This window comes from Cupriavidus basilensis (genome assembly GCF_000876015.1).
In the GTDB taxonomy this organism is placed as follows: Bacteria; Pseudomonadota; Gammaproteobacteria; order Burkholderiales; family Burkholderiaceae; genus Cupriavidus; species Cupriavidus basilensis_B.
Map to the genome: position 1 here is coordinate 614,835 of NZ_BBQM01000012.1, position 55,525 is coordinate 670,359.

The following is a 55,525-nucleotide window of genomic DNA, read 5'->3' on the forward strand; positions in this document are numbered from 1 at the left end:
TCAAGGCCGCGGTGGCGGTGTTCGGCCGCGGCCAGGTCAGCACCTACATCCTCGCCGGCCTGGGCGACACCGCCGAGGCCATCCTGTCGATCTCGCGCGAGCTGCTCGACATCGGCGTCTATCCGTTCGTGGTGCCGTTCGTGCCGATCTCCGGCACGCCGCTGGAAGACCACCCGGCGCCCACGCCCGAATTCATGAAGTCGGTGCTGCAGCCGCTCGGCGCGATGGTCGCCGCGGCCGGCATGCGCTCGGCCGACATCAAGGCCGGCTGCGGCAAGTGCGGCGCCTGCTCGTCGCTGTCGTCCTACGAAGGGCTGGCAGCATGAAAGCCGATCTCTGCGTCGAAGTGCCGGCCGCCGAGGTCCTGCGCGTGCGCTGGGCCGACGCGGCCTGGGAAAGCGAGCAGGCCTACCGCCTGCGGCGCGCGGTGTTCTGCGACGAGCAGGGCATCTTCGCCGGCGACGACCGCGATGCCGTCGACGACGTGGCCCAGCTGCTGGTGGCCGTGGTGTCCCGGCCCGGCCAGCCGGAGCAGGTGGTCGGCACCGTGCGCATCCACGAGAGCGAGCCCGGCGTGTGGTTCGGCTCGCGCCTGGCGGTGGACGCGGCCTTCCGCCGCCACGGCAAGATCGGCGCCACGCTGATCCGCCTGGCCGTGAGCAGCGCCAACGCGCTGGGCTGCCAGCGCTTCCTGGCCCACGTGCAGAGCCAGAACGTGCCGCTGTTCCGGCGCCTGCACTGGAGCGTGCTGTCGGAAGAAACACTGCTCGGCCATCCGCACCACCTGATGCAGGCGGACCTGAACATGTATCCGCCCTGCCACACGCCGCGCGAAGGCTTCGTCGCCGAAGGCAGGGCCGCGCGATGACGCTCGACGAACTCGTGCGCGCGCAGCGCGCCAGCCGCGGCTTCGGCCACAAGACCGACATCGCCGGCATGCTGTCCTCGCTCGGCAGCGCCCTGCCCGGCGGCGCGCGCGACCTCGACCAGGCCGTGGCCGTGGGCGACGACTGCGCCGCCATCGCCGACGGCGACGGCTACCTGCTGTTCGCCATCGAAGGCATGGTCAGCGACTTCATCCGCACCATGCCGTGGTTCGCCGGCTACAGCGCGGTGATGGTCAACATCAGCGACGTGTGCGCGATGGGCGGGCGCCCGCTGGCGGTGGTCGACGCGATCTGGAGCCAGGGCGTGGACGATGCCGCCGAGGTCTTCAAGGGCATGGCGGCGGCGGCCTCGCGCTACGGCGTGCCGATCGTGGGCGGGCACAGCAACGCCCGCGCCGACCAGGCCCAGCTCGCGGTGGCCATCCTCGGGCGCGCCACGCGCCTGCTCTCCAGCTTCGCCGCGCGTCCCGGCCAGCGCCTGCTGATGGCGGTGGACCTGCGCGGCGCCTTCGTCGAGCCGTATCCGTACTGGAACGCCTCCACCGAGGCGCCGGCCCAGCGCCTGCGCGGCGACCTGGAGATCCTGCCGGCGCTGGCCGAGGACGGCCTGTGCGCCGCGGCCAAGGACATCAGCATGGCCGGCACGCTCGGCACCGCGCTGATGCTGCTGGAGTGCTCCGGCGTGGGCGCCGTCATCGACCTCGCGCGCATCCCCGCCCCGCCCGGCGTGGACCCGCAGCGCTGGCTGAGCGCCTTCCCCAGCTTCGGTTTCCTGCTGGCCGTGGACGAGCAGGACGTGGAAGCCGTGGGCGCGCGCTTCCGCGCGCGCGGCATCGCGTGCGCGGACATCGGCGCCATCGACGCCACGCGCACGGTGCGGGTCGAGCGGCACGGCGAGCGCGCCGTGCTGTGGGACTTCGCCAGCGACGCCTTCATCGTGCCGCGCGGCACGGCCCCCCTCACCGCATAAGGACTACCCATGCCAGTCACGCATTTCCGGGTGCAATGGCCGGACAACAGCCAGGCCACCTGCTACTCGCCCTCGTCGGTCGTCACCGAGTATTTCGCCGCCGGGCAGGACTATCCGCTCGAGGACTTCCTCGCGCGCGCGCGCCAGGCGCTGGGCAGCGCCTCCGAGCGCGTGCGGGCCAAGTACGGCTACGCCTGCTCCTCGGCGATGGACCAGCTCGAGCAGATCGAAAACACCGCCGCCAGGTGGAGCGCCCAGCCGGACGCCACCGTGCGCGTGCTCGGCTTCGGGCGCTAGCGCGGCCCGGGCAGCACGCCAGTCATTCGCGCATCACCGCTATCTACGAAGGAACCATCATGTCCAATACTCTCGGCGCAAGCCAACCCGGCGGGGCAGCCGCCAAGCACTACAGCGTGATCGTGGTCGGGGGCGGCCAGGCAGGCCTGTCCATGAGCTACTACCTGCAGCAGGCCAGGATCGACCACCTCGTGATCGAAAAGCACACCATCACCCACACCTGGCGCAACCAGCGCTGGGATGCGTTCTGCCTGGTCACGCCCAACTGGCAATGCGCGCTGCCCGGCTACCCGTACCGGGGCAGCGACCCCCACGGCTTCATGAAGAAGGACGAGATCGAGGCCTATCTGGACGGTTTCATCCGCATGGTCGACGCGCCGGTGCTCGAGCACACCGAGGTGCGCCGCGTCAGGCCGCGCGAGCACGGCGGCTACGAGGTCTTCACCTCGAACGGCGACTTCACCGCCGACCAGGTGGTGGTGGCCTCGGGCGGCTATCACGCGCCGATCGTGCCGCGCATGGCCGAGCGGCTGCCGGCCGGCATCCGCCAGATCCAGTCGTCCGAGTACCGCAACCCGCAGGCGCTGCCCGAAGGCGCGGTGCTGGTGGTGGGCTCCGGCCAGTCCGGCGCGCAGATCGCCGAAGACCTGCACCTGGCCGGGCGCAAGGTCTACCTGGCGGTGGGCGAGGCGCCGCGCTGCGCGCGCTTCTACCGCGGCCGCGACGTGGTGGACTGGCTGGCCGACATGCAGTACTACGACATGCCGGTGGAAGAGCACCCGCTGCGCGAAGGCGTGCGCGACAACACCAACCACTACGTGACCGGGCGCGACGGCGGGCGCGACATCGACCTGCGCAAGTTCGCCAGCGAAGGCATGGAACTGTACGGCGTGCTGGACGACTACCGCGACGGCCACCTGCGCTTCGCGCCCAACCTGGCGGCCAACCTGCAGGACGCCGACGACACCTACAACCGCATCAACGCCGGCATCGACAAGTACATCGAGAAGCAAGGCATCGCGGCGCCGCCGGCCAGCGTCTACGAGCCGGTGTGGCGGCCCGCCGGCGAGCGCACCGCGCTGGACCTGGGCAGCGCCGGCATCGGCAGCATCATCTGGTGCATCGGCTTCCGCCCGGACTTCAGCTGGCTGGAAGTGCCGGTCTTCAACGGCCGCGGCTATCCCGGCCACGTGCGCGGCGTCACCGCGCAGGCCGGCCTGTACTTCCTCGGCCTGCCGTGGCTGCACACCTGGGGCTCGGGCCGCTTCTCCGGCATCGCGCGCGACGCCGAGTTCCTGGCCGGCAAGGTGATCGCCGCGCGCACCGGCGAAGAAGCGCTGGCGGCCTGACATGCACCGCGCTCGCACCGACTACGTGGCGGGCATGCCGCAGTTGTCGTACACGGGGCTGTCGGAGAACTGGCTGCTCAAGACCTGCGGCGACCTGCACTGGCAGGGCCTTGCCGCGCTGGCCGGGCAGGCCGTGCCGGAGTTCCGCGACGCCGGGGGGCACAAGTCCTACGCCGCCTTCCTGGCGATCCGCGTGCGCGAGGCCGCGCTGGAGACGATGGGCGAGCACGCGGCATTCGCCATCGACAGCGAGCTCCAGCGCGTGACCGGCGCGCGCCACCACAGCACGCACCGCGTGATGGCGGGCGAGGCGCGCCGCGCCGAGGTGACGATGATGTCCACCTTCATCCGCCGCGAGCGCGAGCGCGACAACCGCTCGGTGGTGCGCGCGGCCTTCGGCCCCGCGCCCGAGGCGCCGCTGCCCGCCGCCGCCGAGATGGCGACGCTGGCCAAGCGCTTCCGCGCGGGCGACTGGGGCGCGCACCTCGGGCTGGCGCAGACGCTGGCGCCCGCGCGCCACACCGCCGAATACCTGCCCTGCCCGTACACCGACTTCAACGGCGCCGACCTGCTCTACTTCGCCAGCTTCCAGGCCATCGTCGACCGCGCCGAATGGCAGTGGCAGCGCTTCGAGGAGCCGCCCGCGGTGTCGCAGCGCGACCTGTTCTTCCACGGCAACGTCAATTTGGGCGACGCGCTGGAATTATCGTTCAGCGCCGTGCACAGCGGCCCCGGCGGGCTGGCGCACTGGTGCGAGATCCGCCGCGCCAGCGACGGCGAGAAGATCGCCGACGTGGTCACGCGCAAGCACTGGAGAACGCGATGAGCAACGGCCACCACGGCGTGCCCCGGCGCGCCGTCTATACCGCCGCCGACCTCGACGGCATCGCCCATCTGGGCACCCTGCCCGGCGAGGCGCCGTTCGTGCGCGGCGTGCACCGCACCATGTACGCGGGCAAGCCGTGGACCATCCGCCAGTACGCCGGCTTCGCCGACGCCACCGCTTCCAACCTCGCCTACCGCACCGCGCTGGCGCAGGGCGCGCAGGGCCTGTCGGTGGCGTTCGACCTGCCCACCCACCGCGGCTACGACTCGGACCACCCGCTGGCGCAGGCGGACGTGGGCATGGCCGGCGTGGCGGTCGATTCGGTCGAGGACATGAAGCGCCTGTTCGCGGGCATCCCGCTGGAGCGCGTCTCGGTGTCGATGACCATGAGCGGCGCGGTGCTGCCGGTGCTGGCCGCGTTCCTGGTGGCCGGCGAGGAAAGCGGCGTGCCGCTGGCCCAGTTGAGCGGCACCATCCAGAACGACATCCTCAAGGAGTACATGGTCCGCAATGCGTGGATCTTCGCGCCGGCGCCGTCCATGCGCATCGCCGGCGACGTGGTGGCGTGGCTGGCGCGGCACGTGCCGCGCTTCAACGGCATGTCGATCTCCGGCTACCACTTCCAGGAAGCCGGCGCCGACCCGGTGCTGGAACTGGCGCTGGCATTGGCCAACGGCCAGGCCTACGTCGAGGCCATCCGCGCGCGCGGCATCGGCGTGGACGAATTCTGCGGCACGCTGAGCTTCTTCTTCGGCGTGGGCAAGGATTTCTACCTGGAGATCGCCAAGCTGCGCGCCGCGCGCCTGCTGTGGTGGGAGATCATCCAGGCCGCCGGCGGCACCAGCGCGCGCGCCGGCGCGCTGCGCACGCACTGCCAGACCTCGGGCTGGTCGCTGACCGCGCGCCAGCCGCTCAACAACGTGGTGCGCACCACGGTGGAGGCGATGGCGGCGGTGTTCGGCGGCACCCAGTCGCTGCACACCAACGCCTACGACGAAGCGCTGGCGCTGCCCGGCGCCGACGCCGCGCGCCTGGCGCGCGACACCCAGCTCATCCTGCAGCGCGAGATGGGCCTGTGCGAGGTGGCCGACCCGTGGGCCGGCTCCTACATGATGGAGTCGCTGACCGACGACGTGGCGCGCCGCGTGCGCGCGCTGATGGCCGAGATCGCGGCGCGCGGCGGCGTGCTCGCCGCGCTCGAATCGGGCTGGGTGCATGCCATGATCGCGCGCGGCGCCGCGCGCACGCAGGCCCGCATCGACTCGGGCGAGCAGGCCATCATCGGCGTCAACCAGTTCCGCGGGCCGGACGAGGAGCCGGCCTGCTTCATGGTGGACGGGCGCGCCGTGCAGGCCGCGCAGGCGCAGCGCCTGGCCGTGCTGAAGCAGGCGCGCGACCCGGCGGCGCTGCAACGCGCGCTGGCCGCGCTGACGGCGGCGGCGCGCGACGGCGGCGGCAACCTGCTCGCGCTCGCCATCGAGGCCATGCGCTGCCGCGCCACCGTGGGCGAATGCACGGCGGCGCTGGAGCAGGTCTGGCCGCGCCATCGGGCCAGCCCGGTGTTCGCCGCCGGCGAATATGGCAGCGCGCGTGGCAACGCGGGCAACGCGGGCAACACGGACGCCGCCTGGGAACAGGCTTGCGCCCGCGTGCGCGCGCTGGCCGCCGGGCTGGGCCGCGCGCCGCGCGTGCTGATCGCCAAGCTCGGGCTGGACGGGCACGACCGCGGCGCCAAGGCGGTGGCCGCAGCGCTGTCCGACGCCGGCTTCGCCGTCACGCTCGGCCCGCTGTTCCAGCAGCCCGAGGACGTGGCCGCCGAGGCCGCGCGCGGCGGCTACGACGCGATCGGCATCTCCACGCTGGCCGGCGCGCACCTCGCGCTGCTGCCGCGCTTCCTGCGGGCGCTGGCGCAGCGGCAACCGGGCACGCCGGTCTTTGCCGGCGGCATCGTGCCGGACGCCGACGCGCGCCTGCTGCTCGGGCTGGGCGTGCGCGGCCTGTTCGGGCCGGGCACGCCGATGGAGGCGATCGCCGTGCGGATCGCCGACGCGGTGGCGGAGACTGCGGCGCCAGCGGCAGACACGAAACACGCGGCGCCGCCGCGCGTGCTGCACGAAAGCCTCTGAACCTGCGGTCCGGCTAACCGGGCGCGCCGCCTTCAGCGCTTGCCGCGCGCCTTGCCCGGCCGCCGCGGCGCCGGCTGCGCGTCCTCGCGGATCATCTCGATCAGCGCGCGCAGCCCCGCCGGCACGTGGCGGCGGCCCGGGTAGTACAGGCTGAGCCCGTCGAACGGCGGTGTCCAGTCTTCCAGCACGCGCACCAGCGTGCCGGCGGCGAGGTCCGCCGCCACGCTCCACTCGGTGAGATAGGTCAGGCCCATGCCGTCGCGCGCCGCGTCGAGCATCAGGTAAGGATCGTCCAGCGTGAGCTCGCCCTGCACGTCCACGCTGAGCGCTTCGCCGTGGCGCGAGAATTCCCAGCGGTAGAGCGTGCCGCTCGGCAGGCGCGTGCGGATGCAGCGGTGCGCGAGCAGGTCGGCCGGCGCGCGCGGCGGCGGGTTGGCGGCGAAGTACGCCGGGCTGCCGACCACGGCGAAGCGTTGCGGCCGCCCCAGCGGCACCGCCACCATGTCCAGCGGCACGCTTTCGGCCAGCCGGATGCCGGCGTCGAAGCCGGCCACCACGATGTCGATCAGGCGCCCTTCGGTGACGATGTCCAGCCGCATCTCGGGATAGCGCCGCAGGAACGCCAGGAACAGCGGCATCGCCTGCCGCGCGGCGCCCGACGAGGTATTGATGCGCAGCGTGCCGGAGGGCGTGTCGCGGTGGCTGCCGGCCTGCTCCATCGCGCCGCGGATGGCCGACAGCGCGGGCGCGATGCCGGCCACGAACTGCGCGCCGGCCTCGGTCAGCGACACGCTGCGCGTGGTGCGGTGGAACAGCCGCACGCCGATGCGCGCCTCCAGCGCGGCGATGGCATGGCTGAGCGCCGAGGTGGAGACGCCCAGCTCGGTGGCCGCGGCGCGGAAGCTGCGCAGGCGCGCCACCGCGGCCACGCCTTCGAGCTCGCCGAGTCCGGAAGTCTGCATTGTCCTAAATCGCTCAATAGTTCGTGCGGAATTATATGGCTAGACCGGCCAATGCCGCGGGCTTATCTTCTGCCCCATGTTCCTACGCATCCTGCGCATTCCCGGAGTTCCCATGCATCGCATCGAACAGATCTACATCGACGGCGCCTTCGTCACCCCGCACGGCGAGGAATGGTTCGACCTGTACAACCCCGCCACCGCCGCGCCCAGCGGCCAGGTCCGGCTGGCCGACGCGCACGACGCGAGGCGCGCCATCGCCGCGGCCAGCCGCGCGTTTCCCGCCTTCTCGCGCACCAGCAAGGCCGAGCGCATCGAGTGGCTGCGGCGCATGCACGCCGCGGTGCAGGCGCGCGAGGACGAGCTGTTCGAGGCCATCGTCGCGGAGTACGGCGCGCCGGTGTCGCGCGGGCGCTGGATGGCGCAGCATGCCGCCAGCGTGCTGCTGGAGGCGGCCCGCGTGCTGGAGGACTACGCCTTCACGCGCCGCATGGGCACGGCGGACGTCATCATGACGCCGCTCGGCGTGGCCGGGCTGATCACGCCGTGGAACAGCAACGGCAGCTTCATCTGCGGCAAGCTGGCGGCGGCCGTGGCGGCCGGCTGCACCGCCGTCATCAAGCCCAGCGAGATGAGCGCCGTGCAGACCCGCATCATCACCGAGGCGCTGCACGAGGCGGGCCTGCCGCCCGGCGTGTTCAACATCGTGACCGGCCGTGGCGAGGTGGTCGGCGCCGAGATCAGCGCGCACCCGGACGTGGCCAAGGTGTCGTTCACGGGCTCCACCGCGGTCGGCAAGGCCATCCTGCGCGCCGGCGCCGACACGCTCAAGCGCGTCACGCTGGAGCTGGGCGGCAAGTCGCCGGTGCTGGTGCTCGACGACGCCGACTTCGCGCAGGCGGTGCCGCTGGCGCTGCAGGCCGGCTTCATGAACAGCGGCCAGGCTTGCATCGCCGGCACGCGCATCCTGGTGCCGCGGCAGCGCCTGGCCGAATTCGAGGCGGCCGTGGTGGCGGAGGTGGCGCGCATCCGCAGCGGCGACCCGCGCGACCCCGAGACCGCCATCGGCCCGATGGTCAGCCAGAAGCAGTGGGAGCGCGTGCAGCGCTACATCCGCATCGGCATCGGCGAAGGCGCGCGGCTGCTGGCCGGCGGCGAAGGCCGCCCGCAGGGCACGCGCGACGGCTGGTTCGTGCGCCCGACCGTGTTCAGCGGCGTGCGCAACGACATGACCATCGCGCGCGAGGAAATCTTCGGCCCGGTGCTGGCGATCCTGCCTTACGGCGACACCGAGGAAGGCATCGCCATCGCCAACGACACCAGCTACGGCCTGCAGGGCTACGTGCTGTCCACGGACGCGGCACGCGCCCGCGCGGTGGCGCAGCGCATCGAGGCCGGCCGCGTGCTGGTCAACACGCTGGCGCACGAGCCGGCCGCGCCGTTCGGCGGCTTCAAGCAGTCCGGCATCGGCCGCGAGTACGGCACCTTCGGGCTGGAAGCGTTCATGGAGCCCAAGTCGCTGCTGGGCGTGGCCTGAGCACGGCGGCGGCGCGCGCGCCTCACGCGGGGTCGCGCGCGCCCTCGGCGCCGGCCTGCCGCAGCCCCAGCCGGGTCAGCCGCAGGGATGTGGATTTTTCAAGCGTGGCACCGTCGAATGCCAGCAATTGCGCATCGAGCAGGCGCTGGATCTGCCACCAGGCGATGTGCACGTCGTGCTCGAGCGACGGCGGGTGCTTCAGTATCGCCGCGGGAATCCGCCCGCCCCAGGGATTGACCGCCAGGGTCAGCGTGGCCCCCTGGCGCATTCGCAGAAGAATCTCGTCTTTTCGCATTGCAAAGCACTCCCCGCACCCCGGTGCTGCGAAAAAAACGATTCTCCTGCGTTGCCTCGACGTGTGTCCGTCGATGGCGTGCGCGTCACGTCTTGCGGCGTTGCGTACTGCATATTGCGTATTGCATATTGGCGGCGCCGGGAGCGGAATCCCTGCGCCACGCCGCATCTGTCCATCCCCAAAGCCGGGGAAATCATTGCCGCGACGGCCCGCGGAAGTCAAGCAAGATGCGTTCCCTGCTCGCGGATGCCGCCGCGCCGCCGCGCCATCACGCGCCCGCGCCGATCACCGAGACGTTGACCGCCACGATGCCCAGCGGCTCGCGCCCGGCGTCGCCGGCGGCGTCCGCGCCGGTCCAGCCGCGCAGCGTGTCCCGCAGCGCGTGCAGCAAGGCGCCGTTGTCCTCCGTTTCCTCATCCAGCCCCAGCAGCACCTCGAACGCGGCATCGTGCTCGCCCGCGGCCTGCAGGCGCGCGTCGAGTTCGGCCAGCACCGCGTAGACCGCGCCGGCCATCTGCTGCACGAAGCCGCGCTGCACGCCCAGCGCGACGTAGGACGCGCGGATCCACGATTCCACCAGCGTGACGAAGATCACGCCGGTTTCGTCGGCATTGATCTCGAACGCGCAATAGCCCACGGGATCGAGGTCGCGCGCGAGGATCAGGCGGTAGAACAGCACCTGTCCGCAGATCTCGTCGCTGTCCATGTCCATCTCGAAGGCCTGGCCCGGCTCCCAGTCGTCGCTGTCGAGCGCCTCGCCGCTGGCCTGCGCGCCGCCCTGCGCGGCCAGTTGCGCGCGCAGCCCGGCCAGCACTTCCTCGCGGCCCGGCGCCTGCGGCGGTTCGGTGTAGATGGCGAAGCGGCCGGCCTCGGCGCCGTCCAGGAAGCCGGCGCCCATCAGCGGCGAGAGTTGCAGCGGCAGCGGCTCCTGCAGGGCCTGGCGCAGGGTGTCGGTGTTGGTGGAAGCGGTCATGGCGTGGATAGGAAAGGAAGGGAGAAGACGCGGAAGAGGCGGAAGACGGAGAAGATGACGACGATGTGGCATTCGGAAGGCAGCGGCGAGTTTGCCACAGATACGGCGGGCCGAGCCACCGCGCGGGGCGCTGTGCCACAATCCTGCACGCGGGCCGCGCCGCCCTCCCCACGACACACAATTCCCGCCAGCGGCCGCCGGCATCACCCACCCGCGATCCCGATTCCTCCAGCCAGAAAAAGGAAGCAGCATGCCCTCCCGCCGTGAGTTCCTGAAGACCGTGCCGATCGCCCTGGCCGCGGGCCTGGCGGCCACCGCCGCCGCGCCCGCCGCGGCGGCCCTGCTCGACGAGCAGGACCCGCAGGCCGTCGGCCTCGGCTACAAGGCGGACACCCGCAAGGTCGACCAGGCCAAGTACCCGAAGCACGCGGCCAGCCAGACCTGCGCCAATTGCCAGTTGTTCCAGGAAGGCAGCAGCCCGGCCACCGGCAGTTGCGTGCTGTTCGGCGACAAGCAGGTCGCCGCGGCGGGCTGGTGCAGCGCCTGGGAACAGGGCTAGCCCATCGCCGTGAACAGCAGGCCGGCGATGCCCAGCCCCACCGCGGCCAGCGCATCGCCGGCGATCAGCCCGCCGCCCACCAGCGAGGTGGTGCTCATGTCGGCGGGCAGCGGGTCCGCCGCCGCGCGCCGGCCCGGCAGCGCGTCGGCCACGCTAGCCACCACGCCGCCGGCGGCAAACCAGGCCGAGGTCGGCAGGTTGACGAAGCCGCCGAACGAAGACGCATAGGGCGAAGGCAGCAGCACCGTATCGACCAGGAAATCGAGCACGCGGCCCTTGCCGCCGGCCGCGACAAGACGCTGGTAGCCCGCGCGCGACCTGACCAGGAGGCGCAGCAGCGCGGTGGCCAGGCCGAGGCCGATCCCCAGCGCCACCGCGGTGCGCTGGTGCGGCAGGTCCTGCGCCAGCCCGCGCAGCGCGCCGACGATCTTGTAGGTCATGGCCGAGGCCCAGCGGTGCGGCTGCGCGTCGGCGGCCAGCATGGTCTGGTCCAGCGCCAGTTCGGGATAAGCGCGCATGAACAGGCGCGCGAACAGCACCGCCAGCACCGCGCCGGCGGCGATGCCGGCCACCTGGAAGCGGAACTGCACGGTGCGGTCCGTGCCCAGGCGCCAGCCGGTGGAGCGGTCCTGCTGCATGTCGCAGGCCTGGCCGGTGGACACCAGCAGCACCGTCGCGGCGATCAGCCCCACCTGCGCGTCCTTCAGGCCGAGCGCCGCCATCAGGATCACCGACAGCACGAAGGCCGAGGAAATCGGGTTCTGGTCCACCATGCCGACCGAGATGCCGTTGACCATCGCGAACAGGAACACCAGCACCACGGCCAGCAGCAGGTAGCCCGGCGGCTGGCCCAGCAGGCCAGATCCCACCGCGACGATGGCCGCGCCCCAGAACACCACCCATGCCAGCAGCCGCCATGACGCGCCGCCCGGCGCGCGCGGCTGGGATGCGCGCGCCTCGCGGACCGCCCGGCCCTGCCGCCAGGCGCGCCGCAGCAGCAGCGACATGTCGACCAGCGCCGCGCCCATGATCATGCCCAGCGCGATCAGGAACGTGATCTTGCGGAACGGGTCGCCCGGCGCCAGCCAGCCGATCGAGATGAAATACGGCACCAGCGCCTGGCTCGCGAGCCCGGCCGCCAGCGCCGCCAGCCCGATGCGCGCGCCCACGATCATGCCCGCGCCGAAGGTCGAGGCCGACAGGTCCACCGCCGCCAGCAGCGCCACGCGCGCCGCGCCGACGCCGCAGGCCACGCCCAGCGCGGCGCCGCCGGCCAGCCGCGCGACCGAAAGCCGCAGCAGCACCGGATCGGTCAGCGCGCGCAGGATGTTGGCCACCGCCAGCCCGGACGGAAACGTCAGTTGCAGGCGGTCCACCAGCACCGGCGTGTACAGCATGCCCACGCCCACGCCGAACATGCCCACGCACAGCATGTACAGCATCAGCTGCCACAGCGGCGGCTCCGGCAGGCCCATCCACGTCATCGCCTGGATCACCACCGCCATCGCGCTCATGCCGGCCACCGAGGCGGCGATGGTCTGGATGTAGTTGGCGCCGTGGCGCCCCTGCGCGCCGTAGCCGTAGGTGATGGTCGAGCCCAGGATGCCGGCCAGCACCTGCCCGCCCACGAAGAAGCCGAGCGAGAAATTCATGTAGGCCGCCGCGACCCCGCCCAGCGGCCCCAGCACCAGCACCCCGACCGCGCCGAGCAGCGCGTAGTAGCCCCAACTGCCCTGCGCCGGCAGCCACTCCCAGCGGCGGCCGGCGGGCACGGCATCGCCGGGCGGTGGAACGGTGGCTTGCGTCATTGGCTTTCCCATGCGCCTTGGCGTCGGTCGGATCTGCGGGGGTGGAACGGCAACGGCGGCAACACGGTGGGCGCCGTCACGCGGGAGATGCTGGAAGCGATGCTACCGCAACGCCGCGCGGCGGGGATGGGCGGGCTGGCGGAAAGAAGGAAAGGATGGCGGGAAGGGAATGCGGCGCGGCCGCCACGCGGTATCCGCATGGCGAAAAAAAAATCCGGACACGTCGGTGTCCGGAAACCCATTTGCTGACTCAGATCGTGTCACAAACCTGAGACACCAAATAATAATGATTATCATTTGCCTGGTCAAGATATGTATACCCGGTCTGTCATGCGCCCGCGGCCGGTGATCGAAATGACTGGCGCCAAGCCCGAGGCGCAGTCTTTGTTTCCGTATCCACGCCGGCGCGGAACGCGACATGGCGCGCGCCATCGCCGCGCGGGTCCGGCGCCAGGCCGACGCCCTGCTGGCGATGGCGCCGGCGATCCCGCCGGTCGGCCCGGACCTGCCGTGGGCGCCCCGCTCAGGCGGTCTTGCGCTGCGCCGCCAGGTGCCGCCCCGCGTCCGGCGCCATGCGGACGTAGCCGATCAGCGAGACCAGCGTCAGCACCCCGGCGAACAGGAAGGCCCAGCGGAAATCGCCCAGCGTGAAATGCGGCAGTCCGCCCGGCTGGGCCGACTCGCCGCGCAGCGCCGCGGCCACGCGCAGCGACAGCGAGCCGAACGCGATGCCCAGGCCGATGGTCATCTGCTGGGCGGCGTTCCACAGCGTGTTGGCGCCGCTCATCTGCGCCGGCGGAATGTCGGCATAGGCCAGCGAGGCGAGCGTGGAGAACTGCATCGAGCGCGTCACGCCGTACACGAACACCACGAACAGCACCAGCGCCAGCGGCATGTCCGAGGTGAGCAGCCCGCAGGCCACGATGAACACGCCGGCGAGCGCGGTGTTGACGATCGCCGTGGAGCGGAAGCCGTAGCGGTGCAGCACGGGCGTGGTGAGCGCCTTCATGCCGAGGTTGCCGACCGCGCTGGCCAGCAGCAGCAGCCCCGCGCGGAACGCGGACAGGCCGAAGCCGACCTGGAACAGCAGCGGCATCAGGTACGGCACCGCGCCGATGCCCACGCGCGTGAACGACCCGGTAATGACCGTGACGGAGAAGGTCGGCACGCGCAGCGTGGTGAAGTCGAGCAGCGGATGCGGGTGGCCCGCCGCGTGGCGCACGGTCAGCACGCCGGACAGCAGCCCCGCCGCCACGCAGCCGCCCGCCAGCGCCAGGCTGGCGCCGTCCTGGCTGGCCAGCTCGGTGCCGTACAGCACCAGCGTCAGGGTGGCGCCGCCGAGCAGGAAGCCGATCACGTCGAGCGGCTTGCGCTCGGCCGCGCGCGCGTTGCGGATCATCATGAAGGTGGCCACCAGCGCGGCGATGCCGAACGGCACGTTGAGCAGGAAGATCCAGCGCCAGGACGCATAGGTGGTGATGAAGCCGCCGATCGGCGGCCCCACCACGGGCGCGGCGATGGCCGGCCAGGTGATGGTGGAGATGGCCTTGATGAGGTCGCGCTTGTCGGTGTTGCGCACCACGATCAGGCGCCCCACCGGCACCATCATCGCCCCGCCGATGCCTTGCAGCACGCGCGCCGCGGTGAACTCCGCCAGCCCGCTGGACGCGCCGCACAGCACCGAGGCCACCGTGAACACCACGATGGCGCCGCCGAACACGGTGCGCGAGCCGTAGCGGTCCGCGATCCAGCCGCTGATCGGGATGAACACCGCCAGCGCCAGCATGTAGGCGGTCATGCCCAGGCTGAGGTCGTTCGGCCCGACCCCGAACGACTGCGCCATCTGCGGCAGCGCCGTGGCGATCACGGTGGTGTCGAGGTACTCCATGAAAAAGGTGGCGGCGACGAGATAGGGCAGGAATCTCATCGAAGACTGGCTTTGCATGGTTGTCATGGACTGGCGCGCACGGACTGGCGGGATGCCGTCCGGCGTCGGGGAGGGTTGATCTTGGCGGCGGCCCGGGCTGGCGCCGGGGCGAAAGCGCCATGATACCGGGCATCGGCGCCGGCCGTTGCCCGCCCCGGGCGGCTCAGCGCGGCAGGTGCACCGGGTCCATGTGCGTCATCACGTCGAGCACGTCGGTCACTTCCATCGCGCGCCGGCGCGCCTCGAGGGCGATGTGGTGGCCGGCCTCCACCGTGAGCGCGCCGTCGATCTCCAGGTGCACGTCGGCCAGGACGAAGTCGCCCATCTTGCGCGTGCGCAGCCCGTGCAGGCCGTGCACGCCGGGCGTGCCGAGCATGGCCTCGCGGATCGCCGCCACGGTCTGCGCGTCCACGGCGCCGTCCATCAGGTCGTGCATGGCCTCCCACGAGAACTTCCAGCCCATGCGGCTGACCATCAGGCCGACCACCAGCGCCGCGATCGGGTCGAGCATGTGCACGCCCAGCATGTTGCCGCCGATGCCGAGCGCCACCACCAGCGAGGACGCCGCGTCCGAGCGCGCATGCCAGGCATTGGCCGCCAGCATGGCGGAGCGCACGCGCTGGGCCACCGCCAGCATGTAGCGGAACAGCAGTTCCTTGGCCGCCAGCGCGCCCAGCGCCACCCACAGCGCGATCTCCTTGACCGGCTGGATCAGCTCGGGATGCTCCAGCTTGCTCACCGCCGTCCACAGCATGCCCACGCCGACCGCCAGCAGCAGGATGCCGATGCCCAGCGAGGCGGCGGTCTCGAAGCGCTGGTGGCCGTACTGGTGGTCGGCGTCGGCGCCCTTGCGGCTGTGGTGGCTGGCGAACAGCACCACGAAATCGGAGATCAGGTCGGACAGCGAGTGCACGGCGTCGGCGATCAGCGCCTGCGAGCCGGCGAACAGCCCGGCCGCCATCTGCATGCCGGTCAGCAGCAGATTGACGCCGACGCTCACCAGCGTGCTGCGGCGCGCCTCCTCGGTCCTGGTCGGCGCGCCGGCGCCGTCGTGCTCGCCGGCCATGCGCGCCTCGGCCCTCGCGCGGCCCTCGCCGGGCCCCACGGCGCTCATCGCGCCGGCGCGGCGCTAGTCCGCCCGCGCCGCTCCAGCCATTCGAACAGCATCATGCCCGCCAGCATGGCCAGCACGAACACCGCGCCCTGCCACGCGCCGGCGCCGAGCAGCACCAGCGCCGGGCCCGGGCAGATGCCGGCCAGGCCCCAGCCCGCGCCGAACAGCAGGCTGCCGCCGACGAGGCGCGCATCGATGCCGCGCGCGCCTGGCAATCGCATCGGCAGCCCTAGCAGCGACACGCGGCGGCGCCGCGCCAGCGCGAACGCCACCAGGCCGAGCGCGATGGCGCCGCCCATCACCAGCGCCAGGGATGGGTCCCAGGCGCCGGCGAGGTCGAGAAAGCCCAGCACCTTGGCGGGATTGGCCATGCCGGCCAGGATCAGCCCGAGGCCGAACACCAGCCCGGCCAGCAGCGCCGACAACAGGGAGGACAGCGGGGAAGCCACGCGCGCGGCGCCGTGGGACGCGGTATCGGGAGTCGTCATGGGCGTGGCCATCTCAAGCCCCGACCAGATGGCGGACCACATAGACCGTGGCAAAGCCGGTGGCCATGAAGGCCAGCGTGGCCACCAGCGAGCGCGGCGACAGCCGCGACAGCCCGCACACGCCATGCCCGCTGGTGCAGCCCGAGCCGTAGCGCGTGCCCAGCCCGACCAGCAGCCCGGCCACGGCCAGCACGCCGGTGCCGGCCTCGATGCGGATCTCCGGCAGCGCCGCGAACAGGCGCCAGCACAACGGCGCCGCCACCAGCCCGGCCACGAAGGCGAGCCGCCAGGCCACGTCCCCGCGCGCCGGGCGCAACAGGCCGCCGACGATGCCGCTGATGCCGGCGATGCGCCCGTTGAGGAGGATGAACAGCGCCGCGGCCAGCCCGATCAGCAGGCCGCCGGCCAGTGCCGGCAGCGGCGTGAAATGCGTCCAGTCGATTGTCATGATGGTCTTGTGGGGTTCCCGGCCCGCCGTGCCGCGGATGGTGCCGGTGCCGCCGGCCGCGCGCCGCCCGGCGCCGATGCGACGGTCGATGCCGCGGTCGACGGGATAGTCGATGCGGTAGTCAATGCGGTAGTCGATGGGATAGTCGATGGGATAGTCGATGGGATAGTCAATGCGACATCAGCACAGGAATCTCTGCTTGCCGCATCAGCGTGCGCGTGGTGCCGCCCGTGACCAGCTCGCGCAGGCGCGCGTGTCCGTAGCCGCCCGCGACCAGCAGGTCGGCCCGCAGCTCGCGCACCGCGCCCAGCAGCAGCGGCCCGGGCCGCTGGCCGCCCGGCGCGGCATGGATGGCGGCCACGATGCCGTGGCGCGCGAGGTGCTCGCACAGCGCGGCCGGCGCGGCATGCGGCTCGGGCGCGCCGCTGTCGGCGCCCGGCGCGCTGATCACGCTCACGCGCGCGGCCCGGCGCAGCAGCGGCATGGCGTCGGCCACCGCGCGGGCGGCCTCGCGGCCGCCGTCCCAGGCGATGGCGACGTGCCCGCAGTCCAGCCGGCGCACGCCCGGCGGCACCAGCAGCACCGGCCGGCCCGCCTCCAGCATCACGTATTCGGGAGTCTGCGCCACCAGCACCGGCAGCGACTCCAGCCCCGGCAGCCGGGCCAGCACGATCAGGTCTGCCAGCCGCCCTTCCCGGGCCAGCGCCCAGCCCGGCTCTTCCTCGATCAGGCGATGGTTGCAGCCCAGCTCCGGCGCGGTTTCCTGCATGACGCGGTGGAAATCGGCGCTGGCCGCCGCGGCCTGGGCCAGCAACTGGCGCCGGGCCAGCTCGGCGTAGCGGCCGGCGTCGTCGCCGGCACCGCGGAACGGCTCCAGGCGCGTGCCGGTCGCGGTCACGCCGGTGACGTGGGCGGCACTGTGCCGCGCCAGCTCCGCCGCCAGGCGGACCCGGTCGGCGCAGCCCGGGTCCGGGCCAAGTTCGACCAGCAGGGTCTTGAATTCCATGATGTCTCGGGCTCCGGGCAGAGGACGGTGGAAAAACGGTGGAAGAACAGTCAGCAAAGGCGGCGAATGGCCGCGCCGCAATTATGCCAAGCCCGGGCGTGCCTTGGCAGCCCCGCCGGCGCGCGCCCGGTGAGCGCCGAAAAAATAACTTCAGGATCGGGGCCGCCATGCCGATAGCAATGCCAGAGCCGAGTCATTGTCACGCAGGGCCCCGTCGGGGCGGGCAGGCATTATCGGTCGTTAGCGACGTTTACCTCACCCATGCCAGACAGAGACAAAGCGCTCGGCATAGCCGACCCCCATCTGCTATTCCGCAATTCGCTCGAACAGGCCACCGATGCCGTCTTCGTGGTGGACGCGGATGGCCAGGTGATCTTCCTGAACGCGGCGGCCGAGACGCTCTGCGGCGCCTGCCGCACGCAGGTGCTCGGCCGGCACGTCGACACGCTGGTGCAGCCGCTGCCCGGCGCCGGCCCGCAGCCCGCCGGCGAGCATGGCGAGCTGCTGCCGGCGGTGCAGGTGCTGCGCCCGGACGGCGGACGGCGCTTCGGCTTCCTGGCCGAAGCCGTCGCCACGCCGGGCGGCGCCGCGCTGCGCACCCTGCTGGTCAAGGTGCCGGACGGCGCCGGCGTCGGCCGCGACGACCATCCGCTGCTGTCGGTGATCGCCGACGAGATCGACAGCGCGGTGCTGGTGGTGGATACCGACTGGCGCATCGTCTATGTCAACGCCGGCCTGACGCGCCTGCTCGGCTACGCGCCGAGCGACATGTTCGGCCGCACGCCCGCCGACGTGCTGGCCGGCGAGTTCACCGACCCCGCCGCCATGCGGCGCCCGCAGGCACAGCGCGCCGCGCCCGCGGTGGAGCGCCACGAGGCGCTGATCTACGCGCGCGGCAACAGCCCGCTGTGGGTGTCGGTCACGGTGCGCCACCTGGTCAGCACGGTGGGTGGGCACCACCACGGCATCGTCATCCTGTCCGACATCACGCAGAAGAAAACCTACGAGCTGCTCCAGCGCAAGGTGCTGCACGCGATGGTGATGGATCAGCCGCTGCCGGCGGTGATGGAGCTGATCTGCCAGGAAGTGCAGCGCGTGGCGCCCTCGGTGGTCGCCTCCGTGCTGCGCGTGGACAGCGAGCGGCGCTTGCGCCCGCTGGCCGCGCCGGCGCTGCCGCCCGAGTACTCGGCGGCGCTCGACGGCGTGCCGGTCGGGGCCGCGGTGGGCTCCTGCGGCACCGCCGCCTGGCTGGGCGAGCCGGTGGTGGTCAGCGACATCGCCACCGACCCGCGCTGGGCGGACTTCCGCCACCTGGCCCTGCCGCTGGGCCTGGCGGCCTGCTGGTCGTACCCGATCAAGGCCGGCGACGGCCGCGTGCTGGCCACGCTGGCCTTCTATTTCCGCAGCGTGCGCGAGCCCGACGCCTTCCACCAGCAGGTGGTGGAAGTCTGCGCCTGGCTGTGCAAGCTGGCCTTCGAACGCGACGACGCCGCCGAGCGCATCCAGCAGCTCGACCACTACGACTCCCTCACCGGCCTGCCCAACCGCAGCCAGCTGCAGCGCCAGGCCGGCAAGCTGCTGCTGGCGGCGCGCCAGGCCGGCGCCGCGCTGAGCGTGCTGTTCGTCGACCTGGACCGCTTCAAGTACATCAACGACTCGCTCGGCCACAGCGGCGGCGACAAGATGCTGCGCGAGGTGGCCAAGCGCCTGGTCGCCCACGCCGGCGAGAGCGCGCTGGTGGCACGCCTGTCGGGCGACGAGTTCGCGCTGGTGCTGCCCGGCGCCGACCGCACCCGCACCATCGCCACCGGCCAGCGCCTGCTGGTGGCGATGCGCCAGCCGCTGCGCATCGACCACGCCAGCATCGCGCCCTCGGCCAGCATCGGCATCAGCCTGTTCCCGTCGGACGGCGACACGCTGGACTACCTGCTGCACTGCGCCGAGATGGCCATGTACGACGCCAAGGCGGCCGGGCGCAACCTGTTCCGCCTCTTCAGCATCGAGATGAACTGGGCCGCGCAGGAGCGCCTGGCGCTGGAGTCGGCGCTGCGCGACGCGCTGCTCAACGAGGAACTCCACCTCAACTTCCAGCCGCAGGTGTTCCTGCGCGACGGGCGCCTGTACGGGCTGGAAGTGCTGGTGCGCTGGCACCACCCGCATTTCGGCAAGGTGCCGCCCGACCGCTTCGTGCCGCTGGCCGAGGACGCCGGCCTGATCGGCACGCTGGACCGCTGGGTGCTCGAGCGCGCGTGCGCGCAGCTGGCCGCCTGGCGCCACGAGGGCATCCCGGTGCCGACCATCTCCGTCAACATCTCGCCGGGCAGCTTCCGCGACCCGGCGCTGGCCACCGACGTGGCCGAGACGCTCTCGCGCCACGGCCTGCCCGCCCACGCGCTGGTGCTGGAGATGACCGAAGGCCTGCTGATGGAGGACGATGCCGGCATCGCCGCCACCGTCGCCGCGATCCACGCGCAGGGCGTGCGCCTGTCGATGGACGATTTCGGCACCGGCTATTCGAGCCTGGGCTACCTGCGCCAGTTGCCGGTGCACCAGCTCAAGCTCGACAAGAGTTTCGTGATCGACCTGGAGAGCGACGCCGCCGCGCGCGAACTGGCCAGCGCCGTGATCCGCATCGGCGACAGCCTGAAGCTCGCGGTGGTGGCCGAAGGCGTGGAAAACGACGCCCAGCGCCAGTTCCTGCTCTCGCAGGGCTGCCACATGGGCCAGGGCTACCTGTTCTCGCGCCCGCTCGATGCCGACGCCGCGGCGCAGTGGATGAAGTCGCAGCACCCGGCCGAGCGCGCGGCCCCGCAGCCCAACCACTCGCTGCGCTAGGCCGGCGCGGCGGCCCGCGTCACGATGCGCGCAACACCTCCGCCAGCGTGCCGAACAGCGTGTCGATCTGCGCCGGCGCGATGACCAGCGGCGGCGACAGCACCATCGTGTCGCCCGCCGCGCGGATCAGGCAGCCGCGCGCCAGGCAGGCCAGGTGCGCCGCATGACCGCGCTGGCCGGGCTGGCCCGGCAGCGGCTCCAGCTCGATGGCCGCCAGCAGGCCGATATTGCGCACGTCCGCCACGTGCGGCAGGCCGCGCAGGCCGTGCGCCGCGTCGGCCCATTGCCGCGCCAGGTCGTTGGCGCGCGTAAACAGCCCCTCGCGGCGGTAGATGTCCAGCGCCGCCAGCCCGGCCGCGCAGGCCAGCGGATGACCCGAATAGGTGTATCCGTGCGGCAGCTCGATGCTGCCCGGCGCGCCCTGCATGAGGGCCTCGTACACATGGCCGCCCACCAGCGTCGCGCCCATCGGCACCGCGCCGTTGGTCAGGCCCTTGGCGCTGGTCATCAGGTCCGGCGCCACGCCGAAGGCCTGCGCGGCGAACGGCGCGCCCACGCGGCCGAAACCGGTGATGACCTCGTCGAAGATCAGCAGGATGCCGTGCCTGTCGCAGATCTCGCGCAGGCGCTGCAGGTAGCCCACGGGCGGCACCAGCACGCCGGTGGAGCCGGACACCGGCTCGACGATCACGGCGGCGATGGTGGATGCGTCGTGCAGCGCGACCAGGCGCTCCAGCTCGTCCGCGAGGTGCGCGCCCCACGCCGGCTGCCCGCGCGAGAACGCCATCGCCGCGCGGTCGTAGGTGTGCGGCAGGTGGTCCACCCACGGCAGCAGGTTGCCGAACGGCTTGCGGTGGCCGGCGATGCCCGACACCGACAGCCCGCCGAAACCCACGCCGTGATAGGCGCGCTCGCGCCCGATCAGGCGCACCCGCTGCGGCTCGCCGCGCGCGCGGTGATAGGCCAGCGCGATCTTGAGCGCCGAATCCACCGCCTCCGACCCGGAATTGGAAAAGAACACGTTGGACAGGCCGGCCGGCGCCTCGGCCACCAGCGCCTCGGCGAACGCGAAGGCCAGCGGGTGGCTCATCTGGAACGACGGCGCGTAGTCCAGCTCGTGGGCCGTGCGCGCGATGGCCTCGACGATCTCCGGGCGGCGGTGCCCGGCGTTGACGCACCACAGCCCGGCCATGCCGTCGAGCACGCGGCTGCCGTCCGGGCGCAGGTAGTACATGCCGTCGGCGCCCGAGAACATCTGCGGTTGCGGCTGCTGCTTGAAGCGGCGGTTGGACGTGAACGGCATCCAGTACGCGGCCATCGCGGCGGCGGGATCGGCGTCGGAGACAGAAATGGAAGCGGAAGCGGAGTCAGAAGCGGGCAATACGCTGTGGGCGGTCATGGCGGGGCTCGTCGAAGTGGCGTTGCGGTAAGGCACGGTCCCGGCCATTTTGTACTAAATATGAACAAAGTACAATATTGCGCGAATACGGCCCATGCCCGCGGGACAGGCGCGCGCATAGCCGCACCGCGCCCGGCACGGCCGCGCATTGCGATGCGTTCGGAGGAAGGGAGGCGGCGTGAAAAGCGGAGTGACAAGCGGCGGCGCGGCCGCTCAGTTGCTGTAGGCGCGCGCGTTCAGCAGGTGCCGGCGCATCAGCGCGGCCGCCCATTCGCGGTCGCCCAGTTCCAGCGCGTCGAGGATCTGCAGGTGCTCGCGGCAGGCTTCGACGAGGTCGATCTCGCGGTAGAACGCGGCGTGCTCCTCCAGCCGGCGCAACTGGGTCTGCTGCTGCACCGCCTGCACGATGAAGCGGTTGCCGGAAAAGCGCGCCAGCATCTCGTGGAACGACGTGTTCAGCGCGAAGAACCCGGCCGGCGACAGGCTCGCGCCGCCGTCCGCGATGACCTGCTCGTAGGCCTTGCGGCAGCGCGCGACCTGCGCCTTGTCGGCCTCGAAGGCCGGCTCCAGCAAGGCCCCGCATTCCACGATCATGCGGAAGCGGTAGCTCTCGGCCAGCGCCTCGGGCGTTTCCAGCGACGGCAGGAAGCGCCAGCCGTGGCCGGCGCGCTTCTCGATCAGGCCGTCCGCCGCCATGCGCGTCAGGGTCTTGGCCAGCAGGCTGCGCGACACCGGATAGGCGCGCAGCAGCTCCTTCTCGGTCAGCGTGTCGGGCAGCTGCTTGCCGGCGCGGCCGTCCACCAGCTGGCGGTACAGCTCGTCGCCGCCCATGCCGGACTCGCCGAAGTCCGGCACCGCGGCGCCGTGCGCCGGCGCCTCGACGAAATAGCCGCTATTGGCGCGGTAGCGGATCAGGCCGTGCCCGGCCAGCAGCCGCAGCGCCGCCCGCACCGGCGTGCGCGACACCGCGAAATGGCTCGCCAGGGTTTCCTCGGCGAGGTGCGCGCCGGGCGCCAGCTCGCCCTCGGCCACCTGCCGCGCGATGCGGCGCGCGAGGTCGATCTGCAGCGGCGAGGCCGGTTTGCTGGAAGCGGGCATGGGCAGTGGGATCGGGTGGCGCCGGTGGCGCAAGCCGTGCCGGCGCGCAAGCGGCGCGGCCGGACGAGAGCCGCGATGGTAGCCCCGAAGCCGGGCGCGCGCAAATATTGCCGGCAGCCTTGTTGTATTTTAAAACAATCTAGTACATATCCATCTCGCCGCATGCCGGCCCAGGAAAGCGCCGGTCCGGCGCCCCGCGCGGGCCTCGCCGCGCGTCATGCAAGCGTGCCGGGCGGGCCGCCGGCCGCGGGCACGGCGCCGCGTGGATTACCATTCCATCCATTGCACCTTGCTCCACCCACGGCCGCTCACGGAATCCGTCGCCATGCCCATCCCCTACCTGCGCAGCCTCGCCGGGCGCCAGCGCAGTCCGCAAGCCAACCGGCAGCTCGCCTGCTACCTCAGTTTCGTCGCCGGCGCCGCCAACGCCGGCGGTTATCTCGCGGTCCAGCAATACACCTCGCACATGAGCGGCATCGTCTCCGCGATGGCCGACCATCTCGCGCTCGGCGAGGCCGGGCTGTTCCTGGAGGGGCTGGGCGCGCTGCTGTCCTTCCTGGCCGGCGCCGCCACCTCGGCCGTGCTGATCAACTGGGCGCGGCGCGAGGACCTGCACAGCGAATACGCGCTGCCGCTGCTGCTGGAGGCCGTGCTGCTGCTGTGCTTCGGCCTGATGGGCGGCAACCTGGAGATGCACCGCTGGGCGCTCGGCACCGCCACCGTGATCGTGCTGTGCTTCATCATGGGCCTGCAGAACGCCATGATCACCAAGATCTCCAATGCCGAGATCCGCACCACCCACGTCACCGGCATGGTGACCGACATCGGCATCGAGCTCGGCAAGCTGTTCTACTGGAACGCCACCGGCGCCGTCGCCGGCAAGCCGGTGGTGCTGGCCAACCGCTCCCGGCTGCGCATGCTGGCCACGCTGGTGGGGCTGTTCTTCGGCGGCGGCGTGATCGGCGCGCTGGGGTTCAAGCACCTGGGCTTCAGCGCCACGCTGGCGCTGGCGGCGCTGCTGCTGGCGCTGGCGGTGGTGCCGGTGGCCGACGACGTGCGCGGCCACCTGCGGCGCGCGGTGGTGCGCTGCCGCGTCTGGGCGCGCGAAGTGCTGCGCGACGTACATGCGCTGTGGCTGGCCGCGCGCGACCCGCGCACGCCCTGGTATGCCAAGGTGGTGGCGCTGCTGGTGGCGGGCTACGCGCTGTCGCCGCTCGACCTGATCCCGGATTTCATCCCCGTGCTGGGCTATCTCGACGACGTGGTGCTGGTGCCGCTGGGCGTGCTGCTGGCGGTGCGGATGGTGCCGCCCGAGCTGATGCGCGAATACCGCGCGGCCGCCGTGGCCGCCGCGCAACGCCCGCGCAGCCGGATCGCCGCGGTGGTGATCGTGATGTTGTGGATCTGCGTCACCGTGCTGACCGGCGCGCTGCTTGCCCGCCACTTCGGCCGGCCATGATGTGACGGCTCTCCGGCCCCGGCACGAAAAGGCCGGCAAAAGGTTGGCGCGGACACATTGCCTTGCATTCGGGCGCCCGGCGGCTCACTACACTCGAATCATCGAGCGGCACGAGCCGCCTGTCCCGAGCCAGCAACGCATCATGCAGCAAGAAGCCGACATTCCCACCGTGACCTGCCTGCAGGGCCTGCGCGATCTGGCGGCCCTGCTGACCGCCGGGTCCCTGCTCCAGCGCGCCACCTTGCAGGTCATCGCCGAATACGAGCGCGAAGCGCGCGACTCCGAAGACCGCTACAGCGCCCTGCGCCACTGCTGGGACTGAGCCCGCCCCGGCGGTTCAGTGCTGGCAGGCCAGCGGCACGCGCGCGCCGCCGTCGCGCGCCAGCGGCAGCAGCGCCGGCGCCAGCGACTTGAGCAACTGCACCGACAAGGCGCTGGTGAAGGCGTAGCGCGCCGCGTAGGGCTCCTGCACGTAGGCGGTGACGTTGCCGAAATAGCGCTCGCCGAGAAAGAACACGAAGGTCGCCGAGCGGCTGACCACGCGCGACGAAATCAGCCGGCCGCCCGGCCCGTAGACCTCGTAGCGGTGGTCGCCGGTGCCGGTCTTGCCGCCGGCGACGATGCCGCTGCCCGCCAGCGCCGAACGCAGCGACCCGGCCGTGCCCGAGTTCACCACCCCCACCAGCGCGGCGCGCACCACCTGCGCCAGGTCCTCGCTCAGCAGGCGCTTGCCGTGCATGTCCAGCCCGAACACCGTGGCATACGGCGTGCCCTCGGCAAAGTCCAGGCGGCGCAGCGCGGTGGCCTGCTCGCGCACGCCGCCGTTCTGGATGATGCCGACCAGCTCCGCCAGCGCCGCCGGGCGGTCGCCCGCCGCGCCGATGGCCGAGGCGTAGGACGGCGTGATCGCGCCGAACGGATAGCCCAGCCGCTGCCAGCGCCGCGCGATCTCGCCGAAGGCCTGGCGCTCGAGCTGGCCGCGGATGCGCCGGGTCTGCCCGCCCGGGTTGCGGGTCTTGAACAGCCATGCGTAGACCTCCTGGCGCTGCGCGGTGCTGTCGCGCAGGACCTCGTCCAGGCTGGCGTCGGGGTGCTGGCGCAGGTAGTCCAGCAGCCACAGTTCCAGCGGATGCACGCGCGCGAGGTAGCCGCGGTCGTTCAGGTTGAAGCTGCGCGGGCCGTACTTGCCGTACATCCTGGCCAGCGCTTCGTCGGTCAGCGGCGCCTTGGCGATCTTCGGCAGCGTGGCGCGCATGATCCTGGCGAACTGTTCCAGGTCCATGTCCGGCTCGATGCTGCGCAGCGTGACCGCCAGCCCGACCTGGCTAAAGCGCCGGTTCTCCAGCGCGCGCCGGAACCGCTCCGGCCAGGTCTTGCCGCGGTACTTGCCGTAGAACGCGCGCAGGTAGTCGCTGCCTTCCTGGTCGGCGAAGCGCACCAGGTAGGCGCGGCGCTGGGGCGCGACCGGGTTGTTGAGCCATGCGTCGGCGTCCGGGTGCAGCCGGTAGGTTTCGTAGCGCACGATGTCGCGCATCAGGCGCACGAACACCAGGTTGACCGAATGCTCGAAGGCCTCGCGCACCGGCATGATCTTCAGGTTTTCCCAGCGCTCGAAGTTGGAGAAGGTCTGCAGGCCGCCGCCGGTGAAGAAGGCCTCGCCCGCGCCGCCGGAGTACTTGCGCAGCATGGCCGCCTCCAGCATCGCGCGCAGGCTCTTGTCGGGCTGCGTCAGCAGGTAGTTCTGCGCCCACAGGCTGAGCGCGTCGAGCCTGGGCGGCGTGACCGCCTTGAGCTGCGCGGGCGTCATGGCGGAGAACGCCTCGTGCAGCTCGGAGAGGATTTCCAGGTAAGTCACCAGCGTGCGCAGCTTGGCGGTGGAGCCCAGGTTGAGGCGCGCGCCGCGGTTGAGGTCGAACGGCAGGTCGAGGTTGTCGGCCTGCACGCGCAGCAGGTTGGCGCCGCCGGCGCGCTCGTACAGCGTGAAGCTGATCGCCAGCCGGCCGGGGTCGTCGCCGTCGCGCAGCAGGTTGCGGCCGTACAGCCCGGTGGCGCGGGCGCCGTCGCGCGTACCGGCCTTGAGCAGCGCATCGGTGACGACGCGCTGCAGCCCGGTGTCGATGGTGCTGTGGGCGGTCAGGTCGAGGCGGTCGAGCTCGTAGCTGCTGCCCAGGCCGAGATAGCGCAGCAGGTCGGTGCGCACGCCGCTGATGGCCTTGCGCGAGACGAAGGAGATCTCCGGGCGGTCCTGCGCGCCGGCGTCCTCGCCGCGCAGCCTGAGCGGCTGGGCCAGCGCGGCGTCGCGCAGCCACGGCGGGATGGCGCCGGCGGCGGCCAGCAGGCGGAGGTAGCTGTCGGTCAGCGCCGCCAGCGCGGCGGTGTCGCGCCGCAGGAAATGCGACGGCCCGCGCTGCGCGATGATCAGCGACAGCGCCTCCTTGAACACGCGCGCCTGGGTGGCGCCCTGCTCGCCCGGCAGCGGGCCCCTGCCCGGCCCCGGCCCCATGCCGGCCGCGCCCAGTAGGCGGTTGGCTTCGCCGAAGTCCTGGCCGTACCAGGCCCACAGCCCGTCGCCCAGGCCGTTGATCTCGCCCACGCCGGCGCGCGCCGACAGCGGCACCGTGTTCAGGTAGTCGAGCAGGATGCGCTGGCGCGCGCCGATGGTGTCCGGCCCGTCGAGATAGGCCCGCATGGACGCGCTCGCCATCTGCCGGAGCTTCTCGTGCGGCGAGCCGGTGCGCCCGGCGCGCGAATGGCGGTACTTCTCGATCTGCGTGGCCAGCGTGCTGCCGCCGGGCGCCTCGTGGCGGTCGTTGAACAGGCGCACGCCCTGGTCCATCGCCGCGCGCGTGAAGCGGCGCACGTCGAGCGCGGGGTTGCGGGTGGGGAACTCGGGATCGAGCAGGTCGCGGTTCTCGATGTAGAGCAAGGCATTCACCAGCACCGCCGGGATGTCCCGGAAGCCGGCGTAGGCGCGGTCCGGCGCCGGCGCCGCGCCGAAGGGCTGGTCGTTGCAGTCGAGCAGCGCCAGGCCGGCCCGGGTCTTCTCGCGGTAGGGCGCGAACAGGCCGGAATCGGTGATCTCCAGCAGGCGGGCGGACCAGCGCGCCTGGCGCTCGCGCCTGTAGCCGCGCGCCTCCAGCAGTTCGGTGAACTGCGGCAGGCGGCTGTAGCCGAAGCGCAGGTCGTAGGGGCCGTCGTCGGGGAAGCGGATGCGGTCGCTGGGCCCGGCCGCGTCGGCGTAGCCCGCGTCCCTGACGCGCGCCGAGAAGTAGCGGGCCTGCAGGCGCGAGGTGGACAGCTCCTCGGCCACGACCGCGTACAGGACATAGCCGCCCCCCACCAGCAGGGCCAGCATCACGAGCCTGGGCCAGAGACGTCGTCGCACGATTCAGGTCCGCTTTCAGGTCCGTCCCGCAAGGAAACCGGGGCATGCCCGGCGCGTCGGCCAGCACTGGCCGCCTGCTGGCAACGATGGCACCAATCGGGCGCCTCCGTCACAACGTATACCCTAGACTAATGCGGCCTGACGCACAAAGTGCGCGTGCAGCATCATGGCCGCCGGCCGCGCGCCGGGCGCCTGGACGCGGAAGGCGGCGATGGCCCGGGCCGGGATTTGATCTTGCTCAATATCCGGCGCCGCGCGCGTCAAGTCCGGGCCCGACAGTCCGTTAGCGTAGACATCCCAATTTCATAACTGCCGCGAAGATGAAAAACCTGAGCGTACGCATTGCCCTGCTGGCCATTCTGGTGACGTTTGCATTGATGATCGTATTCGGCGCGGTAGTCGGCGTGTTCGCGCTCGGCGCCGCCAACCAGGCCACGGTGCGCGTACAGCAACTCTCGGCCAGCACCCTGCTGCTCAATGACGCCTACAAGGACATGACGCGCGCCCGCGCCGCGCTTTCGCGCGCCTACGCCTCCGCGCGCGAAGGCGGCGGCGGCGTCAATGCCGACGCGCTGGCGGCGGCGGCCAAGTCGCTGGGCAGCGCGGCGCAACGGATGCAGCGCTTCGCCGCCGCGCCCGCGCAGGACGGCGAGGCCGACGGCCAGCGCCGCCAGCTCGCGCAGGCCGCCCAGCAACACGCCGGCGCCATCGAGCGCGCCGCGGCCGCGCTGCGCGCCGGCGACCCGGCCGCCTACGCGGCCATCAACGACCAGGACATCACGCGCTCGGGCGCGGACTTCTCCACCGCGCTGGAACAATTCCAGCAGCAGGCCAGCGCGCTCTCGCTGCACGAGACCGAGACCAGCGGCACGCGCTACCGCCTGGTGGTGAAGCTGGTGGCGGTGGGCATCAGTGCCTCGCTGGCGCTGATCGTGGCCGTGCACCTGGGCCTGCGCACCTTCGTGGTGGCGCCGCTGGCCGCCGCCGCCGAGCATCTCGACCGCGTGGCCGAGGGCGACCTCACGCAGCGCGCCGAAACCGCCAGCGGCAACGAAGTCGGCCGCGTGCTGGGCGCCGTGGCGCGCATGCAGGCGGCGCTCACGCGCACCGTCAGCCAGGTGCGCGCCAGCTCGGACTCGGTCAACATCGGCGCGCGCGAGATCGCCGCGGGCAACGCCGACCTGTCCGGCCGCACCGAGCAGCAGTCCGCCTCGCTCGAGCAGACCGCGGCCAGCATGGAGCAGTTGACCTCCACCGTGGGCAACAACACCGAAAGCGCGCGCCAGGCCAGCGCGCTGGCCGCCGAGGCGGCCCGGCTGGCCACGCGCGGCGGCGACGACGTGCGCGGCGTGGTGCAGACGATGGGCGACATCAGCAGCAGTTCGCAGCGTATCGCCGACATCATCGGCGTGATCGACGGCATTGCCTTCCAGACCAACATCCTGGCGCTCAACGCCGCCGTGGAAGCGGCGCGCGCCGGCGAGACCGGGCGCGGCTTCGCGGTGGTGGCGGGCGAGGTGCGCGCGCTGGCGCAGCGCAGCGCGCAGGCCGCGCGCGAGATCAAGAACCTGATCGACGACTCGGCCAACAAGGTCGCCGCCGGCAACGCGCTGGTGGCGCAGGCCGGCCACACCATGAACGAGGCGGTCGAGGCCGTGCAGCGCGTGGCCCGCATCGTAGAGGACATCTCGGCCGCCTCGCTGGAGCAGAGCGCGGGCATCGTGCAGGTCAGCCGCGCGGTGACGCAGATGGAGGAAGTCACCCAGCAGAACGCCGCGCTGGTCGAGCAGGCCGCGGCGGCGGCCGGTTCGCTGGAGACGCAGGCGCGCCAGCTGGCCGAGGCGGTGGGCGCGTTCCGGCTGGCGCCGGCCGCGTGAGCCCCCTGCCCGGCTACGCCGCCAGCCCGCGCTGCAAGGTGGTCTTGAGCATCGAGAACACCTGGCGCGCCACCGGGTTGGCGGCGTTGGGCCGCGCCCACAGGTAGTAGGTCACGTCCGGCAGGCGCGGCAGGCCGTCCTTGTCGCCCAGCACGCGCATGTCCGCGCCGAGCAGGTCGATGCTGCGCGCGGTGATGCCCAGCCCGGCGCGGATCGCCGCCTTGATGCCGATCAGGCTCGGCGCCAGGTAGGCCGAGCGCCACGGCACGCCGGCTTCCTTGAGCGCTTCCAGCGCCAGCCGGCGGAACAGGCTGGGCTCGTCGGCCAGGATCAGCGGCACCGGGCTGCCCGCCTCGTAGGCGAAATCCGCCGCGCACACCCAGATCGTGGGCGAGGTGCGCAGCACCAGCCCGTCCAGGCTGGCGTCCTCGCGCGTGGAGACCGTCAGGTCGATCTCGCCGCGCCGCAGCGACTCCATCAGGAACGGGCTGCGCCCCACGTGGATCTCCAGCCGCAGCGCCGGCGACGCCCGCGCGATGTGCGACAGCAGCGGCGGCAGGATGGTGTCGGCCACGTCGTGCGGCGCGCCGATGCGCAGCGAGCCGGTCAGGTCGCCTTCGCGCAGCACGCGCAGCGCCTCGTCGTTCAGGCCCAGCAACTGGCGCGCGTACTCCACCAGCTTGTTGCCGTGCCGCGTGAGCTGCTTGCCGCGCCCCTGCCGCTCGAACAGCGGCAGCGCCACCTGCTCCTCGAGGCGTTGCATCTGCTGGGTCACGGCGGACTGCGTGCGGTGCAGGTGCTCGGCGGCGGCGCCGAAGGTGCCGCGGTCGGCAATGGCCACCAGCGTGCGCAGCAGGTCGAGGTCGAGATTACGCATTCATCAGACTTGCTTAAGTGTTTTTATCGGTGATTAAGTGGTTTTGGCCGGCAAGGTTCATTAAAGTGAGGCCAGACAACGCCTCCGAGCGCCCCGCAAACCCGAGAACCATAAGACTGAGCAAGGATTCTAGAGATATGTCGATCGCACAACAACGCCAGCAAGCCGTTGGGGACGCCATCCGTTCCATCAAGGACATCGTCGCCGCCGGCGGCGTCACCCGCGCTTCGCTGGACGCCGTGCTGGGCCAGGTCAAGCAACTGGCGGCCCAGCCGCAACTGTGGGCGCAGGACGAGTTCGCGCCGCCCGAGGACGGCGAGCGCCAGGCCCGCTACCTGATCGCCGAAGACGCCGACCAGACCTTCGCGCTGTACCTGAACGTGATGCGGCCCGGCAAGCGCATCCCGCCGCACAACCACACCACCTGGGCCTGCGTGGCCGGCGTGGTCGGCACCGAGTTCAACGACGTCTACCTGCGCACCGACGACGGCAGCCAGCCGGGCGTGGGCACGCTGGCGCACGCGCGCACGGTGGAGGTCGGGCCGGGCAGCGGCATCGCGCTGCTGCCCGAAGACATCCATTCGGTGGAGATCCGCGGCGACAGCGTGATCCGCCACCTGCACATGTACGGCCGCGCGCTGGAGACCCTGACCGAGCGCCTGTCCTTCGACCTCGAAACCGGCCGCTGCCAGATCATGAACGTGGGCGTCAAGACGCGCCGCTGACCGCCGCCGGGCGGCACCGGGCCGGGCCGTCGCGCCGGCCCGCCCCGGGGCTTCCCGCTTTCCCCGCTTTTCCCGTTACGACGCATTTCCCCTTGCCTCCCGCGCTCGCGCGGCCACGAGGCAGGCCCCCTTCTTGCCTGGACCAACCGCATGCCCCAGCCACTTTCCGCTCATCCCGCCCTGGTCGATCCCGCCACGCTCAAGGCCTGGCTGCACGGCCCCGGCGAAATCGCCCTGCTCGACGTCCGCGAGCACGGCCAGTATGGCGAAGGCCATCCCTTCCACGCCGTGCCGCTGCCATACAGCCGGCTCGAGCTCGAGATCGGCCGCCTGGCGCCCAACGCGGCCGCGCGCATCGTGCTGGCCGACGACGGCGACGGCGTGGCGGCGCGCGCCGCGCGGGCGCTGGCCGGGCTGGGCTATGCGGCCGTGTTCGTGCTCGACGGCGGCGTGCCGGCCTGGCAGGCCGCCGGCCATGCGCTGTTCGCGGGCGTCAACGTGCCTTCCAAGACCTTCGGCGAGCTGGCCGAACATCACTACGGCACGCCGCGCGTGTCGGCGCCGGAGCTGGCCGCGATGCTGGCCGGCGAGCGCCCGCCGGTGGTGCTGGACGGGCGGCCCGCGAGCGAATTCCGCAAGATGAACATCCCCGGCGCCGTCTGCTGCCCCAACGGCGAGCTGGCCTACCGGCTGCGCGACCTCGTGCCCGACCCCGCCACGCCGGTCGTCATCAACTGCGCCGGGCGCACGCGCAGCATCATCGGCGCCCAGACGCTGATCAACCTCGGCGTGCCCAACCCGGTGTTCGCGCTGGAAAACGGCACGCAGGGCTGGTACCTGAACGACTTCGCGCTGGAGCACGGCGGCACGCGGCGCTATCCGGACAATGCCGCGCCGGCGGGGCTGGCAGAGGCGCGCGCCGCGGCCCGCGCGCTGGCCACGCGCTTCGCGGTGCCGCACGCCGGCGCCGGCGAGGTCGATGGCTGGCTGCGCGACCCCGCGCGCACCACCTACCTGTGCGACGTGCGCACGCCCGAGGAATTCGCCGCCGGCTCGGTGCCGGGCGCGCAGAACACGCCGGGCGGCCAGCTGGTCCAGGCCACCGACCAGTACGTCGGCGTGCGCCGCGCGCGGCTGGTGCTGATCGACGCCGACGGCGTGCGCGCCCCGGTGGCGGCAAGCTGGCTGCGCCAGATGGGACACGACGCGGTGGTGCTCGAGGGCGGGCTCGGCGCCGCGCTGGCGGCGGGGCTTGCCGCGTCCGCCGGCCCGCGCGCGCCGGCCGGCGCGCTGCCGCGCGTCGGCGCGCGCGACCTCGCCGCGGGGCTGGCGGCGGGCCGGCTGCTGGCGCTCGACGTGCGCCCCAGCATGGCCTACCGCGCCGGCCACGTGCCCGGCAGCCGCTGGTCGATCCGCCCGGTGCTGGCGCGCGACCTGGCCGGCGTGCCGCGCGACATGCCGCTGGCGCTGATCGGCGACGAAGACGGCTTGGCCCTGCTCGCCGCGGCCGAGCTGGCCGCGCTCGGCTTCGGCGACGTCAGCCTGCTCGACGGCGGCATGCGGGCGTGGCAGGCCGCCGGCCTGGCGCTTGCCGACGATGCCAGCGCGGCGGTGCTGCCCGACGCGCGCTGCATCGATTTCCTGTTCTTCGTGCACGACCGCCACGACGGCAACAAGGAGGCCGCCCGCCGCTACCTGGCGTGGGAGACCAACCTGATCGGCCAGCTCGACGAGCAGGAGCTGGCCACTTTCCGCTTCGCCTGATCCGCCGCGCCGGGTCGCGTTTTTGCTTGTTCGCTTCAGACATCGCTCCACGCCCAAAGCCAGAAAAGGAGGTCCCCATGTCTCGCCCCACGCAAGTCCTCGCCGGCGCCCTCGCCGCCACCGCCGTGCTGTGCGCCGGCCTCGCGGCGGCCCAGCCGCTCGCGCCCGTCGGCGGCTTTCCGGCCCAGCCGCTGCGCATCGTCTCGCCGTTCCCGGCCGGTGGCGGCAACGATGCCGTCACGCGCATCGTCGCCACCCACCTGGGCGAGGTGCTGGGGCAGACCGCCGTGACCGACAACCGCGGCGGCGCCGGCGGCAATATCGGCACGCGCTTCGTGGCCGAGTCCAAGCCGGACGGCTATACCCTGCTGACCTCGCAGGTCTCCGTGATGGCGGTCAACCCCTCGCTCTACAGCGCGCCCGGCTTCGACCCGGTGAAGCAGTTCGCGCCGGTCACGCAGATCAACGCCGCGCCGCTGGCCATCGTGGTGGCCGCCAACGCGCCGTGGCAGAGCTTTGCCGAACTGGCCGCGCAGGCCAGGGCCCAGCCGCACAAGATCACCTTCGCCACGCCCGGCAACGGCACGCTCTCGCACCTGGTCGGCGTGGTGCTGGACAAGGACAGCGGCGTCGCCCTGCAGCACGTGCCCTACAAAGGCGCAGGCCCGGCCATCAATGACCTGCTGGGCCACCAGGTGGACGTGCTGATCACCTCCACCTCGTCGGTGGCGGGCTTCATCCAGGGCGGGCGCATGCGCGCGCTGGCCGTCACCAGCCCGCGCCGGCTGGGCGTGTTCGCCAAGGTGCCGACGCTGGAAGAGCTCGGCTACCGCAATGCCCGCTTCGAGGACTGGTACGGCGTGTTCGTGCCGGCCGGCACCTCGCCCGAGCGCATCGCCCTGCTCAACCGCGCCATCGTGCAGGTGCTGCAGATGCCGGAGGTGGTCAAGCTCATCAACGACGGCGGCAGCGACGTGGTGGCCAGCAAGCCCGATGCGTTCGCGGCCCAGCTCAAAGGCGACATCGCGCGCTGGTCGCAGATCGTCAAGCTGTCCGGCGCGCACGTGGACTGAGGCCCGACGATGACACACCGCCCCCTGACCCGCCTCGTCCACGGCGGCCGCGCCACCGCCGTGGACGGCGGCCGGCCCGTCAATCCGCCGCTGGTACGCGCCAGCACGGTGCTGTTCGATTCCACCGCGCAGATGCGCGAGATGCGCGGCCGGCGCGGCAGCGAGCGCCTGTTTACCTACGGCGCGCGCGGCACCCCGACCGCCTTCGCGCTCGAAGACATGGTCACGGAACTCGAGGGCGGCTACCGCACGCGCCTGTTTCCAACCGGCCTGTCCGCCGCGGCCATGACCCTGCTGGCCTGCCTGCGCCCGGGCCAGCACGTGCTGCTGCCCGACTGCGTCTACGAGCCGGTGCGCAGGCTGGCCACGGGTTTTCTCGCCCAGCACGGCATCGCGGCCGGTTTCTACGCCGGCGACGGGCACGACCTGCAAGCCCGGCTGCGGCCCGAGACGCGGCTGGTCTACGTGGAAACGCCCGGCTCGCTGGCCTACGAGATGTGCGACCTGCCCGCCATCGCCGGCATCGCCCACCGCCACGGCGCGCTGGTCGCCGCCGACAACACCTGGGGCTCGGGCCTGCTCTACCGCCCGCTGGCGCTCGGCGCCGACATCTCGCTGATGGCCGCCACCAAATACCTGTCCGGCCATTCCGACGTGATGATGGGCACGGTCTGCGCCACCGAGGCCGCGTGGCCCGCGCTGGCCGGCGTGGCCGACGCCTTCGGCATCGCCGTCAGTCCGGACGACGCCTACCTGGTCCAGCGCGGCATGCGCACGCTCGGCGCGCGCATGGCCCAGCACGAGCGCGGCGCGCTCGTGGTGGCGCGCTGGCTGCAGGCGCGCGCCGAGGTGGCCGAGGTGTTCTGCCCCGCCCTGCCCGGCGACCCTGGCCACGCGCTGTGGCGGCGCGACTGCCACGGCACCAACGGGCTGCTGTCGTTCGCGCTGCGCGAGGCCGCGCCGGGCGCCGCCGGGCACTTCATCGACCACCTCGCGCTGTTCGGCATCGGCGCCTCGTGGGGCGGCTTCGAAAGCCTGGCGGTGCTCGCCGACATGCGCGGCGCGCGCAGCGTGACCGACTGGTCGGCGCGCGGGCAGGTGGTGCGGCTGCATATCGGGCTGGAAGACAGCGACGACCTGATCGCGGACCTCGCGCGGGGCTTCGAGGCGATGGCGCGGATGGCCGCATACGGCATCGACAGCGACGGCGGCGGCGAACAGCACCAGTGACACGCGCCGCCCATGTGCTAGCATTGCATGCAACGCAAGCACGGGAGCCGGCATGGCAACGCTGACAATCCGCAATATCGACGAGGCGCTCAAGGCGCGCCTGCGCCTCGAAGCCGCCCAGCACGGGCGCTCGATGGAAGAAGAGGTGCGCGCCATCCTGCGGCAGGCGCTGAGCAAGCCGTATCGCACGGAGGGGCTGGGCAGCCGGATCCGGACGCATTTCGCGCACCTGTCCGACCCGGGCGTGCCGCTGCCTCCCCGCGACGAGCCGCCGCGCGCGGCGGACCTGCCGGAATGATCGTCCTCGACACCAACGTGCTGTCGGAGCTCATGCGCGCGGCGCCGGACGCGGCGGTCGTCGCGTGGCTGGACCGCGCCTCCGAGCAGGCCTTCGCGGTGACGGCCGTCACCGTCGCCGAATTGCTCACCGGCATCGCCCTGCTCGCGGATGGCCGGCGCAAGGCCGGGCTCTACGCGGCGGCGACCGGCATGCTCGACGCGGAATTCACCGGCGCCGTGCTGCCGTTCGACGCCGAGGCCGCGGGCTGCCATGCGGAGATCGTCGCCATGCGCACCCGGGCCGGCCGCCCGATCAGCATGGCCGACGCGCAGATCGCGGCGATCTGCCTGCGGCACGGCGCCGTGCTCGCCACCCGCAACGGCAAGGACTTCGGCGGCATCGGCCTGACCGTGGTCAACCCGTGGCACGACTGAGCGGGACCTGCCTGCCCACCTGCATCCGCCCATGACCGACCACGCCGACGCCGTCTTCACGCCCCACGACCAGCAGCGCTTCTACGACCTCGTGGCGGCGCGCCGCGACATGCGCCATTTCATCGCCGGCGCGACCGTGGACGAAGCCGTGCTGCTGCGCCTGCTGCGGGCCGCGCACGCGGCGCCTTCGGTCGGCCTGATGCAGCCCTGGCGCTTCATCCGCATCGCCGATCCGGCCATGCGGGAGGACATCGCCGCGCTGGTCGAGGCCGAGCGGCAGCGGACCGCGCTGGCGCTGGGCGAGCGCGATGCCGAATTCCTGCGGCTGAAGGTGGAAGGCGTGCGCGAATGCGCGGAGCTGCTGGTGGTGGCGCTGGCGCCGGACGACGGCACGGTGTTCGGCCGGCGCACCATGCCGCGCGAGATGGCGCTGTGCTCGGCGGCCTGCGCGGTCCAGAACCTGTGGCTGGCCGCGCGCGCGGAAAACCTCGGCATGGGCTGGGTCTCGATGTTCGCGCCCGAGGCGCTGGCCGCGCGGCTGCGCATGCCGCCGGGCGCGCAGCCCATCGCCATCCTGTGCCTGGGGCCGGTGCGCGCGTTCTATCCGGCGCCGATGCTGGAAATCGAGAACTGGCGCCACGGCCGGCCGCTGGCGGCGTTCGTGGCCACGGACGGCTGGGACACGCCGGCGTCCTGAGCCGCGCCTCAAGGCGCCACGGAGGGCTCGCGCTTCATGGTGCGCAGCACGAAGGTGGAATGGCTGTGCCGCAGGCCGGGCAGCTTGTACAGCTTGTGGCGCAGGAACTGCTCGTAGCCTTCGGTGCCGGCGACCGCCACCTTGATGAGGTAGTCGTACTCGCCGGTCAGCAGGTAGGCCTCCATCACCTCGGGCAATTCGGCCAGCGCCTCGCCGAAACGGTCGAGCATGTCGTCGTCGTGCCGGTCGAGCGTGACCTCGATCAGCACGGTGTCGGGCAGGCCGAGCGCCTTCTGGTTCAGCAAGGCCGCATAGCCCTCGATCACCCCGCTGTCTTCCAGCGCGCGCACGCGGTTCCAGCACGGCGTGGGCGACAGGCCGACCTGCTCCGCGAGCTTGAGGTTGGAGAGCCGGCCGTCGCGCCGCAGCGCGCGCAGGATGCGACGGTCGGTTTCGTCGAGTTTGGGAGAGCTTGCCATGACTTTGCGTGACAGAAAGAAGGATTAACCCACGATCCTATCATTCACGGATAATCCATCTCCATATTTGTGGGAATGGCAGGGAATAAAGAAGCCCATTCCGCGCCGCCGCTGGTAAATTTGTCGCATGAATCCGACGCCGCTTTCCAGCCCTGCCATGCCCCCCATGCCCCCCATGCCCACCCTGAATCTCGCGCTGCGCCTCGACCGCGGCGATGTCTTCGGCGCCATCGAATGGACGCTCGCCAATGCCCGCCGCACCGGCCTGACCCTGGCCGGCATGGATTTCGATGCCGCCGCGCCGTGGGCGCTGACGCTATCGGTCGCCGCCGCGGACGCGGACCTGCTGGACCTGTTCGTCAGGCGGCTCGGGAACGGCGTGGACGTGCTGGAAGTGCGCGAGGTCGCCGCGGCTGCGCCCGCCCCCGCCACCGCTCCCGCGCTTGCCGCCGCCGCGCCGGCTCGGTATCCTCAGGCCGCCAACAGGCTGCCCTCGGGAACGTCTCATGCCGCTTCGTCTTCCACCCCTCTCGGCGCTGCGCTTCTTTGAAGCCGCCGGCAGGCACCAGAGCTTCAAGCTCGCCGCCGCCGAGCTGAACGTGACGCCGAGCGCGGTCAGCCACGGCATCACCGGCCTGGAACAGGCGCTCGGCGTGGCGCTGTTCGTGCGCGAGCCGCGCGGGCTGGCGCTGACCCCGGCCGGGGCGGACTACCTGGCCTACATCTCCGAGGCCTTCGCGCTGATCGCCACCGGCACGCAGCGCCTGCCGGACCGCCGCGCCGGGCGCACCATCGCCGTGAGCTGCGCGCCGACGCTGGCGTCGCGCTGGCTGCTGCCGCGCCTGCACGATTTCCGCCGCCGCTGGCCGGACGTCAACGTGACCGTGGATACCTCGCGGCGGCTGGTGGGATTTCCCGCCGACGGCTTCGACTTCGCCATCCGCATGAGCCGCGCGCCGGTGCCCGGCACGGCGTGGGACCGCCTGTTCGGCGAGCAGTTGCTGCCGGTATGCAGCCCGGCCTGCCGCGCCGGCACGCTCGACGCGCAAGGCCATTTCGATCCGCGCCTGGCCACGCTGATCCACGTGGACACCGCCGGCGAGGACTGGCCCGCATGGCTGGCCGCCACCGGCATGCCGGACGCGGCGCCGGCCGGCAACCTGCGCTTCGACACCATCCAGCTCGCGCTGGAAGCCGCCGCCGCGGGCCTGGGCGTGGCGCTGGGACGGCGGCCGCTGGTGGACCGCGAACTGGCCGCCGGCACGCTGGTCACGCTCGGCGCGCCGCCGCTGGCCGCGCGCACGGCCTACTGGCTGGTCAGCGCCGAGGGCGCCGCCGAGACCCGGGGCCGGCCCGATCTCGCCGGCTTCCGGCAATGGCTGCTGGCCGAGGCGCGGGCCTGCGCGGAGCCCGTCGCGCAACCGGCGGCACCGGCGCCGGCCCTGCGCTGAGCGCGGGCACAGGTGAGCCCGCCTCACGCGCAGCCGAATTCTTTTCCTTTGTCGCGCGTGCCGCCCGCTGCCAGTATTGGCGCAGGAGGAACACCACCATGCCGACGGCGCCAGCCCAAGACCACCACGACCCGCGCAGGGGTTCCCTGCGCAACCCCGCGCTGCCGGTAGTGATCGCGGCCGCGCTGATCCTCAGCGCGGCGATGGGCGTGCGGCAGACCTTCGGGCTGTTCCTCGGCCCCTTGTCGTTCGACCGCGGCATGCCGGTCACGCTGATCGCGTTCGCCATCGCGCTGCATAACCTCGTATGGGGCCTGGCCCAGCCGTTCGCCGGCGCCGCGGCCGACCGCCACGGCTGCGCGCCGGTGGTGGCGTTCGGCGGCGCGGCCTTCGCGGCGGGCCTCGGGCTGGCGGCGGTGGCGCCGTCGGGCGCCATGCTGGTCATCGGCATGGGCGTGCTGGTCGGCATCGGCATCAGTTGCACCAGCTTCGGCGTGGTGCTGAGCGCGGTGGGCCGCGTGGCCACGCCCGCGCAGCGCAGCATGGCGATGGGCATCGCCAGCGCGGGCGGCTCGCTCGGGCAGGTGCTGGTGGTGCCGCTGGCGCAGTCGGTGCGCGCGGGCGCGGGCGTCGGCGCCTCGCTGTTCGTGCTCGCCGCGGTGATGCTGCTGGCCGCGCCGCTCGGCCTCATGCTCGAAAAGCGCCACGCCGGCGGCGCGCCCGCGCGGCAGGCGCCGGCGCAGCCGCTGCGCCCGGTGCTGGCGCTGGCAAGCCGCCACCGCGGCTACCGGCTGCTCACGCTTGGTTTCTTCACCTGCGGCTTCCAGCTGGCGTTCATCGGCACCCACTTGCCGGGCTACCTGACGCTGTGCCACCTGCCCGCCGGGCTGGGCGCGACCGCGCTGGCGCTGATCGGGCTGTTCAACATGGCGGGAAGCTGGGCCTGCGGCTGGCTGGGCGGGCGCTTCCGCCAGCAATACGTGCTGGGCTGGCTCTACCTCGTGCGCGGCGTGGCCATCGCCGCCTTCCTGCTGCTGCCCAAGAGCGCCACCTCGGTGATGGTGTTCGCGGCCGTGATGGGCCTGACGTGGCTCGGCACGGTGCCGCTCACCAGCGGGCTGGTGGCCAAGGTGTTCGGCACGCGCCATCTCGGCACGCTGTTCGGCGTGGTCTTCCTCAGCCACCAGATCGGCTCCTTCCTCGGCGCGTGGCTGGGCGGCTTCATGTTCGACCTGACCGGCTCCTACTCGCTCGTGTGGGCCGCCACGGCGCTGGCCGGGCTGGTGGCGGCGCTGCTGCATTTCCCGATCGACGACAGCGTGGCCGGCACGCCCGCGCCGCCGCCCGCGCCGCGCGGCGCGGCTCCGCGCTCCGCCTGAGCCGCCACCGGGACGCTACCGGTTGTCCGGCAGCAGTTCGATGCCGTCCAGTTCGGCGGCGCAGGTATCGCGCACGATGGAAACGAAGTCGCGCACATAGGGCCGCTGCGCCAGCGCCGCCGGCGTGGTCGCGTGCAACTCGCTCCACAGCCCCCGCGCGCCGATGCGCTTGGCCAGCACGTAGTCGTGGTCGACGTAGTTCTTCACGCCCCAGTTCGGCAGCGCGGCCACGCCGCGGCGGCTGGCCACCAGCTGCAGCACCGCCACCGTGAGCTCGGCCGTGCGCCGCTGCAGCTTGATGCCGGCCGGTTCCAGCACCTCGCGGATCAGGTCGATGCGCTGCTCGGGCACCGGGTAGGTGATGAGGGTCTCGCCGGCGAGGTCCTGCGCCTCGATGCGGCGCTTGTTGCGCAGCCGGTGCTCGTTGGCGATCACCGCCAGGATCTCGAAGCGGAACAGCGGCGCCACCGCCAGTCCGCGCTTGGCCGGCGGCAGCGAGCCGATCACCATGTCGGTCCGGCCTTCGGCCAGCAGCGCCAGCGGGTCGGCGTGAAAGCCCGCCACCAGGTCCACCTCCACTTCCGGCCAGCGGCGGCGGAACTCGTCCATGACCGGCATCAGCCAGTCGAAGCAGGTATGGCATTCGAGCACGATGCGCAGCTCGCCGCGCGTGTCGCCCTTGAGCCGCGCGAGGTCGCGCTCGGCCGTGCTGATGGCGGCCAGCGTCTCGCGCGCCAGCGCCAGCAGGCGCTCGCCGGCGGGCGTGAAGCGCAGCCCCTGGCGGGTGCGGTCGAACAGCGGCAGGCCGTAGTGCGACTCGATGCCCTTGATTTGGTGCGACAGCGCCGACTGGCTCACGTGCACGCGCTCGGCCGCGGTGGCGAGCTTGCCCGATTCGGCGATCGCCACGAGGGAACGCAGGTGCCTGACTTCGATCATGACTGGTCGCTCCGCCTGATATGAAACCTGATATGAAACTGATTCATACGTTGATTAAATCTTATCGCTTGATTCATTCTACGCCGGATCCGACACTGGGCGCCATCGTCACACACCACATACGGAGTACCAGATGGCACGGACACATATCGCGGGCTTTCCCCGCATCGGCGCCCAGCGCGAACTGAAATTCGCCCAGGAAGCCTTCTGGCGCGGCGAGACCGCCGAATCCGACCTGCGCGAAGTGGCCGCCGGCCTGCGCCGGCAGCACTGGCAGGCCCAGGCCGAGGCGGGCCTGGACAGCGTGGCGGTGGGCGACTTCGCCTACTACGACCAGGTGCTCGGCACGAGCGCGCTGCTCGGCGCCCTGCCCGCGCGCTTCGGCTTCGACGCGAAGCAACTGAGCCTGGCGCAGTATTTCGAGCTGGCGCGCGGCAACAAGGCGCAGCCCGCGCTGGAAATGACCAAGTGGTTCGATACCAACTACCACTACCTGGTGCCCGAGCTTGGACCCGACACCCGCTTCGACGGCGGCGTGGACTGGTTCTTCGACGAGGTGGACGAGGCGCTGGCGCTGGGCCTGTCCGCCAAGCCGGTGCTGATCGGGCCGGTCACTTACCTGTGGCTGTCCAAGAGCCACGTCGAGGGCTTCGACCGCCTGAGCCTGCTGCCGGCGCTGGCGGCCGCCTATGCCCGCATCCTGGCGCGCCTGCGCGAGCGCGGCATCGAGTGGGTGCAGATCGACGAGCCGGCGCTGTGCCTGGACCTGGAGCCGGCCTGGCTCGACGCCTATGACAGCGCCTACGCGGCGCTGGCAGGCAGCGGCGTCAAGCTGCTGCTGGCCACCTACTTCGACACCGCCGCCGACCACGCCGCGCGCGCCGCCGCGCTGCCGGTGCAGGGCTTCCACGTCGACCTGGTGCGCGCGCCGCAGCAGCTCGACGCATGGCGCCGCGTGCTGCCGGCCGGCGCGGTGCTCTCGGCCGGCGTGATCGACGGCCGCAACATCTGGCGCGCCGACCTGCGCCGCGCGCTGGCCGTGCTGGCGCCGCTGCGGGCCGAGCTGGGCGAGCGCCTGTGGGTGGCGCCGTCCTGCTCGCTGCTGCACGTGCCGGTGTCGCTCGCGGCCGAGCACAAGCTCGATGCCGAGATCAAGAGCTGGCTGGCCTTCGCCACCGAGAAGCTCGCCGAAGTGAACGTGCTGGCGCGCGCGCTCGACGAAGGCGAAGCCGCCGTCGCCGCGCAGCTTGCCGCCAACGACGCCGCGCTGGCCTCGCGCCGCAACTCGCGCCGCGTGGTCAACCAGCAGGTGCAGGCGCGCATGGCCGCCATCACCGCCGACATGGCCGAGCGCGACAGCGCGTTCGACGTGCGCATCGCCCGCCAGCGCGACGCGCTGCAACTGCCGGCGCTGCCCACCACCACCATCGGCTCGTTCCCGCAGACCGCGGCGATCCGCCAGACGCGCGCGGCCTACAAGCGCGGCGACATCGGCGCGCTGGAATACCTGCAGCGCATCCGCGCCGAGATCGAGACCGCCGTGCGCAAGCAGGAAGCGCTGGGCCTGGACGTGCTGGTGCACGGCGAGGCCGAGCGCAACGACATGGTGGAATATTTCGGCGAGCAGTTGTGCGGCTACGCGTTCACCGCCAACGGCTGGGTGCAGAGCTACGGCTCGCGCTGCGTCAAGCCGCCGGTGATCTACGGCGACGTGTACCGCCCCGAGCCGATGACGGTGGAGACCACGCGCTACGCGCAGTCGCTCACCGAGCGGCCGATGAAGGGCATGCTCACGGGCCCGGTGACGATGCTGCAATGGTCGTTCGTGCGCGACGACCAGCCCCGCTCGGCCACCGCGCTGCAACTCGCGCTGGCGATCCGCGACGAAGTGAGCGACCTCGAGCAGGCCGGCATCCGCGTGATCCAGATCGACGAGCCCGCGCTGCGCGAGGGCCTGCCGCTGCGCAAGGGCGACTGGGCCGCCTATCTCGCCTGGGCCGTGCATGCCTTCAAGATCTCGGCCGCCTCGGTGGCGGACCAGACGCAGATCCACACCCACATGTGCTATGCGGAGTTCAACGACATCCTGCCGGCCATCGCCGCGCTCGACGCGGACGTGATCACCATCGAGACCTCGCGCTCGGCGATGGAGCTGCTCGAAGGCTTCGGCGAGTTCGACTATCCCAACGAGATCGGGCCGGGCGTGTACGACATCCACTCGCCGCGCGTGCCCAGCGTGGAGGCCATCACGCATCTGCTCGAGCGCGCCTGCGAGGTGATTCCGCCGCAGCGGCTGTGGGTCAACCCGGACTGCGGCCTCAAGACGCGCGCATGGCCGGAGACCGAGGCCGCGCTGGCCAACATGGTGGCGGCCGCGCGCGCGCTGCGCGAGCGCGTCGGCAACGACGGCGCCGCGCGCTGGCAGCGTGCCGGCGCCGCGGGCCAGGCGGCGCATCACGCCACGCAAGCCTGCGACTGCGCCGGCCACGCGCGCTGAACCGGCGCGCCGGCCCGCCGCGCGGGCGGGCTGGCGCCGCCGTTTTCCCGCCGGCTTTCTTCCCTTGCGTCGCTGTGTCACATAGCGTGCGGCAAGCCTTGTTTCGTATCGTACGCGGCTTGTCCAGCACGATACGAGGCGCGTGTCCCACGCAGGACCGCCGCCACAAGGGAAGAAGATGAAACGAAGCAGATACTGGAGGCGGCGCGCCGCCGCGCTGCCCGCCGCGGCATTCACCACGGCCGCGCTGGCGCAGGCCGGCGCCGATGCCACGGTGACGCTGCCGGCCGCCACCGTGACCGCCCGCGCCGAAGGCTCGCTCACGGTGCCCGCCGTGAGCCAGCAGAAGGAAACGCTGTTCGGCACCGCCGGCTCGGTCGGCTTCGTCGACGCCGCCGCGTATGGCGACAGCTACGCCAGCAACCTGCGCGACGTGCTCAAGGACGCGCCGGGCGTGTACGTGCAGGAGCGCTACGGGCAGGAGCTGCGCCTGTCGGTGCGCGGCTCGGGCATCGCGCGCGGCTATCACGTGCGCGGGCTGGAAATCCTGCAGGACGGCGTGCCCACCAACTTCGCCGACGGCAGCGGCGACTACTACCAGATCGACCCGCTCGCGCTGAGCGCGGCCGAAGTCTACAAGGGCGGCAACGGGCTGGCCTACGGCAGCACCACGCTCGGCGGCGCGCTCAACTTCACCACGCCCACGGCGTTTACCGCCGAGGCGCGCAACGAGGTGCGCGTGGACGGCGGCAGCTTCGGCACGGCGCGCGCCAGCGGCCAGGTCTCGCGCCAGATCGGCGCGTTCGATTTCCTGGCCAGCCTGAGCGCCAACCACGCGGACGGCTTCCGCGCCCACGAGCGCGGCCAGTACGAGCAGTTCAACGCCAACTTCGGCTACCGTTTCAGCCCGGCGGTGGAGACACGCTTCTATCTCGGCGCCTACGTCGTCGACCAGCAGCTGCCGGGCTCGCTCTCGCTCGGCGACGCGCTCGGCAGCCCGCGCAAGGCTTCCGCCAGCGCGCTCTCGGGCGACCAGGCGCGCGACACGCGCACCGAGCGCGTGGCCAACGTCACCACGGTGAAGCTCGACAGCGGCCAGCTCGATTTCAGCACCTGGGTCATCCACAAGAGCCTGTACCACCCGATCTTCCAGGTCGTCGACCAGGACTACTGGACCTACGGCTTCGCGCCGCGCTACACCGGCACGCACACCATCGGCGGCCTGCGCAACCAGGTCATCGCCGGCGCGCGCTTCTTCGGCGGCAACAACGATGCGCGCCAGTTCGTCAACAACGCCGGCAACCGCGGCGCGCAGACCCTCAACGCGGCGCAGGACGCCTACAACTACGAGGCCTATCTCGAGGACCGCCTGTGGGTCACGCCCACGTTCGCGCTGATGGCCGGCGCCAAGGCCTACCGCAGCGTGCGCGACTACCACGACTACGGCGGCCTGCCCGCCAACCCGGCGGCCAGGTCGGACCGCGCCACCTTCAGCGGCGTCAATCCCAAGTTCGGCGTGCTGTGGGAACCCGCGCGCGACGTGCAGGCCTTCGCCGACATCACGCGCAGCACCGACGTGCCGGACTTCACCGACCTGAGCCAGACCATCGCCGCGACCACGCGCTTCGTGCCGCTGGCCGCGCAGCATGGCTGGACGATGGAGATCGGCACGCGCGGCAAGCGCGAGCGCTTTGCCTGGGACGTGACGGCCTACCGCTCGCTGGTGCGCGACCAGCTGCTGCAATACACCACCAACCCGGACGTGCCCGCCTCCACCTTCAACGCCGGGCGCACCACGCTGCAGGGCGTGGAGCTGGGCGTGTCCGGCGACGTGCTGCGCAACGTGTTCGGCGCCGGCGACGCGCTCACGCTGTCGCAACTGTGGAACTACAGCGATTTCCGCTTCGACAACGATGCGCAGTACGGCAACAACCGCATCGCGGGCGTGCCCGAGCACGTGCTGCGCACCACCGTCGCGTACAGCCGCGCGGGCGGACTGCGCGTGGCCGGCACCATCGACTGGGTGCCGGGCGGCGCCTACGTGGACTATGCGAATACCTTGCGCACGCCGGGCTACGCGCTGTTCGGCCTGCAGGCCAGCTACGCGTTCCGGGGCGGGGTGACGGTCTTCCTAGATGCCAGGAACCTGGGGAACAAGCGCTACGTGAGCGACTTCAGCACCGTGACGGACGCGCGCACGGCGAACACCGCGGTGTTCTATCCCGGCACGGGGCGCGCGTTCTATGCCGGGGTGAGGTACCGCTTCTGAGAGACCGCAGCCGGGGCGGCGAGACCCGCCGCCCCGGCGCGTCCGGTCAGTCGATCCGCTCCACCGGCGGCGCCACCCAGGTGCCGTCGAGCACGGACTGCCCGGGCCAGTAGACGCGCAGCATCAGGTTGAAGCCGTCCGGCGGCGCCGGCAGCCAGTTGGATACCTGGCTGCCGGGCGGGCGCGCGTTCTGGATGGCGATGTCGAGCGAGCCGTCGCGGTTGTACCTGAGGCGGTCGCGGTCGCCGATGGCGTAGCGGTTCAGCGGGTTCGCCACGAACACCTGCTTGTCGTTGTAGAGCGTGAGCGACCAGAACGCATTGGTCGGCGGCAGCTGGTTCTTGTCGAAATGCATGACGTAGCGCTTCGATCCGTCCAGCGGCTTGCCGGCCGAATCGACGCGCGTGGCGGGATAGACCGCATCGGCGGGCAGGTTGGCGCCCAGCCCCACCCACGCGACCAGCGCGCGCTTGCCATAGGCGGTGCCGTAGTTGCCGAGGTCGCGGCGGACCGTCCATTCCGCCCCGGTATCGGCGGCGCGCTTGGCCGCGCCCGCGATGCCGGCCAGCGCGGTGGTGGCGCCTTCCTGCACGGCGCGGGCCGTGGCGGGCTCCAGCGCCGTCACCGAGAACGGCGCGCCGGGCACGATGCCGAGCTTCCTGATCGACTCGACCATCGCCGCGTCGGCCGGCGCCGGCGGGTTGGCCGGCAGCAGCGCGGCGAAGCGCGTGAAGAAGGCCTGCGCGTCCATCGCCGCGACCTGCTCGGCCGGCGGCGTTTCCGTGTCCACGGCATTGCCCGCCGGCGCCGCCTGCGACCGCGCCTTGCCGCCGCCCTGCCACGCCGACAGCGGCATCAGGCGGTACTGGCTCTGCAGGCGGCGCACCGCTGCGTAGTCCTTCTTGCCGTTGGTCTGGGTGCGGCCGATCAGCCAGACCATCTCGGTCGGGGCGCGGATTTCCTTCACGCCGGGCGGCAGCGTGCCGGTCCAGCGCGGGCCGATGATGGCGAACACGGCTTTCCTGGTGCCCGTGGTGCGCTTGCCCGGCGAGGCGAACACATTGGTCCACGCATCCATCATCGGCATCAGGTAGTAGCGGCCGCGGGTATCGGGCAGCGACAGGATCTGCGGCTCCTCGCTCAGGTCCAGCCATGCCGTGGAATAGAGCGTGTCGGCGTTGGGGCTGACCACGTCGGTAAACGTGGCATCGGGAAAGCCGCGCATGTGCGCGAAGGTATTGGCCGGCGTGCGCGCGGTCATGACCTCGCGCGTGACGTCCATCAGCACCAGCGGATAAGCGTAGGTGAATACCTGGGCCGACAAGGCCTTGACCGTCGCATCCGGCTGGCTGGAGGCGCCCTGCGGCGCCTGCGCCTTCTGCGGTCCCGCGGCGCAACCTGCCAGCAGCAGGCCGAGGGCCGCCGCGCCCGCGATCTGGCGAATCGAAAAACTCATGACCCCGATCCCTTTTTTGGTTTGACTACCCGTCGTGCCGGTTACCGCTGAAGCGGAGATATTTTCCCGCACGAACGTGTGATTTTATTCGAACGATGATGGGCTGGCGAGTCCGGGCTTGTCAATTCGCGTGTCTGAATTAATGCGGTGCAGCGCACCAACGGCCGGCCTTATGGCCGGTGCGCCGGCGGGCCGGACGAAACCCCGCGCCGGCCGGCGCCGCCTGTGTCCGCATGGTTCTTGCGGGAGCGCGCCCGCGCGGCCCGGCCGGCTCGCGCCCCGACTCGTCGCGCGGCCACCGGGCCGCCCGGCCATTGATGCATTGACGCGCCGGGGCCGGCGCGCCATCCGGTTCTGCCTTTCCGCCAGGATTAGAGGGTAAACCACCCTCTGATCAGCCATTAAATACCGCCAAAAATAAGAGCATTCTTATATTAATTTCCAAAAACCGTAATTAGAATTCTCTCATCGCTGGCAGAGAAATTTCCTACGCCAGCCACGGAACCATCTCAACAGGGGGAGAGAAAAACAAGACGGGAAAATCATCCAACGGGGAAACACCAGACTATCCGGATCGAGACAGCGGGACCATTGAATAATCAATGGCCCCTGCCCGGCTACTGTCCGATATTACTGCCCGCGAAAATCGCGGGATAACCAGATTCATTCGATCAGAAAAATGGCACCCGCGGCCGGCCCGCGGGCGCGGGGCCGCCTTTTGTCCGGCGGATCCATAACACCTGTATTGCACCCGCACCGGAGGCGCCCTCATGTCCAACTGGAAACGACCCTTTCTTTATCGTCTTGGCCCGGGCATCGTCCTGCCCCTATTCCTGTTCCTGCCCGGCTGCGGCGGTGGCGGCGATGGCCCGGCCAGCGACAACATGCCTTCCGCGGTGCCGGGCGCGCCCACCTGCACGGCGCCGGCCGAAGTCACCGCCGATACCGTGCTCGACGGCGCCTGCGTCTACAGGCAGGCCTTCACCATCACCCGCTCCGGCGTCACGCTGGATTGCAACGGCGCGCTGATCGACGGCCGCGGCACCGACGCCAAGGGCATCTACGTGAACTCGCGCGGCAACCCGCTAAGCAACGTCACCATCCGCAACTGCCGCCTCAAGGACCAGGCCTCGGCGGGCATCGCGGTCGGCTGGAGCGGCTCGCTCGCGGCCAGGCTGCAAACCTACTCCCGCGACGACATCTACGCGCGCACGCCGCAGCAGGTGCTGATCGAGAATGTCAGCGTGGCGGGCGCGGGCGACACCGGCATCTATATCGAGACCTACGCCTCCGGCATCACGCTGAGCCATGTCACCGTGACCGGCTCGCGCGGCCCGGGCGTGTACCTGGACGCCTCGACGCGCGACAACCGGATCGTGGACTCCACGTTCACCGACAACGGCGTGCCGCGCACCCGCGAAGCCATCGCCATCGACTCCTCGGCCGGCAACGTGATCGCGGGCAACCAGTTCAGCGGCAACGCCCTGGCCGCCATCGCGCTCTACAAGAACTGCGGCGAGAACCAGGGCCCGACGCGCTGGCAGCACTCGGACCGCAACCTGATCCAGGACAACGATTTCGCCGCGCAGAGCGTGGGCGTGTGGATCGCGTCGCGGCAGAGCCGGGACCTGAGCAACTGGAATTGCGGCGATCCCTCCTACTATGCCGGCCGCTATTTCCTCGATTATGCGCAAGACAACCGGGTGATAAGCAACCGCTTCAGCAATGTCCGGCAGGGCGTGATCGTGGAGGACGACAATAATACGGTGAGCGGAAATACCTTTTCCGGCAGCAGAAGCGCCGACATCGTGACGGGCGCCCAATATCGCGCCATGTATCTCGGACGCCCCGTTTCGGGGCTGGTCGCGGAAAACAATACCTACCTGCCGTAGACGACGGGAAATGGCGGCAAGCTAACAGGAACCTTCCGATCAATAGGAATCCCCCGAAGGGGCGGGATTGTACCTGCGCGGTTGCGCACTACAATCCCGCTGCACAACACCGATGCCACACCGGAAACGCTGCCCGATGCCATACGGCAACACCAGCAGGGACCTTCAGAGTCTCTCAGAGGCGCGATACGGAGCAGGAATTACACAGGAAGCACCGCAATGACGTTTTATCTTCTGGGGTTCCTGGCTTTCGAAGCCATGTGGTTCTTTCCATTCAGGAAGGTCTTCCGCGCCGCGCACTTCGGCGCACCCTATGCCTACCTGTCGCTGATCCCGCTGGTGGGTCCGCTGTTGTGCATCTGGATCCTGGCGGCGCGGCCGTGGCCGCTCAAGACCAAGCTCGTGCGCACCTTCTCCGTGTCCTGAGGGCCGCACCCCGCGGCGCGCCGGCCACGGCACCATGCACGGAACACCGTGGCGAGGACATCGCGCGGTTCCGCCGGATGCCGAACGTCCATGACCACGCAGCGGCGGTCGCACCGCCCATGCGTGGCTTGAGCGGGAGGCATTGGCGTGGGCCGGTCACGCGGCAGCGATGCTGCCCGGATGCAATCCGAATGCGGCCCGAATGCAGCCTGAATGCGGGCGGCGGTCAGGCCGGCGCGCCGGCCAGCCGCGTGCGCTCGGCCGCCGCCGCGAGCCAGGCCGCGGCCTGGTCCGGGATCGTGACCGGCAGCATGTGCCCGCCGGGCACCAGTTCCAGTTCCAGCGCCGGCAGCTTGTCCTTCATGGCCTGCCCGTGCGCGCGCCAGTCGAGGATGGCGTCGGCCGTGCCGTACAGGATGCTGACCGGCAGCGCCAGCGACGCATAGCGCCCGGCCATCGCGGGCAGGTCTTCCTCCAGGCTGGTCATGTCGGACGACGCGGCATAGAACGCGCCCGGCCGCAGGCCGAGCAGGCCGCCGCCGGCGGTGCCGAAATCCGCCGGCGGCCGCTCCGGGCTGAAGACGAATTCCAGCATGTCGCGCCCGCGCAGGATCGAGCGCGGGATGGCCAGCGTCCACGCAACCACGCGCCGCAGCGCGGCCGGCGACACCGCCAGCGCGCGGAACACGGCGGGCGGGCCCGCCACCGGATGCGTGAGCGGCGCGATCAGCGCCAGGCCGGCGGCCGTGCCCGGATGATCGAGCGCCACGCCGAGCGCGACCGCGCCGCCCAGCGAATGCCCCACCAGCAGCGGGTCTTTCAGGTCCAGCGCGCGCATGAACCGGGCGATGACCTCGCTCTGCTTGCGCAGGCGCGCCGACATGCCCGCCGGACGGGTCGAATACCCCGAGCCGGGCCGGTCGACCAGGATCACGCGGAAGCGCGGCGTCAGCCGCTCCAGCAGCGCGTAGGAGAAATTGCCGGTCTGGCCGCCCAGCCCGTGCACCATCACAATCATCGGCCCCTGGCCCTGGTCGATGTAGTGCAGGCGGGCGCCGTCGATCTCGATGAACTTGCCGCGCGGCGGCAGCGCCTTCTCGACCTTGCGCGCGATGAACGCAGTGAATGCCACCAGGCCGGCGATGACGGCGGCGACGATGGCAATGCAGGCAATCAGTATGGTCATGGCGTCCTTTCCTCAACCGTGCGCCGATTCCGCCGCCCGGGCGGGCGCCGGCGCGCGCGGCGCGGCCGGGCCGGCCCGGCCGAATTCCATCGCATCATCCTCCACTTTGCCGAACTTGAGCGCCATCAGGTCGAACAGGTAGTTCTGGTGGACCCGCCACGGACGCTTGCTGCCCTGCCGGGGCAGGATGCCGCTGGCGCGCTGCACGTAGCCCGAGGTCAGCGACAGCGAAGGCTCGTCGTCGCCGGCGGCGTGGCCGCGCCGCGGCGCGCACCAGTCATGGCCGTTGGCCTCCATGTGGTTGATGAGCCGGCAGACGTACATCGACGACAACTCCGCCTTCAGCGTCCACGACGCATTGACGTAGCCCATCGCCACCGCCAGGTTGGGCACGTCGCTGTACATCATGCCCTTGTACATGAAGGCCTGCGCCGGATCGGCGGGCACGCCGTCCACCTCGATCCGCATGCCGCCCGCCACCTTCAACTGCAGGCCGGTGGCGGTGACGATCACGTCCGCGTCGAGCTTCTGCCCGGAGCGCAGCTGCAGGCCGGTCTCGGTGAAGGATTCGATATGGTCGGTCACCACCGACGCCCTGCCCGCCCGGATCGACTTGAACAGGTCCGAGTCCGGCACCAGGCACAGGCGCTGGTCCCACGGCTTGTAGGCTGGCGAGAAATGCTTGTCGACGTCGTAGTCCGGGCCGAGCTGCGCGCGCGCGGCCTCGAGGATCTTGCGCTTGACCAGCTCCGGCTTCCTGCGCGCGAGATGGTAGAAATACATGCCGAACAGCACGTTCTTCCAGCGCGTGACCCGGTGCGCCATGCCGGCCGGCAGCTTGCGCCGCAGCCAGGCGGACACCGCGTCGCTGGACGGGCGCGCGACGATGTAGGTCGGCGAGCGCTGCAGCATGGTCACGTGCGCGGCGCGCTTGGCCATCTCCGGGAGCAGCGTCACGGCGGTGGCGCCGCTGCCGATCACCACCACGCGCTGGTCGTCGTAGACGAGGTCCTCGGGCCAGTGCTGGGGATGCACCACGCGGCCGCCGAAGCGCTCCATGCCCGGCCAGCCCGGCATGTAGCCGTCCGCGTAGTCGTAGTAGCCGCTGCACAGGTAGAGGAAATTGCAGGTGAAGCGCGCCGGCTCGCCCTGCGGGCCCACGGCGGCGTCCACCGTCCAGCGCGCCGTCTCGGACGACCACGACGCGCGCGTGGCGCGGTGGCCGAAGCGGATGTGGCGCTCGATGTCGAAGGTCCTGGCCGTGTCGCGGATGTATTCGAGGATGGCGTCGCCGGCGGCGATCGACTTGTCGCTGCGCCACGGCCGGAAGCTGAAGCCGAGCGTGTACATGTCCGAGTCGGAGCGCACGCCGGGATAGCGGAACAGGTCCCAGGTGCCGCCGACGGCGTCGCGGCCCTCCAGGATGGCGTAGCGCTTGCCCGGGCAACTGGTCTGCAGGTGGTAGGCCGCGCAGATGCCGGACAGCCCGGCGCCCACGACCAGCACATCGAAATGGTGGACCTGCTCATGCGGCGCCTGCCGCGCCGGGGGATGCGCCTTGTCTGCGTTGCCTGCTAGCATCGGTTGTCTCCTGTTCCTGTTGGCCGGTCGTGGCCGGGCACCTCGGCATCGCATTTCCTGCGTCTCGCTCGTTTGCGCGTTTGCGCATTGCCGTGGTGCCCGCGTGCCGACTTCCGACTAGACTAGGGTGTTCACCCTAATTAATCAACCGGGATCGCCCGAACCCGGGCTTTCCCTTAAGCCCTGGCCTCGCGTGCCACGCAAGACATGCTGCATACCAAACACCGCCGACCCGATCCGGCCACCCGCGCGGAGCGCCGCCCATGAGCGCGGACAGCGCCGCGGCACGACGGCCCAAGACCCGCGAGCGCATCCTCGCGGCCTGCCTGAGCCTGTTCAACGAGCGCGGGCCAATGGTCGTGACCACGGCGGAGATCGCCGCGGCGGTCGGCATCAAGGAAGGCAATCTCCATTACCACTTCAACCGCAAGGAGCAGATCCTCGAAGCGCTGTTCGACGCGTTCGAGCACGCGCTGCGCGACACGGCCGTGGCCGACCTCGCGCAAGGCGACGCGCCGCAGCGCTTTGCCGGCTACCTGAGCGGCTGGTTCAGCCTGATGTGGGAATGGCGTTTCTTCTACCGCGACGCGGCCGCGATCCGCGCGCTCGCCCCCGCCCTGCGCGCGCGCACCGAGGCGCTCGCCGACGACGGCCAGCGCCACGTGCGGCGCGTGTTCGCCGGCATGGAAGCGGCGGGCCTGCTGCGCGCCACGCCGGCGCAGCTCGACCACCTCGTGGTCAATAGCTGGATCGTGTCGACGTACTGGATCGATTACCTGCGCTCGCGCCACGGCATCGACGCGCTGCGGCGCGAACACATCAGTTGGGGCGCGTCGCAGGTGATGAGCCTGTTCTCGCCCTACCTCACCGAAACGGGACAGGCGCTGCTGAATATCGATACGGCGCGCTAGCCGGCCATTGCGTTGCCAGCCACGACAGGCAAAGCCGTTTCACTGCGAGGGATGCGGCCGGTAAGGCCATTGACTGGATCGAGGAGCGCTTCGCCGGCCAGCCTGCGCCGCGGCTACCGCGGCGCCCTGCTTCGGCGAGTGACCGATGACCGCACCGCCGATTGGCCTGACGCTAAGCTGGCGTATCGGGGCAGGTGTCGATGTAGGGAATGTGGTTGCGGGGGCAGGACTTGAACCTGCGACCTTCGGGTTATGAGCCCGACGAGCTGCCAACTGCTCCACCCCGCGGGCCGAAATATACGCGGATCGGTAGCATCTGGATACCCCTGGGCGGGAAAAAACCGGAAAAGCGCCTGGCCCGGCGGCCCAGCGACCCGTTTGCGGCGCGGAGTGCCCGGCAGCGCGCTGACGTGGTGACGTGATGGCGAAGCAGCGCGGCGTTCGGTTTCAGCTATTGCCGTCGATCCACTTCCTTGCCCAGGCATAGGCCGCCGCCTTCGCCTCGTCGGGCGTGGCGTGCTGGCTGCCGATCGCCCGCGCGTCCTGGACGATGGCGCCATCCTCCCAGATCGCGCACGACGCCATGTGCAGGCCGGCCTTGATGGTTCTGCAGAACACGTGGATGACGTACCCCTTGTATTCCGCCTTGTACTCCTTGGTGCCGCTGTCCATTTGGCGTGCCCGTCCGTTCTCGCCGCGGGGCGAATCCTGCGCCGCATCCTAGCATGCGCCCCCGCGGCAAGGCCCTGGCATCCCCCTCTTGCCGGCGGCCTGCAATCTGCAAAAAGCACGCTATACTGTATATTCATACAGTATCACATGAGGCCAAGAAATCATGTTCAGCTGCGATCCCGGCACCCTCTACCTGTACAGCCAGCGCCCCGCCGCGGCCCGGCTGTCGATCCGCTGCCCGCTCCTGACGGTGGACGACCCGCTGCTCACGGCCGACACTTGGAATCCCGAAGCCGAGGCGGCCGCGCAGGCCGCCGGCGCCACGCTGTACCTCTCGGGCATCGACACGGCGGCCCTGAAGGCGCTGCCGTGGACCATCGACGCGCTGGCGTTCGAGCGCGACGGCGCGCGCATCAGCTTCAGCATCGCCGAAGGTATGGAATTCCTCAGCCCCGTCACGCTGTGCCTGCGCACGCGCGGCGAGCGCCACTACGCCACGCTGCAAGAGACGGCCTGCGAGCCTTGAGCGGAACCGCGCAAGGCCGCGCGCAGCCGCATCGCGCAGCCCGGCCGCCAAGCGCCGCCGCTGTTCCGCTGCTTGAGGTTCAGGCCGCGGCAGCGCTCGCCGCGCGGACGCCGGCGCTCTGCTCGAGGCGCGCGAGCAGGCGCTTGCCGTGCTCCACCACGGCCGGATCGGCGGTCATCTGGTAGCGGACGATCATGCCTTCGAGGCACAGCATGGCTTCCTCGGCCACCTCGCCGGGTTCCGCCAGCCCCAGCCGCCCGGCGATGTCGGCAAGGTACGCGCTGAGCGACGCCTTGTGCGCGACGGCCTGCTGCAGATGCTCCGGCACCCCGGTGCTGCCCGCCTCGGCGACCACGTTGATGAAGGCGCAGCCGCGGAAGGTGTCCTGCGCGAACCACGCGCCCAGGGCTTCGGCGATCACGCCGAGGCCCGGCGAGACGGCAACGCGCGCCTCCACTTCCTCGGTGAACCAGTGCATCCAGAAGTCATGGCGCCAGTCGAGAAAGGCGGAAATCAGTTCGTTCTTGGAGGCGAAATGCCGGTACAGCGACATCTTCGCCACATCGGACTCGGCAATGATCTTGTCGATGCCGGTCGCCCGGAAGCCGTCCTGGTAGAACAGGCGTGCCGCCGTGTCGAGAATCCGGTCCCGGGCCGAGGGCTGTGCCATGGCGCCCTTCCTTGAAATGAGATAGACAACTCAGTATTGCAGACAGACCTGTCTCTGTAAAGCCGGGGCATGGCGCCGGTACCGCGCCGGCTCTGCGATGCCCCCATTCGGCCCGGCAAACGGAACCCCCGCCGCGCATCCGTCACCTGGTATGACCGAATTCGCCGGAACTGATCCTGTTCGGCCGGCGGCCCACCGGCTAGCCTTGTGCCCTCTCCTCACTCAAGCCGCCCGCGCCCGCCCCCGGGTAGCGGCTGCCGCGATCTTTGCCATGTATTCGTATGACACCGTCGACCAGCAGGTGGTCGACCAGCGCGTCGCCCAGTTCTCCGACCAGACCACGCGCTTCCTGGACGGCCGGCTGACGGAAGATGAATTCCGCGTGCTGCGCCTGCAGAACGGCCTCTACATCCAGCGCCACGCGCCGATGCTGCGCGTGGCGATTCCCTACGGCATGCTCGCCAGCCGGCAGCTGCGCAAGCTCGCCCA

General features: G+C 71.3%; 50 protein-coding genes and 1 tRNA gene (2 of these 51 only partly in view). 30 read left to right on the forward strand and 21 right to left on the reverse strand.

All coding sequences use genetic code 11. The features are described 5' to 3' along the window. The 7 genes in view from KF708C_RS10505 to scpA are tightly spaced (at most 59 nt apart) and all read left to right on the forward strand, a layout consistent with a single transcriptional unit that may run on beyond the window. Positions 1-326, forward strand: the end of a protein-coding gene (locus KF708C_RS10505; protein WP_059411719.1) for an MSMEG_0568 family radical SAM protein. Its footprint begins 754 nt before the window's first position; only the last 326 of its 1,080 coding nucleotides appear in the window; its start codon lies off the left edge, out of view; the stop codon is at positions 324-326. Beyond that, a complete protein-coding gene (locus KF708C_RS10510) occupies positions 323-868 on the forward strand; it encodes an MSMEG_0567/Sll0786 family nitrogen starvation N-acetyltransferase (protein ID WP_020202498.1) in 546 nt (181 codons plus the stop codon). The genes KF708C_RS10505 and KF708C_RS10510 overlap by 4 nt, the downstream gene beginning before the upstream one ends. Beyond that, on the forward strand, positions 865-1,857 hold the full coding sequence (locus KF708C_RS10515; protein WP_059411720.1) for a sll0787 family AIR synthase-like protein: 993 nt from the start codon (positions 865-867) through the stop codon (positions 1,855-1,857). Before KF708C_RS10510 ends, KF708C_RS10515 begins: the two co-directional genes overlap by 4 nt. Before the next feature lie 9 nt (positions 1,858-1,866). After that, positions 1,867-2,154 carry an MSMEG_0570 family nitrogen starvation response protein gene (locus KF708C_RS10520; protein WP_059411721.1) on the forward strand — a complete coding sequence of 96 codons (288 nt, stop codon included), beginning with the start codon at positions 1,867-1,869 and terminating at the stop codon, positions 2,152-2,154. Between the two features lie 59 nt (positions 2,155-2,213). Then, the gene (locus KF708C_RS10525; protein WP_059411722.1) at positions 2,214-3,503 is read left to right on the forward strand and encodes an MSMEG_0569 family flavin-dependent oxidoreductase; all 1,290 of its coding nucleotides are present in this window, start codon (positions 2,214-2,216) and stop codon (positions 3,501-3,503) included. Position 3,504: 1 nt separating this feature from the next. Then, on the forward strand, positions 3,505-4,329 hold the full coding sequence (locus KF708C_RS10530) for a Pnap_2097 family protein (protein ID WP_059411723.1): 825 nt from the start codon (positions 3,505-3,507) through the stop codon (positions 4,327-4,329). Continuing rightward, on the forward strand, positions 4,326-6,455 hold the full coding sequence (gene scpA, locus KF708C_RS10535; protein ID WP_059411724.1) for a methylmalonyl-CoA mutase: 2,130 nt from the start codon (positions 4,326-4,328) through the stop codon (positions 6,453-6,455). The genes KF708C_RS10530 and scpA overlap by 4 nt, the downstream gene beginning before the upstream one ends. A gap of 32 nt (positions 6,456-6,487) precedes the next feature. Here scpA and KF708C_RS10540 read toward each other — a convergent pair whose 3' ends face one another. Beyond that, positions 6,488-7,417 carry a LysR family transcriptional regulator gene (locus KF708C_RS10540; protein WP_059411725.1) on the reverse strand — a complete coding sequence of 310 codons (930 nt, stop codon included), beginning with the start codon at positions 7,415-7,417 and terminating at the stop codon, positions 6,488-6,490. 112 nt (positions 7,418-7,529) lie between these two features. Here KF708C_RS10540 and KF708C_RS10545 point away from each other — a divergent pair, with 112 nt between their 5' ends. Further along, positions 7,530-8,951: an aldehyde dehydrogenase family protein gene (locus KF708C_RS10545; RefSeq protein WP_059411726.1), complete on the forward strand. Its 1,422-nt coding sequence runs from the start codon at positions 7,530-7,532 to the stop codon at positions 8,949-8,951. Between the two features lie 22 nt (positions 8,952-8,973). On the opposite strand, the gene KF708C_RS10550 is transcribed toward KF708C_RS10545, so the two are convergent. Together KF708C_RS10550 and KF708C_RS10555 are read right to left on the reverse strand one after the other, a co-directional pair. Further along, complete coding sequence (locus KF708C_RS10550; protein WP_155888032.1) at positions 8,974-9,246, reverse strand: hypothetical protein; 273 nt, start codon at positions 9,244-9,246, stop codon at positions 8,974-8,976. Between the two features lie 268 nt (positions 9,247-9,514). Then, entirely contained in the window at positions 9,515-10,219 is a 705-nt protein-coding gene (locus KF708C_RS10555; protein WP_020202489.1) for a hypothetical protein, read from the reverse strand. A gap of 250 nt (positions 10,220-10,469) precedes the next feature. On the opposite strand from KF708C_RS10555, the gene KF708C_RS10560 reads away from it, so the two are divergent. After that, a complete protein-coding gene (locus KF708C_RS10560) occupies positions 10,470-10,778 on the forward strand; it encodes a high-potential iron-sulfur protein (protein WP_059411727.1) in 309 nt (102 codons plus the stop codon). Here KF708C_RS10560 and KF708C_RS10565 read toward each other — a convergent pair. The 6 genes from KF708C_RS10565 to KF708C_RS10590 all read right to left on the reverse strand — a co-directional run bounded on the left by KF708C_RS10565 (position 10,775) and on the right by KF708C_RS10590 (position 17,569). After that, positions 10,775-12,586 carry an OPT/YSL family transporter gene (locus KF708C_RS10565; RefSeq protein WP_059411728.1) on the reverse strand — a complete coding sequence of 604 codons (1,812 nt, stop codon included), beginning with the start codon at positions 12,584-12,586 and terminating at the stop codon, positions 10,775-10,777. The two genes, KF708C_RS10560 and KF708C_RS10565, sit on opposite strands and share 4 nt — an antisense overlap. Before the next feature lie 523 nt (positions 12,587-13,109). Next, positions 13,110-14,513, reverse strand: coding sequence for an MFS transporter (locus tag KF708C_RS10570; protein WP_020202486.1), 1,404 nt, complete (start codon positions 14,511-14,513; stop codon positions 13,110-13,112). Positions 14,514-14,676: 163 nt separating this feature from the next. Then, positions 14,677-15,579, reverse strand: coding sequence for a cation diffusion facilitator family transporter (locus KF708C_RS10575; protein ID WP_059411881.1), 903 nt, complete (start codon positions 15,577-15,579; stop codon positions 14,677-14,679). Positions 15,580-15,623: 44 nt separating this feature from the next. After that, positions 15,624-16,115, reverse strand: a complete 492-nt coding sequence (locus KF708C_RS10580; RefSeq protein WP_231586431.1) for a DUF6691 family protein — start codon at positions 16,113-16,115, stop codon at positions 15,624-15,626. Positions 16,116-16,128: 13 nt separating this feature from the next. Next, the gene (locus tag KF708C_RS10585; RefSeq protein WP_059411729.1) at positions 16,129-16,563 is read right to left on the reverse strand and encodes a YeeE/YedE family protein; all 435 of its coding nucleotides are present in this window, start codon (positions 16,561-16,563) and stop codon (positions 16,129-16,131) included. Positions 16,564-16,732: 169 nt separating this feature from the next. Then, the gene (locus tag KF708C_RS10590; protein ID WP_059411730.1) at positions 16,733-17,569 is read right to left on the reverse strand and encodes a universal stress protein; all 837 of its coding nucleotides are present in this window, start codon (positions 17,567-17,569) and stop codon (positions 16,733-16,735) included. A 261-nt stretch (positions 17,570-17,830) separates the two neighbouring features. On the opposite strand from KF708C_RS10590, the gene KF708C_RS10595 reads away from it, so the two are divergent. Beyond that, positions 17,831-20,404 (forward strand): sensor domain-containing protein, encoded by a 2,574-nt coding sequence (locus KF708C_RS10595; protein ID WP_082079504.1) that lies wholly within the window; start codon positions 17,831-17,833, stop codon positions 20,402-20,404. 19 nt (positions 20,405-20,423) lie between these two features. Here KF708C_RS10595 and KF708C_RS10600 read toward each other — a convergent pair whose 3' ends face one another. Both KF708C_RS10600 and KF708C_RS10605 read right to left on the reverse strand, forming a co-directional pair. Further along, positions 20,424-21,722 (reverse strand): aspartate aminotransferase family protein, encoded by a 1,299-nt coding sequence (locus tag KF708C_RS10600; RefSeq protein WP_059411731.1) that lies wholly within the window; start codon positions 21,720-21,722, stop codon positions 20,424-20,426. A gap of 294 nt (positions 21,723-22,016) precedes the next feature. Further along, complete coding sequence (locus tag KF708C_RS10605; RefSeq protein WP_059411732.1) at positions 22,017-22,901, reverse strand: GntR family transcriptional regulator; 885 nt, start codon at positions 22,899-22,901, stop codon at positions 22,017-22,019. Between the two features lie 325 nt (positions 22,902-23,226). Here KF708C_RS10605 and KF708C_RS10610 point away from each other — a divergent pair, with 325 nt between their 5' ends. Continuing rightward, entirely contained in the window at positions 23,227-24,360 is a 1,134-nt protein-coding gene (locus tag KF708C_RS10610) for a DUF1275 domain-containing transporter (RefSeq protein ID WP_059411733.1), read from the forward strand. 142 nt (positions 24,361-24,502) lie between these two features. Next, positions 24,503-24,682 carry a hypothetical protein gene (locus KF708C_RS10615; protein ID WP_020206545.1) on the forward strand — a complete coding sequence of 60 codons (180 nt, stop codon included), beginning with the start codon at positions 24,503-24,505 and terminating at the stop codon, positions 24,680-24,682. 15 nt (positions 24,683-24,697) lie between these two features. Here KF708C_RS10615 and KF708C_RS10620 read toward each other — a convergent pair whose 3' ends face one another. Continuing rightward, the gene (locus KF708C_RS10620; RefSeq protein WP_231586432.1) at positions 24,698-27,745 is read right to left on the reverse strand and encodes a transglycosylase domain-containing protein; all 3,048 of its coding nucleotides are present in this window, start codon (positions 27,743-27,745) and stop codon (positions 24,698-24,700) included. A 320-nt stretch (positions 27,746-28,065) separates the two neighbouring features. Here KF708C_RS10620 and KF708C_RS10625 point away from each other — a divergent pair, with 320 nt between their 5' ends. Then, positions 28,066-29,622 carry a methyl-accepting chemotaxis protein gene (locus tag KF708C_RS10625; protein WP_059411735.1) on the forward strand — a complete coding sequence of 519 codons (1,557 nt, stop codon included), beginning with the start codon at positions 28,066-28,068 and terminating at the stop codon, positions 29,620-29,622. Between the two features lie 13 nt (positions 29,623-29,635). On the opposite strand, the gene KF708C_RS10630 is transcribed toward KF708C_RS10625, so the two are convergent. Continuing rightward, positions 29,636-30,499 (reverse strand): LysR substrate-binding domain-containing protein, encoded by an 864-nt coding sequence (locus KF708C_RS10630; protein ID WP_020206541.1) that lies wholly within the window; start codon positions 30,497-30,499, stop codon positions 29,636-29,638. A gap of 137 nt (positions 30,500-30,636) precedes the next feature. Here KF708C_RS10630 and KF708C_RS10635 point away from each other — a divergent pair, with 137 nt between their 5' ends. The 7 genes from KF708C_RS10635 to bluB all read left to right on the forward strand — a co-directional run bounded on the left by KF708C_RS10635 (position 30,637) and on the right by bluB (position 36,702). Then, entirely contained in the window at positions 30,637-31,224 is a 588-nt protein-coding gene (locus tag KF708C_RS10635; RefSeq protein WP_059411736.1) for a cysteine dioxygenase family protein, read from the forward strand. A 150-nt stretch (positions 31,225-31,374) separates the two neighbouring features. Next, the gene (locus tag KF708C_RS10640) at positions 31,375-32,988 is read left to right on the forward strand and encodes a rhodanese-like domain-containing protein (protein WP_059411737.1); all 1,614 of its coding nucleotides are present in this window, start codon (positions 31,375-31,377) and stop codon (positions 32,986-32,988) included. 77 nt (positions 32,989-33,065) lie between these two features. Continuing rightward, positions 33,066-34,061 (forward strand): Bug family tripartite tricarboxylate transporter substrate binding protein, encoded by a 996-nt coding sequence (locus KF708C_RS10645; RefSeq protein WP_020203380.1) that lies wholly within the window; start codon positions 33,066-33,068, stop codon positions 34,059-34,061. 9 nt (positions 34,062-34,070) lie between these two features. Continuing rightward, positions 34,071-35,291, forward strand: coding sequence for a cystathionine beta-lyase (gene metC / locus KF708C_RS10650; RefSeq protein WP_059411738.1), 1,221 nt, complete (start codon positions 34,071-34,073; stop codon positions 35,289-35,291). Positions 35,292-35,343: 52 nt separating this feature from the next. Continuing rightward, on the forward strand, positions 35,344-35,589 hold the full coding sequence (locus tag KF708C_RS10655) for a FitA-like ribbon-helix-helix domain-containing protein (protein ID WP_020203378.1): 246 nt from the start codon (positions 35,344-35,346) through the stop codon (positions 35,587-35,589). Further along, a complete protein-coding gene (locus KF708C_RS10660) occupies positions 35,586-36,005 on the forward strand; it encodes a type II toxin-antitoxin system VapC family toxin (protein WP_059411739.1) in 420 nt (139 codons plus the stop codon). The genes KF708C_RS10655 and KF708C_RS10660 overlap by 4 nt, the downstream gene beginning before the upstream one ends. Positions 36,006-36,036: 31 nt before the next feature. Beyond that, the gene (gene bluB, locus KF708C_RS10665; protein ID WP_059411740.1) at positions 36,037-36,702 is read left to right on the forward strand and encodes a 5,6-dimethylbenzimidazole synthase; all 666 of its coding nucleotides are present in this window, start codon (positions 36,037-36,039) and stop codon (positions 36,700-36,702) included. Between the two features lie 8 nt (positions 36,703-36,710). Here the strand turns inward: bluB and KF708C_RS10670 are convergent, their stop codons facing one another. Next, positions 36,711-37,181 carry an Lrp/AsnC family transcriptional regulator gene (locus tag KF708C_RS10670; RefSeq protein WP_020203375.1) on the reverse strand — a complete coding sequence of 157 codons (471 nt, stop codon included), beginning with the start codon at positions 37,179-37,181 and terminating at the stop codon, positions 36,711-36,713. A gap of 175 nt (positions 37,182-37,356) precedes the next feature. Here KF708C_RS10670 and KF708C_RS10675 point away from each other — a divergent pair, with 175 nt between their 5' ends. The 3 genes from KF708C_RS10675 to KF708C_RS10685 all read left to right on the forward strand — a co-directional run bounded on the left by KF708C_RS10675 (position 37,357) and on the right by KF708C_RS10685 (position 40,011). Continuing rightward, a complete protein-coding gene (locus KF708C_RS10675; protein WP_231586433.1) occupies positions 37,357-37,731 on the forward strand; it encodes a hypothetical protein in 375 nt (124 codons plus the stop codon). Continuing rightward, a complete protein-coding gene (locus KF708C_RS10680) occupies positions 37,688-38,632 on the forward strand; it encodes a LysR substrate-binding domain-containing protein (protein WP_059411741.1) in 945 nt (314 codons plus the stop codon). Before KF708C_RS10675 ends, KF708C_RS10680 begins: the two co-directional genes overlap by 44 nt. 98 nt (positions 38,633-38,730) lie before the next feature. After that, a complete protein-coding gene (locus tag KF708C_RS10685) occupies positions 38,731-40,011 on the forward strand; it encodes an MFS transporter (protein ID WP_231586434.1) in 1,281 nt (426 codons plus the stop codon). A gap of 15 nt (positions 40,012-40,026) precedes the next feature. On the opposite strand, the gene KF708C_RS10690 is transcribed toward KF708C_RS10685, so the two are convergent. Next, positions 40,027-40,950, reverse strand: a complete 924-nt coding sequence (locus tag KF708C_RS10690) for a LysR family transcriptional regulator (RefSeq protein ID WP_059411742.1) — start codon at positions 40,948-40,950, stop codon at positions 40,027-40,029. 133 nt (positions 40,951-41,083) lie between these two features. Here KF708C_RS10690 and metE point away from each other — a divergent pair, with 133 nt between their 5' ends. Together metE and KF708C_RS10700 are read left to right on the forward strand one after the other, a co-directional pair. After that, the gene (metE, locus tag KF708C_RS10695) at positions 41,084-43,447 is read left to right on the forward strand and encodes a 5-methyltetrahydropteroyltriglutamate--homocysteine S-methyltransferase (RefSeq protein WP_059411743.1); all 2,364 of its coding nucleotides are present in this window, start codon (positions 41,084-41,086) and stop codon (positions 43,445-43,447) included. A gap of 178 nt (positions 43,448-43,625) precedes the next feature. Beyond that, positions 43,626-45,716: a TonB-dependent receptor family protein gene (locus KF708C_RS10700; protein WP_059411744.1), complete on the forward strand. Its 2,091-nt coding sequence runs from the start codon at positions 43,626-43,628 to the stop codon at positions 45,714-45,716. A 46-nt stretch (positions 45,717-45,762) separates the two neighbouring features. Here KF708C_RS10700 and KF708C_RS10705 read toward each other — a convergent pair whose 3' ends face one another. Continuing rightward, positions 45,763-47,172 (reverse strand): DUF1254 domain-containing protein, encoded by a 1,410-nt coding sequence (locus tag KF708C_RS10705; RefSeq protein WP_059411745.1) that lies wholly within the window; start codon positions 47,170-47,172, stop codon positions 45,763-45,765. 770 nt (positions 47,173-47,942) lie between these two features. On the opposite strand from KF708C_RS10705, the gene KF708C_RS10710 reads away from it, so the two are divergent. Further along, on the forward strand, positions 47,943-49,064 hold the full coding sequence (locus tag KF708C_RS10710; RefSeq protein ID WP_082079506.1) for a right-handed parallel beta-helix repeat-containing protein: 1,122 nt from the start codon (positions 47,943-47,945) through the stop codon (positions 49,062-49,064). Between the two features lie 219 nt (positions 49,065-49,283). Then, on the forward strand, positions 49,284-49,490 hold the full coding sequence (locus tag KF708C_RS10715; RefSeq protein ID WP_059411747.1) for a hypothetical protein: 207 nt from the start codon (positions 49,284-49,286) through the stop codon (positions 49,488-49,490). A gap of 226 nt (positions 49,491-49,716) precedes the next feature. On the opposite strand, the gene KF708C_RS10720 is transcribed toward KF708C_RS10715, so the two are convergent. Then, positions 49,717-50,676 carry an alpha/beta fold hydrolase gene (locus KF708C_RS10720; RefSeq protein ID WP_059411748.1) on the reverse strand — a complete coding sequence of 320 codons (960 nt, stop codon included), beginning with the start codon at positions 50,674-50,676 and terminating at the stop codon, positions 49,717-49,719. 12 nt (positions 50,677-50,688) lie between these two features. Then, on the reverse strand, positions 50,689-52,257 hold the full coding sequence (locus tag KF708C_RS10725; protein ID WP_059411749.1) for a flavin-containing monooxygenase: 1,569 nt from the start codon (positions 52,255-52,257) through the stop codon (positions 50,689-50,691). 263 nt (positions 52,258-52,520) lie between these two features. Between KF708C_RS10725 and KF708C_RS10730 the strand changes: the two genes are divergently transcribed. Continuing rightward, positions 52,521-53,168, forward strand: coding sequence for a TetR/AcrR family transcriptional regulator (locus KF708C_RS10730; RefSeq protein ID WP_059411750.1), 648 nt, complete (start codon positions 52,521-52,523; stop codon positions 53,166-53,168). 212 nt (positions 53,169-53,380) lie between these two features. Here KF708C_RS10730 and KF708C_RS10735 read toward each other — a convergent pair. Further along, positions 53,381-53,456 (reverse strand) — tRNA-Met (locus KF708C_RS10735). 159 nt (positions 53,457-53,615) lie between these two features. Then, complete coding sequence (locus tag KF708C_RS10740) at positions 53,616-53,840, reverse strand: DUF6566 family protein (protein ID WP_059411751.1); 225 nt, start codon at positions 53,838-53,840, stop codon at positions 53,616-53,618. Between the two features lie 163 nt (positions 53,841-54,003). Here KF708C_RS10740 and KF708C_RS10745 point away from each other — a divergent pair, with 163 nt between their 5' ends. Then, positions 54,004-54,366, forward strand: coding sequence for a hypothetical protein (locus KF708C_RS10745; protein ID WP_059411752.1), 363 nt, complete (start codon positions 54,004-54,006; stop codon positions 54,364-54,366). 79 nt (positions 54,367-54,445) lie between these two features. On the opposite strand, the gene KF708C_RS10750 is transcribed toward KF708C_RS10745, so the two are convergent. Next, positions 54,446-55,036 (reverse strand): TetR/AcrR family transcriptional regulator, encoded by a 591-nt coding sequence (locus tag KF708C_RS10750; protein WP_059411753.1) that lies wholly within the window; start codon positions 55,034-55,036, stop codon positions 54,446-54,448. 271 nt (positions 55,037-55,307) lie between these two features. Between KF708C_RS10750 and KF708C_RS10755 the strand changes: the two genes are divergently transcribed. Continuing rightward, positions 55,308-55,525, forward strand: the beginning of a protein-coding gene (locus KF708C_RS10755) for a nitrite/sulfite reductase (protein ID WP_059411754.1). It continues 1,525 nt past the right edge of the window; the window shows 218 of its 1,743 coding nt (coding positions 1-218); it begins with the start codon at positions 55,308-55,310; its stop codon lies beyond the right edge, outside the window.

Coding starts and splice junctions, on each gene's coding strand:
- KF708C_RS10510 (WP_020202498.1), top strand. CDS start 323: ATGAAAGCCGATCTCTGCGTCGAAGTGCCGGCCGCCGAGGTCCTGCGC.
- KF708C_RS10515 (WP_059411720.1), top strand. CDS start 865: ATGACGCTCGACGAACTCGTGCGCGCGCAGCGCGCCAGCCGCGGCTTC.
- KF708C_RS10520 (WP_059411721.1), top strand. CDS start 1,867: ATGCCAGTCACGCATTTCCGGGTGCAATGGCCGGACAACAGCCAGGCC.
- KF708C_RS10525 (WP_059411722.1), top strand. CDS start 2,214: ATGTCCAATACTCTCGGCGCAAGCCAACCCGGCGGGGCAGCCGCCAAG.
- KF708C_RS10530 (WP_059411723.1), top strand. CDS start 3,505: ATGCACCGCGCTCGCACCGACTACGTGGCGGGCATGCCGCAGTTGTCG.
- scpA (WP_059411724.1), top strand. CDS start 4,326: ATGAGCAACGGCCACCACGGCGTGCCCCGGCGCGCCGTCTATACCGCC.
- KF708C_RS10540 (WP_059411725.1), bottom strand. CDS start 7,417: ATGCAGACTTCCGGACTCGGCGAGCTCGAAGGCGTGGCCGCGGTGGCG.
- KF708C_RS10545 (WP_059411726.1), top strand. CDS start 7,530: ATGCATCGCATCGAACAGATCTACATCGACGGCGCCTTCGTCACCCCG.
- KF708C_RS10550 (WP_155888032.1), bottom strand. CDS start 9,246: ATGCGAAAAGACGAGATTCTTCTGCGAATGCGCCAGGGGGCCACGCTG.
- KF708C_RS10555 (WP_020202489.1), bottom strand. CDS start 10,219: ATGACCGCTTCCACCAACACCGACACCCTGCGCCAGGCCCTGCAGGAG.
- KF708C_RS10560 (WP_059411727.1), top strand. CDS start 10,470: ATGCCCTCCCGCCGTGAGTTCCTGAAGACCGTGCCGATCGCCCTGGCC.
- KF708C_RS10565 (WP_059411728.1), bottom strand. CDS start 12,586: ATGACGCAAGCCACCGTTCCACCGCCCGGCGATGCCGTGCCCGCCGGC.
- KF708C_RS10570 (WP_020202486.1), bottom strand. CDS start 14,513: ATGAGATTCCTGCCCTATCTCGTCGCCGCCACCTTTTTCATGGAGTAC.
- KF708C_RS10575 (WP_059411881.1), bottom strand. CDS start 15,579: ATGGCCGGCGAGCACGACGGCGCCGGCGCGCCGACCAGGACCGAGGAG.
- KF708C_RS10580 (WP_231586431.1), bottom strand. CDS start 16,115: ATGACGACTCCCGATACCGCGTCCCACGGCGCCGCGCGCGTGGCTTCC.
- KF708C_RS10585 (WP_059411729.1), bottom strand. CDS start 16,563: ATGACAATCGACTGGACGCATTTCACGCCGCTGCCGGCACTGGCCGGC.
- KF708C_RS10590 (WP_059411730.1), bottom strand. CDS start 17,569: ATGGAATTCAAGACCCTGCTGGTCGAACTTGGCCCGGACCCGGGCTGC.
- KF708C_RS10595 (WP_082079504.1), top strand. CDS start 17,831: ATGCCAGACAGAGACAAAGCGCTCGGCATAGCCGACCCCCATCTGCTA.
- KF708C_RS10600 (WP_059411731.1), bottom strand. CDS start 21,722: ATGGCCGCGTACTGGATGCCGTTCACGTCCAACCGCCGCTTCAAGCAG.
- KF708C_RS10605 (WP_059411732.1), bottom strand. CDS start 22,901: ATGCCCGCTTCCAGCAAACCGGCCTCGCCGCTGCAGATCGACCTCGCG.
- KF708C_RS10610 (WP_059411733.1), top strand. CDS start 23,227: ATGCCCATCCCCTACCTGCGCAGCCTCGCCGGGCGCCAGCGCAGTCCG.
- KF708C_RS10615 (WP_020206545.1), top strand. CDS start 24,503: ATGCAGCAAGAAGCCGACATTCCCACCGTGACCTGCCTGCAGGGCCTG.
- KF708C_RS10625 (WP_059411735.1), top strand. CDS start 28,066: ATGAAAAACCTGAGCGTACGCATTGCCCTGCTGGCCATTCTGGTGACG.
- KF708C_RS10630 (WP_020206541.1), bottom strand. CDS start 30,499: ATGCGTAATCTCGACCTCGACCTGCTGCGCACGCTGGTGGCCATTGCC.
- KF708C_RS10635 (WP_059411736.1), top strand. CDS start 30,637: ATGTCGATCGCACAACAACGCCAGCAAGCCGTTGGGGACGCCATCCGT.
- KF708C_RS10640 (WP_059411737.1), top strand. CDS start 31,375: ATGCCCCAGCCACTTTCCGCTCATCCCGCCCTGGTCGATCCCGCCACG.
- KF708C_RS10645 (WP_020203380.1), top strand. CDS start 33,066: ATGTCTCGCCCCACGCAAGTCCTCGCCGGCGCCCTCGCCGCCACCGCC.
- metC (WP_059411738.1), top strand. CDS start 34,071: ATGACACACCGCCCCCTGACCCGCCTCGTCCACGGCGGCCGCGCCACC.
- KF708C_RS10655 (WP_020203378.1), top strand. CDS start 35,344: ATGGCAACGCTGACAATCCGCAATATCGACGAGGCGCTCAAGGCGCGC.
- KF708C_RS10660 (WP_059411739.1), top strand. CDS start 35,586: ATGATCGTCCTCGACACCAACGTGCTGTCGGAGCTCATGCGCGCGGCG.
- bluB (WP_059411740.1), top strand. CDS start 36,037: ATGACCGACCACGCCGACGCCGTCTTCACGCCCCACGACCAGCAGCGC.
- KF708C_RS10670 (WP_020203375.1), bottom strand. CDS start 37,181: ATGGCAAGCTCTCCCAAACTCGACGAAACCGACCGTCGCATCCTGCGC.
- KF708C_RS10675 (WP_231586433.1), top strand. CDS start 37,357: ATGCCCACCCTGAATCTCGCGCTGCGCCTCGACCGCGGCGATGTCTTC.
- KF708C_RS10680 (WP_059411741.1), top strand. CDS start 37,688: ATGCCGCTTCGTCTTCCACCCCTCTCGGCGCTGCGCTTCTTTGAAGCC.
- KF708C_RS10685 (WP_231586434.1), top strand. CDS start 38,731: ATGCCGACGGCGCCAGCCCAAGACCACCACGACCCGCGCAGGGGTTCC.
- KF708C_RS10690 (WP_059411742.1), bottom strand. CDS start 40,950: ATGATCGAAGTCAGGCACCTGCGTTCCCTCGTGGCGATCGCCGAATCG.
- metE (WP_059411743.1), top strand. CDS start 41,084: ATGGCACGGACACATATCGCGGGCTTTCCCCGCATCGGCGCCCAGCGC.
- KF708C_RS10700 (WP_059411744.1), top strand. CDS start 43,626: ATGAAACGAAGCAGATACTGGAGGCGGCGCGCCGCCGCGCTGCCCGCC.
- KF708C_RS10705 (WP_059411745.1), bottom strand. CDS start 47,172: ATGAGTTTTTCGATTCGCCAGATCGCGGGCGCGGCGGCCCTCGGCCTG.
- KF708C_RS10710 (WP_082079506.1), top strand. CDS start 47,943: ATGTCCAACTGGAAACGACCCTTTCTTTATCGTCTTGGCCCGGGCATC.
- KF708C_RS10715 (WP_059411747.1), top strand. CDS start 49,284: ATGACGTTTTATCTTCTGGGGTTCCTGGCTTTCGAAGCCATGTGGTTC.
- KF708C_RS10720 (WP_059411748.1), bottom strand. CDS start 50,676: ATGACCATACTGATTGCCTGCATTGCCATCGTCGCCGCCGTCATCGCC.
- KF708C_RS10725 (WP_059411749.1), bottom strand. CDS start 52,257: ATGCTAGCAGGCAACGCAGACAAGGCGCATCCCCCGGCGCGGCAGGCG.
- KF708C_RS10730 (WP_059411750.1), top strand. CDS start 52,521: ATGAGCGCGGACAGCGCCGCGGCACGACGGCCCAAGACCCGCGAGCGC.
- KF708C_RS10740 (WP_059411751.1), bottom strand. CDS start 53,840: ATGGACAGCGGCACCAAGGAGTACAAGGCGGAATACAAGGGGTACGTC.
- KF708C_RS10745 (WP_059411752.1), top strand. CDS start 54,004: ATGTTCAGCTGCGATCCCGGCACCCTCTACCTGTACAGCCAGCGCCCC.
- KF708C_RS10750 (WP_059411753.1), bottom strand. CDS start 55,036: ATGGCACAGCCCTCGGCCCGGGACCGGATTCTCGACACGGCGGCACGC.